Here is a 57,671-nt window from a genome sequence, read left to right on the forward strand (position 1 = left end):
CCGCTCTGCCAGCGGGCGGAAGGCCATTTTGCTCCTGCGAAGTTTGAGTACTGAAAAAATAATTGGAGGACTGTAAATCATGTCAAAAACAAGAAACGAAGTGGATGCGTATCTCTTAACGCTTTCCCCCACAGAACAGGAATGGATGAATTTTTTCATAAATTACATGCGCGAAAAGCATTCCGATTTGGAGGAGGTCATCTCCTTTCAAATGCCCACTTACAAACTCGGCAGCGGGAAACAGCGAAACTATATCGCTTTTTTTCCGGCCAAAAACCACTTCTCCATGCACACCATGGATTTTGCGTATATCGATATTCTGAAAGAAAAACTCTCCCATCCGGGCAAAGGGAAAGGATGTGTGAATGTCAGGTATACCTGCCCGGATGAAAGACTTATTTTACTGGAAGCCATAGAGGCTGTTATTAATCGCAAAAAAACACTTCAGAACAATTGCCTGTCCTGAAGTGTTTTATGAAGTGCAGGAAAAGAGACTTGAACTCTCATGGTATTGCTACCACACGGACCTGAACCGTGCGCGTCTGCCAATTCCGCCATTCCTGCGCGACAAAATGTATTTTATATGATTTGAGAGCAAATGTCAATATGAAAAAGTTAAAAAATTTATGCTAAAAAAAATCATAAAGTGGAAATATACTTTTCACTTATCTAATTGGAAAAAAATAAAAAAATCTAAAAAAGTATCTTGACTTATTTGTCCTAAAATGATAATATACCTCTTGCAGCACGGAACTCAAAACTGTGCAGGCATGCGGAAGTGTCGGAACTGGCAGACGAGCAAGACTAAGGATCTTGTGGGCAATGCGCTCGTGTGGGTTCAAGTCCCATCTTCCGCACTAGTGTTTTAGGAGCGGGAAGCCTTGATTTTATTGAGGCTTTTCGCTTTTTTATTGTAAAAAACGCGATGAAGTTTTGGCCACTTTTTTGAGCTATCCCCTTTTGGTTCTTATGCTTCTAAAGTCAAATTAATTTGCTTGGTTTAAAGCTTTCGTGCAAACTCTCTATTAGCAGCATGTTTATGCGGGATTCCACCTGAGTTACAATCAAAAACATACTCAGAAGTGCTTTCAATATACCAATCGTGGTATAAGGTCAATAATTCTCCTGATTTCCATTGTTGAGAATGAATTTCTTTTCCAGGCGGTCGCATTATAAAAGGTTTTTCTACAAAACAATGCATTGCATTAATTCCATTGTTATTGGTGAAATCCTTATAATTTGTAAATATTTCTTGTTTTAACTCGGGCTTTATATATTGAAGCAAGAGCAGGTAATAAAGATAAATCTGGTGTAGTTTGTTCGTTTTCCCATTTACTCACTGCTTGATATGAAATTCCAAGATGTTTCGCAAGTTCTTCTTGCGTTAAATTTTGCTCTTTTCGATACCGTAAAATATTTAATCCAATAACATTATTCATTAACTCACCTCCGATATTATATTATCATTTTACGAAAAGACAAAACAATAACTTTACTCTTTAGATTCGCGTACAATTCAACCTACATTTTAGTTGATTATATAAATAATCCTCTGTACGGCTTATACGCCAAAGGAGAACTCCGTATTTCAACTCCCCTGTAAAATAAGCATTCTTAGACTTAATTTTAATAGAATAATAAATCAGATTTGAATATAATAACACCTCTATTACTTTTTGGTATTAATTTTGTAAGCTTTTCATTTCCCGGTAATTAAATATGAATTTACGATACATTTATCGAATTAATGTACTACCTTAATTACATAGGACATATAAAGTTTTCTAAAAACAAAACCGGATAAAGTAATCAGCAATTGTTACCTCATCCGGTTATTTCTTATTTGTTTATACAGTCGGGCAGACATAGGGTTAACCCCTCACAGATTCATTCGTGCATATCTGGAAGTTGTGAGATAGAGATAATTCACCTTCCATCTATTACCAAATTCCTTTTCCGTCACCAAAAAGTATTGCTTTTATATTTTTATCGATTTCAACATTGCTTAATTCCTGCTGCACAAGCGGTTGAATCACTTCCCTGCTTTCCCTTGTATGTGGAAGTTCCGATGCAAGCCCATTCGCTTTATCTTTTCTCCCCATTTTTAAATATAAGAAACATAATGTCGCACGCATAGTCGCTTTTTGCCTCTCATTGCTTGACAAAGGCAATCCTCTTTCCATTAGTTCAATAGCTTCATTCGTATTTCCTTTCAATGCCAATGTACTTGCCAATCCAAGAATCATACCAGGTTTATTGGGATATATTAGTAATGCATCTCTGTATGTTTTCTCAGCTGAATCATAATCTCCGCATCGTTGATATGCAACAGCCTTTTTATGAATATTGAAACGTGTTTCCTCTGCTCGTATGGTATCCATGCCAATAAGTAAATCGACACTTGTTTCAAATATGTTAGCCAATGCCGGCAAAGAAGTAATATCTGGGTAGGAATCCCCTCGTTCCCATTTTGAAACACTTTGTGCTGTAATCCCTAAATATTCAGCAACATCCTCTTGTGTCAGATTTTTCAACAAACGATACTTTTTTAAATTTTCCGATAAATATAGCATATTGTCCTCCTAATGATTTATTTTAATAACATCATATCATGAGAACATTTATATTCAATGGCGCAGAAGTTGTTCTTAATGCAACTATCTGCCAATCTTATCTCTCTGTAACCAGTAACGACAAGATGAACGATATCCCTTTTACTCATAATTCCATCCTGTCATAGATCATGCCCTTGGTTGTCCATTGCTCGCATATCTGCGACCCCGAAATAATGATTTTATGATCTTCAAACCGCAGGACCGTCGGCAGCCAGTCAACATAGAACTCATTGTATTTTTTCGGTAAGAGCGTTCGATTTTGTCCCGTTGGATCGGTAATGGAAAGGCCATCAACTCGTATTATATAGCCCAATGCCTCATTTTTATAGATACCGCTTTTCGGAAAAGCAATGGGGCCTGGTTTGCGATCGATACCTAAAAAAGAAAGTATCTCATCCTCAAGGAAGGTCCATTTTCCATTAGATATTTCAAGAGATATTTTATTTGTCTTGCATGAATGGAACAACGAATTTGCCATATTGGCATAATCCCGCAGGAACTGCTTAAAACCTTCTGCCCCTTCCGGCTTACCTGAATAGTATGGTTGGTCTTTGTCTCTATGCCATATGTAATCCAAGTATGAAGTACCCCTATCTTTTTCAAGATATTCAATTGTCGCCTCGGTGTTTTCCCTGTAAAAGAAAATCAGACATGGGTTTAAAGGCTGTATAATATCTTCCATTTGGCTGATAAAGCTTTGCAGTTCTTGATAGTTCTTATTTTTAAATAAAAACATGAATATCTGGAACTGGAAGATCGCACTATCTATAATATAGACTTTCTCCTGATCCTCCATCGCTTTTTCAGCAAAATGCATCCATTTTTCCAAAGCAAATTTTTGGTATACTTCAAGAGGAAAATTCCAAACGTCAAACTCTGTCAAAGCCTGGTAAGCCTTCCCTCCGATTATATCTTTATAGTACCATTGTATTTCGGGCAGATGTATCCCCACGGTGCTCTTTCTAAACACTGCTATACGCTTAAGAATAGCAGCTGTTTCCGGGTACCTTTCCGTAAATCTTTCAAATTCGTCATAGGTCATACCAACCTCATCAAAAAATAGTACCGGATGAGGCATGGCTACTTCATGTATCCACTCCGCATTAATTTGATTACGCTCAAGTTGTACCTGTATAAACCGGGAATTTGTAGTTTTACCTGTAGAAGGCATACCCTCCAGCAGGATTAGTTGCGTTCCAATCATCCTTGCTCTCCTCATAAAATACATATAATATCCTGTCCTGGCTGTTTTCTTCAATATGGAAAAAATCTCGTATAAGTAATACCATTGCAGGCTCTTGCTCAGAAGGATTTTCCGACAGTTTCTTAAATCCATTCGTTTCCTTTATATCAAATATCAATAATGGTAACAGGCGCTGCATCTGGGGTCACAATCCATATTCGCGGTACGAGTAATCCAGCTAACCGGTTTACTTTTGCTTTTCCGGATATCAGAAAAGGCTTTTGGATATCTGTTATCCAAAAGCCCTTCTTTATCAAGTGCAGGAAAAGAGACTTGAACTCTCATGGTATTGCTACCACCCGGACCTGAACCGTGCGCGTCTGCCAATTCCGCCATTCCTGCGCGACAAAATGTATTTTATATGATTTGAGAATAAATGTCAATACTTTAAAATAATTTTTTCTGATACTCCCGTTTCCGGGATTTCAAAACAAGGTAAAAAAGAAAGAAAAAAAGCCAAAATAATTGATTGCCAACACCACCGTAACCTGTTATAACAAAAACATACCCTGTCCATTTTTACGGAAAGAGAAGGCGGGGAAAACATAAAACTATTTATGGAAAGGAGCACCCAGATGAACGTGATGCATTCAGAATGGAGCGGACGGTTTAAACACTGGATCCGTACGCTGAAAGATGATTTTTATGAACCCCTGGGAGAATTCCGTTGGGAAGCAGGCAGGACAATGGAGCATCTTAGTCCCGAAGAGGCTGCCGGTATGGCCTTTACACCGGTGCAGCCCGGATTTACATGGGGAAATACCTATGAGTACTGCTGGTTCCGAAGCCGTATTGAGCTGCCCCCGGAAGCGGAGGGAAAACGGATTGTAATGAATCTGAAGCCGGGCGGGGAGTCCACCCTGTTCATAAACGGCCAGTCCTTCGGAACCTACCGTGCGGATTGGGTCAGCGAACCCCATCATTTTATGGAAGATAATACACTGGCCAGAGAAGGAAAAGCCGGAAGCAGCTATGAGGTGCTCATGGAAACCTATGCCGGACATTATTATCCGGAATGTGCCGACGGCGGCTGTGCTACCGGACCGGTCCTTCCCGGAGCGTTTACGGATCCCCTTCCGGAAGGCGCCAGAAGGACTTTGGGCAGCTGTACCTACGGGATCTGGGATGAAGATGCCTATCAGCTGTATATGGACGTGGATACGCTGCATAAGCTTCTGCAGACCCTGGATGAGACTTCCCTTCGTGCTGCCAAGGTTGCAAAGGCTCTGGAGCAATTCACTCTTATCGTGGATTTTGAACAGGAAAAAGAAAAACGATCGGCCGGCTACCGGGCGGCCAGAGAAGCACTTAGGCCTGCCATGGAAGCGGTAAACGGTTCCACCATGCCTGTTTTCTATGCGGTTGGCAACGCTCACCTGGATCTGGCCTGGCTGTGGCCTATGGCGGAAACGCACCGCAAAACAGAAAGGACCTTTGCCGCCCAGCTTCGTCTGCTGGAGGAATATCCGGAATATAAATTTATCCAGAGCCAGCCCGCTTCTTATGAAATGTGCCGGACCTATTATCCGGAGCTGTTTGAACGGATCAAAGAAGCCATCCGGGGCGGCCAGTGGATTGCCGACGGCGCCATGTGGGTGGAGCCGGATACCAATATGACAAGCGGGGAATCCCTTATCCGCCAGCTGGTTCACGGAAAGCGTTATTATAAGGAGGAACTGGGTGTGGACAGCCAGGTACTCTGGCTGCCGGATACCTTCGGCTATACCGCAGCTCTTCCTCAGATTCTCCGTGGCTGCGGGGTAAAATATCTGGTTACCCAGAAAATTTTCTGGTCCTATAATGAGGGAGATCAGTTCCCTTACCACTATTTTACCTGGGAAGGGATGGACGGGTCCCGTGTGGACTCCTTCCTGCCCACAAGTTATACCTACCGCACGGATCCCAAAGAGATCAATGAGGTATGGAAAAACCGCACACAGGTACAGGATCTGGATGCCTTCCTGCTGCCCTTCGGTTACGGGGACGGCGGCGGCGGCCCGTCCAGGGATTACGTGGAATACGCCCTCCGTCAGAAAGACCTGGAAGGCGGCGTAAAGGTGAAAATGGAAGGCCCCAGAGAGTTCTTCGAAGAAATGGAGGAACAGGGCGGCCCTGCGCATACCTATGTAGGCGAGCTGTATTTCAGCGCACACAGAGGGACCTATACCTCCCAGGCCATGGTAAAGAAAAATAACCGCAAGAGTGAGCTTGCCCTGCGGGAAATGGAAATGTGGAGCTGTCTGGCTGAAACGAAGGGATGGGAATACCCTCTTGCCGAAGCGGATGCCCTCTGGAAGAAGCTGCTGCTTCACCAGTTCCATGACATACTGCCCGGATCCTCCATCGCCAGGGTGTACACAGAAGCGGAACAGGCCTTTGAAGAAATTTTCCGCGATACCTCCCGTATCACCGCAGATGCCGCCGACAGCCTGCTTACCGAACAGGGCGGCGACGCTGTTACCGTATTTAATTCCTTAAGCTTTGACAGGAAGGCCCTTGTGACCCTTTCCCCCGCCTTCGCGGACGGCGCATGTACGGCGGAAGGTCTTTCCGTTTCCACCCAGGCTGCGGAAAACGGCGTAAAGGCCCTGGTGGAGCTTCCTTCCTGCGGCGGGGTAACCCTGGTTCCCTGCACAACGCAGACCTCCTGCGAAGGTGCCCGCATCGAAAAAACGGAGGAAGGCTTTGTTCTGGAAAATGAAGTAGTAAAAGCCGTTATAAACCAGAACGGTGAGGTAACTTCTTTCCGGGTAAAGGAAACCGGACGGGAATTTGCCGCCGCACCTATGAACTGTTTCCACTTGTATAAGGATGTTCCCCGGCTCTTTGACGCCTGGGATATCGACTCCAATTATATCGACCAGGAAGTGGAAGGCGCCCGTGATATCACTGTGGAGATCCTGTCTCAGGGACTGGAAGCCGTGCTTCGGGTTACCGGCAGAATCAGCGAATCCACTTATACGCAGCACATCCGTCTGGCGGCGGACAGCAGACGTCTGGTCTTTGATACCCAGGTGGATTGGAAGGAGCTTCACCGCCTGTGGAAGGTCGCTTTCCCGGTTGCCGTATATGCGGAAAATGGGATTAATGAAATGCAGTTCGGTTATGTGGAAAGACCGGCCCACCGTTCGAAAGCTTATGACAAGGATCGTTTCGAGGTCTGCAACCACCGCTACAGCGCCCTTTGTGATGCGGCCCATGGTGCTGCCGTACTCAATGACTGTAAATACGGTATCAGCATGAACGGAAACCGCCTGGAGCTGACACTGCTGAGAGCCCCTTCCGCACCGGAAATGCGCGCGGATAACAGGGTACATACCTTCACCTATGCGTTTACCGCCTGGGAAGGCAGCTTTGCGGACTGTGATGTGGTACGGCAGGGCTATGAACTGAATGTACCGGCTCTTGTTATGCCGGGAAGCACCAGCCGTTTCAGCCAGATACAGATCGACAGGGAAAATATCCTTCTGGATACCATGAAGCCTGCGGAAGACGGAAGCGGGGATATTATCCTGCGTCTGTACGAATCCAAAAAAGCGGCGGTTCCCGTCCGGATCCATACAGAATTCCAGGGGTACCGCCCTTATCTGTGTGACATGCTTGAAAACATTGCGGAAGAAATCCCTTCCGAAAACGGGGATATCCAACTCTCCTTCCGGGCCTTTGAAGTAAAGACCATCCGCCTGGTAAAAAACTGACCTATACCGTTCCGGCCTCAGTGTAAGGAACGTATCTGAAGCTTACAGACACAGCAACGGGGAGAAAAATCTTCTCCCCGTTCCTATCTTTTCTTCTTTTTATTCCATTTCCGTCTCTTCTTCTCCCCGGATGGTCAGAAGCAGTCCTTTTCCCAGATATCCCGCATCGGCGGTATACTGTGAGATCCCTTCTGTCAGGCTGTCCCTGGCTCCCATGTGGATATGGCCTGCCAGAACCACTTTCACCGGCCCTGCGTCCGCCAGGATCAGTTTCATATACTCCTGGGAAACCTCATTGGGATAAATCCCGCCAAGGACACCTTTCCCCAGAAGAACCGGATTCTGCCAGAGCCGGCCGGCTTCTTCCACCAGCCGATCCGTTGCGAAAGGGATATGCTGGAGGACAATCACAGGCTTTCCCCGTTCCACCGCGCTTTTTACCGTATCCAGCGCCGCCGGATCTATCTGGTTGGTGCTGTTATCCACTCCCAGAAGCACCAGCTCCTCATTTTCCAGCAGCTGGGCAGCGGGTGTTCCATGCATCCGGGGCGCCAGGGCGGTCAGGTATTCCTGTCTGCCTTTGTCCGTCATATATTCCCAGGGATAGGTCCAGTCATGATTTCCAGGTACATAAAGGTATGGCATCTCCAGCGTTTCCAGATTTTCTTCCAGAAAAGCCAGATTCGCCCGGGAGGGAAAATCAATAATATCCCCTCCCAGCAGCAGGCCGTCCACCTGCCGTTCATTGGCATAAGCCATCCACGCCGGAAAAACCTCCTCCGGCGTCCGTCCCCAGGCATCTTTAAAAAGCGTATCTCTTCGGGGAAGGGCATTATCCAGCTGCTGCTGCGTTTCCTCCCCGTCCAGACAGATAATGTGGGTATCCGAAAGAAACAGATAGTTGTATTCCTTTTCCAGTCCCGGTATCACCACGGTCTGTTCCTCTACCCAAAGTGCGGCTTCCGCTCCTGCCTGCGGCTCCTGTCCCGGATCCGTCTGTGCCGTCAAAGCGCTGTCAGGCAATTCCCCCCGCTGTTTTGCTTCTTCCTTCGCGTTCTCTACGTCCACAGCTTCCCCCGGCACTGTTTCCACTACCGCTCCGTCCCCCGGCGCCTCTTCCGCTGTTTTTTCCTCTTTTTCCGGATAGCCCTTTTCCTGGTTTTCCTCTTTGGAGGCCTGCTGTCCGGAAGCTTCTTCTCCCGGTACGCCGTCCTGTCCGCCGATAGCTTCTGCAGACATACTTTCCGAGGCAGCGGCTTCTTCCCCGCCCGGAACCGGTTCTGTTACCGTCTGTGTCTCCTCCTGCGCCCCGGTCTTTTCCCCGGGAACTACAGTCTGCGGCCGCGTTCCGCAGCCTGCGGTCAACAGCACCGCCAGGATAACGGCAATTGCCAATCCCTTCTTTCTTCTCAATTTATCTCTCCTTTGCCGTTCTTCTTTTTTCCCTTTCGGGGCCGGAAACAGCCTCTGCCCTCTTCTCTTTATTCAGGCCGCCCCCCGTATGGGAAATGCGGCTGTTCAGAAAACTGGCCCGCATCACGGAATCCTCACCGAACCTGGCCCGGATACTGTCAATCGCTTTGTCGCATTTTTCCAGCTTATCATATTTCCCCTGGTCAAACAGATTATACTGCCTGTATTCCTCATAACTGACCCGCGATGTGGAAACGCCGATCAGCCGGAGCGGCCTTCCGTCCCACAGTTCGTCATACAGCCTGCAGGCTGCCGCATAGATTTCTTCCGTAACATCCGTAGCGCTGCTCAGCTGCATCTGCCTGTTGCGGTTTATAAAATCCGAACTTCTGAGCGTAATGCTCACACAGCTGATTTTAGCCTGATCCGCCCGCAGCCGCATGCCTACGGTCTCACTCAGGGACAGCAGGATCTGCCTGGCATACTCCACATCGGTAACATTCACAGGTGTGGTCATGCTGTTCCCATAGACCTTATTTCCTTCCCTGGCTTCCGGTGTTTCTTCCATGGAAAGCTTCTTTTCCATGGAAGGCTTCTCTTCCATGGGATTCTCTTCTTCCCGTCCCCATGCATAGTTCCAGATAACTTCGCCGTGCTTTTTCATATGCGCCTTCAGCGTATTGACATCCGTACGTGCCAAATCCCCAATGGTGTATATTCCCAGGCTGTGAAGCTTATCCGCCGCGGCTTTTCCCACCAGGAACAGCCGCTCTACGGGAAGCGGCCACATCTTTTCTTCGATTTCCTCCGGGAAAAGGGTATGCACCAGATCCGGTTTTTTGAAATCTCCGGCCATTTTGGCCAGCAGCCGGTTGGAGGAAACCCCGATATTCACCGTGAACTTAAGTTCTTCCTTTATTATATCCTTCAGTTTATGGGCGAATACCACCGGATCCCCATAAAGCATTTCATATCCTGTAAAATCTGCCCAGGCCTCATCAATACTGTACTGTACCACCTGATCGGAATACCGCTTCAAAAGTGCGATCAGGGCTTTGGATTTTTCCACATAAACAGGAAAATCCGGAGGAATGATTATGAGGTTCGGACATTTCTTCCTGGCCGCTACGATAGGTTCTCCGGTCTGGATCCCGTATTTCTTGGCAGGCGTGCTTTTGGCAAGCACAATTCCACGGCGGGCCTCCTGATCGCCCCCCACAATGGAAGGCACCGTACGCAGATCCATCTTTTCCCCGAGAACCTCCGTACGGTAAGCCGCACTCCAGCTTAAAAAGGCACTGTTTACATCAATATGGAAAATAATTGTTCTCGACTCCATCCGCATCACACTACTTTTCGTATTTCTTCATGAACGCAAGCGCTGTCGCCCGGTATCGCTCCGGTTCCACCATATTGGAGGTGGCGTGGGCCGCGTCGGGCACAATGAGCAGCTCCTTGGGAGAGGCGCAAACGGAATAATTATCCAGTGTCATCTGTGTGGGAACAAATTTGTCCTTCCCCCCATGAATAAACAGCACTGGAATCTTACAGGTTTTCAGGACCTCCCGTGTGGAGACATCTTTATAGCCAAAACCCGCCTTGTGTTTCACCACCATTTTCGTCAGGTTCATCAGCGGGAAAGAAGGCATTCCGAACTGGATATGCAGGACATGGCGGAAAATATCATACGGGCTTGTAAAGCCGCAGTCTGCAATAATTCCCCTCACATTGCCCGGAAGATCCAGCCCCGCCGCCATCAGTACCGTGGAACAGCCCATGGATATTCCGGACAGATACAGATTGCAGCCGCTGCCGAAACGGCGCACCGCATAATCCGCCCACATTTTACAATCATACCGTTCTTTTACCCCAAAGCAGATATATTTTCCTTCGCTGTCCGCATGGCTTCTCTGATGGGGTACCAGCAGATGATATCCCTGTTCGTGATAGAACCGGTACAGGCAGGAGAAATCCGAATAACCGTCACACCGGTAGCCGTGCATAAGCAGAAGCACGTTCCGGCTTTCTTTTTCTGCAGGAAGCAGATAGGCGGACAGTTTCAGCCCGTCATAACTGGTAAGCGTTATCTTTTCCGGATCCTGCTCCTTAAACCAACGCACCCCTTCTTCCATTTTATCCCGGAAACAGTCAAACGAAAGCCCTTCTCCTTCTTTGGGCGCCGCTGCCGCCTTCTTTTGTTTATTCGTTTTCTTTTTTTTCTCCACTCTGACAACCGCATAATGAAAGAAAAACGCCACGCTGCCGGCCAGTATAGTCACCGGCAGCATAACCGCCGCTGCGATCATGCCTGCTTTTTTTCTGTTCAAGCTCATCTGCCTCCTTTTATATTGCCATAGTAACTGTCTATACAGGGTAACACCCGTCCTGCGCTCCGCGCCGTAAATGCACAGCCTGAACGGTTACGCCGCACGACACATTTTTCAGGCCGCCTCTGGTATTCAGTTTAACACTATGCTAAAATGCTTGCAAGACAGGAAGCATGCCGAAACAAAAAGTTTATTGCAGACCTGACGGGAATACAGGTCTCCTGAATCAGAAAGGAAATATAACATGGTACAATTGAAAACAGACGAGATGAAATATATAGAACCGCTCTTCAGAAACTGGGAGGAAACCATGATCTGGTCCTGCCTGCAGGGCGTCATGGGGCAGGCCTGGGCGGACTGTCTGCCGGAACCGAAAAGTTCGCGGATCCTTACCGGAGATTTTTGTTTTCTTGCAGGGCAGCCGGACAAAAAGCTGGTATGCGAATTCCCTTCTTCTTTTTCCGCCCCTTTTCTTCTTATCGTGCCGCGTGAGGAAAGCTGGTGTGAATGGATCGAAGCCTGTTATCCGGATACTTATGAAAAGTTTTACCGGTATGCCCTGAAAAAAGAAAAAGATATTTTTGACCGCAGCCTGCTGGAAAGCTATATCCAAAGGCTTCCGCAAGGATATGAGCTTAGGATGATAGACAGGGAATTATATCCCCGTATCTTATCCGGGGAATGGTCCCGGGACCTGTGCTCCCAATTCCCGGACAGCGCCTGCTATGAACAGCTGGGTCTGGGTTTTGCCGCCCTGAAAGACGGGGAAATCGCCGGAGGCGCCTCTTCCTATACCGTATATAACGGGGGCATCGAGATAGAAATTGATGTAAAACAGGAGCACCGGAGAAAAGGGATCGCCAGAGCCTGTGCCGCCCGTCTCATCCTGGCGTGTCTGGACCGTGGGCTTTATCCCAGCTGGGATGCCGCAAACCCGGAATCTCTGCATCTGGCGGAAACGCTTGGTTATCATTCCGGGGGTTCCTATATTTCCTATGAAATCAGCTTTGTCAAGGGGACAGAAAAACGCAATGCCGGAAATAGGGAGGAGGGTGCGGACGTATGAGAACGGATATTATCCATTATCTGGAAGAAGATATCAGAAAGCGCTGTGAAAAGGAGTCCAATTTCTTTGGAATGGGGGGCTATCATCACATCCGGGCCGTTGTAAAAAACGCGGTACAGCTGGCGGGGATATATGGTGCGGATGTAGAAGTGGTAACAATAGCCGCATGGCTGCACGATGCCGCCTCCATAACCGATTATGCGCTCTATGAGAATCATCACATCCATGGAGCGGAAATGGCGGGCGATTTGCTGAAAGGCTTCCGCTACGAGGAGAAAAAGCGGGAATTGGTGCAGAAATGTATTTTAAACCACAGGGGCAGCAAGGTAATGGAAAAATAATCCCCGGAAGAAATCTGTGTGGCCGATGCGGATTCCATATCCCATTTTGATGCCGTCCCTTCTCTCTTTTATCTTGCTTATGTACAGCGTAAACTGGACATTGACGACGGAATCGATTTTGTAAAAAACAAACTGACACGAAGCTATCAGAAGCTGTCCGAAAGAGGGAAAGAAATATATCAAGATAAATATGAGCAGGTTATTTCCGTGGTGGTGTAGCTGCGCCCTTCTTTTTCTTCCTTCCGTCCCGTACCGGTCTGAACGGTACTTCCTTCCGTCCTCCGAAAAAAAAACGGCGCAGCTTTTAAGGTGACAATCCTTTTGCTGCGCCGTTTTTTCATCTATCCGGTTAGCTCTTAGATTTCATTCCCGGGGAACCTGGGGATTCCGTCGAAACCAGCCTGCAGGTCGTCATCGGAAGGAATATAATCGCTCATCTGTCCGTTATGGAATTTTTCATAAGCGACCATATCGAAATATCCGGTTCCGGTCAGGCCGAATACGATAGTCTTTTCTTCCCCGGTTTCCTTACATTTCATGGCTTCGTCGATAGCTACCCGGATTGCATGGCTGCTCTCCGGTGCAGGAAGGATGCCTTCCACTCTGGCGAACTGCTCTGCCGCCTGGAATACGGCGGTCTGCTCCACACTGCGCGCCTCGATAAGGCCGTCATCATAAAGCTGGGAAAGGATGGAGCTCATGCCGTGGTAACGAAGGCCTCCGGCGTGGTTGGCGGAAGGAATGAAGCCGCTTCCCAGGGTGTACATCTTAGCCAGCGGGCATACCTTTCCGGTATCACAGAAGTCGTATACATATTTGCCTCTGGTAAGGCTGGGGCAGGATGCGGGTTCCACGGCAATGAACTTATAATCCTTTTCTCCCCTGAGCACTTCTCCCATGAACGGGGAAATCAATCCTCCCAGATTGGAGCCGCCGCCCGCACATCCGATGATCACATCCGGGACAATGTCGTATTTATCAAGAGCCGCTTTGGTTTCCAGGCCGATTACCGTCTGATGGAGCAGCACCTGGGAAAGGACGCTTCCCAATACGTAACGGTAGCCTTCCTGACTGGTCGCCGCTTCCACCGCTTCCGAAATAGCGCAGCCGAGACTACCTGTGGTTCCGGGATGCTCCTGCAGGATTTTTCTTCCCACTTCCGTGAATTCGGAGGGAGAAGGGGTAACCTTTGCCCCGTAGGTGCGCATCACCTCACGGCGGAAGGGCTTCTGCTCATAGGACACCTTTACCATATATACCTGGCAGTCCAGATCGAAATAGGAGCAGGCCATGGACAGCGCGGTTCCCCACTGTCCTGCACCGGTTTCCGTGGTAACCCCCTTAAGCCCCTGCTGCTTTGCATAATAGGCCTGTGCAATGGCAGAATTGAGCTTATGGCTTCCGCTGGTGTTGTTGCCTTCAAACTTATAATAGATTTTTGCAGGTGTCTGCAGCTTTTCTTCCAGGCAATATGCCCTCACCAGGGGGGAAGGACGGTACATTTTATAAAATTTCCTGATTTCGTCCGGGATGTCGATATAGGCATCGGTATCATTCAGCTCCTGTTTAACCAGCTCATCACAGAAAACATGCTGCAATTCTTCAAAGGTCATGGGCTGCAGGGTTCCGGGATTCAGAAGCGGGGCCGGCTTGTTTTTCATATCGGCCCTCACGTTATACCACTGCCTGGGCATCTCCGATTCTTCCAGGTAGATTTTGTAGGGAATTTCTTTGTTTGCCATAGCTTTTTTCTCCTTTTCCTATTCTCTGATAACAGCTTAAACAACAGATTCCGCATCCTGCGGTTTGCTTTTTCCGTTCGTAACCGTTCCGTATCTTCCCAGTTACTTCTGTTCAAACAAAAACCGCCTCAAGCTATCCCACTGGGAATACTTGAGGCGGTAATAACCCTGTTATTATCGCGGTACCACTCAAATTGACATTACGTCCACTCTTTCCATACAACCGGAAGCAGTATCCGATTCGTATGCATGCACTATTATGCACGCCGGGTTGATAACGGGTCCGAATTCCCGCCGGCGCCTACTCCATTCAGGCCGGCCTCAAAAGTCCATTCAGCATGAGTTCCTATACCGCATTTCCACCATCTGCGGCTCTCTGCTATATTTCCTGATGCTTACTACTCTTTCTCACAGGTTTATTTTTTCTGTTATTAATTAACTTATAGCAAATTACAAAATATGTCAATAGGTAAATTTAACTTATTGCCCGGAACCGGTAACAGTTCAGACGGCCGCACTGTGGTTTCTTACTCTTCCTCCGGGATATGGAAGCTCTTACCGGCCTCGGCCATAAGGCAGCTTCTGCCGAAAGCTATCTTCATCCGGGCCGCCGCCAGCGTCCCGGTACAGTGCAGGGGAACCAGGCAGGAAATTTCATAGCGCTTCAGGCCTTCTATGACCGCATTTACCCGCTCCTCCCCGCAGCCCCGCAGATGCATGCCTGCCAGAAGGAAACAGCACGTTTCCCCGGGAAAGGAGGTCCGTACCTTTTCCATGCAGCTGAGGATGCCTGCGTGGGCACAGCCGGCAAAAACTGCCAGCCCCCGGGCCGTACGCAGGATTAAAAGCTGTTCATCCTCCATACGGTCCGGTACGAAACGTCCGTCCCTGCGGATGCGGAACGGATTATCCGCCATAGCCTCCTCCGGCACGGTGGGGGAAATATCTCCAAGCACATAAATATCGGGGAAAATTTCCTCTTTTTCTGCGGTAAAGGTAAGCGTTCCGGCCATCCGGCAGGACTTTCTTTCCTCCCGCCAGGGTATACCGATGCAGCGTGCCTGGCCGGCTTTATCCAGGCACCATTTATCCTCCAGGGCTTTTTCCCTCAGAAACACCGGACAGTCCGGCCCTGCAGGTAATTCCGGCAGCCCACCCGTATGATCATAGTGGCCGTGGCTGAGAACAATACCATCAAGGCCCTCCAGGCCGACCCCCAGCTTCCCGGCATTGCGTACAAAAACGCCGCTCTGTCCCGTATCGAATAAAAGCCGCCTCGCCCCGGTTTCCACCAGGACGGAAAGCCCGTGTTCCGCCAGAAGCCCCCGCCGGCTTACCGTATTTTCCGTTAAAATCGTAATTTTCACAGCGGCTCCCCCTTCTCTTCCCCACGGCACTGCCCCCGTCCCGTTACAGCGGCAGGCGGCGTGAGCGGCAACGTGCCTTATCCGATTCCATTATAAACAAAGCCAAGGATCAGAACCAGTATCGTCAGCGGTACATAAATATACTTTGCAGCAAACCCAAAGGCTGCCGACAGCTTTCCCTTATGCCCCTTTTCCATTTCCTCCCGTATCCGGGGATAGCCAAGGACATAATAAACGGAAACCGCACCCAGCACAGCTCCCAACGGTACAATGCCGATGGAAACGGCATCCAGCCACTTACCCGTCCGGCTTTCTTCCTCCAGGAACAGCCCCACCAGAAAAGTGATTCCTCCCACAAGCAGCGTGGACGTAATGCGGGAAATGGAAAACTGTGTCTGCCAGCTTTCGATAACCGCCTCAAACATGTTGATGAGAGAAGTGATCCCCGCAAAGGTTACGGAAAGGAAGAAAAACACAGCAAAGAGCCGTCCCGCAGGCATCTGGCTGAATACGCCGGGCAGGGTGATAAAGATAAGGGACGGCCCGCTTCCCGCATCAATCCCGAAAGCAAACACCGCAGGCATAATCGCCAGCCCCGAAAGCAGGGCCGCCAGTGTATCAAAAACAGCCGTCCGTATGGAAGCCCCCGGGATATCCACGCTGTCATCCAGATATGCACCATAGACAATCATGCCGGAACCGGTAATCGAAAGGGAGAAAAAAGCCTGCCCCATAGCCATCACCCATGTATCCACCCGAAGCAGCTCCTCCCATCTGGGCACAAGCAGGAACTCATAGCCTTCCGACGCCCCCGGGAGAAAAGCCACCCGCACCGCCAGAATCACAAACAGGAGGAAAAACAAAGGCATCATAACCTTGCTCACCTTTTCAATCCCTTTTGTCACTCCCGTGAGCAGGATAAGGGAAACTGCCGCAACAATAAGCAAATGCCAGGGTACGCTTCCGAACGCCCCGGCCGCCTGGGCAAAATATTGTGCCGCATCCTTTTCCAAAAGGCTTCCCGTAACAGCCCCCGCAAGGGAACGGAGCACCCAGCCCAGGACAATGGAATAACCGATAGCGATTCCCAGGGACCCCAGCAAAGGGAACCATCCCAGAACCTTCCCCGCTTTCTCCTTGTTCCGATTCGCAAAACAGTACCCATAAGCCCCGATCGTACCTGTCCGCGCCTTCCTGCCGATGGCAAATTCCGCCGACAGCCCCACCCAGCCGAACAGAAAAATAAATAAAAGATAGGGAATCAGAAAGGCGGCGCCCCCATATTGTCCCAGCCGGTAAGGAAACATCCAAATATTCCCCAGTCCCACCGCCGAGCCCACACAGGCAATCACAAAGCCTACCGTTGATGTAAAATTCCCGTTCTTGTGTTGTCCGTTACCCATGAAAACCTCCATACCTTTTTCTTTTGACACTGACTATGTAAGACATTTTTGCAGGACAGCTTTTACCTTTTCCACTTCAATGGGCTTGACCAGATGCCCGTTCATCCCGCTTTCCATGGATTTCTTCATATCCTCGCTGAACGCATTGGCGCTCATGGCTATTATGGGCACACAGATGCTGTCCTCTTTTCCGGCGATCCGGATGGCTCTTGTAGCCTGCAGCCCATCCATAACAGGCATTTTAATATCCATCAGGATACCGTCATAGTAATGCACGGGAGCCTTTATAAACATTTCCACGGCTTCTTTGCCGTTAACGGCTTCTTCGGTAACAAATCCCCACTGGCCGAGCAATGTTACCGCTATTTCCCTGTTTATTTCGTTGTCCTCCACCACAAGAAGCCTTTTTCCGGTGAAATCCTGCCCGTCATCCGTTTCCGGCTCCTGCGCCTCCTCCGGTTCCGGCTCCGCATAGGGCAGGGTAAGGGTGAAATGGAAACAGGCTCCCTGTCCCGGTTCGCTTTCCACTTCCAGCTTGCCTCCCATGATCTGCACAAGCCGCGCCGATATTGACAAGCCCAGACCGGTCCCGCCGTAGCGGGATGCAGTGCTTTTATCCTCCTGCTCAAACGCGTTGAAAATAGTTGTCTGTTTTTCCCTGCTGATGCCCACGCCGTCGTCTTTCACGCCAAAGCGGAACACCGCTTTCGTATCCCCTGCCTCCAGCTGCTCCATTGTGAAGGTCACATGGCCTCCCACCGGAGTAAACTTCACCGCGTTGCCCAGAATGTTGATCAGCACCTGGTTTAAGCGCAGTTCATCTGCCATTACCTCTTTTTCCCCGCCGCAGCCGTCTTTTACCGTGAAGAGGATTCCCTTCGCCTGGGCCTGGGGGCCGATGAGCACGCCCAGGCCGTTAACCATACGATGCAGATTCATCCTCTGTATGTTCAGCTCCACCTTTCCGCTCTCAATGCGGGACATGTCCAGAATATCATTGATAAGCTGCAGAAGGTAGGCATTGGCTGTTTCTATTTTATCCAGGCATTCCAGGGTTTTCGCCTTATCGTCCAGTACCGTCCTGGCAATCGCCGTCATTCCCATAATGGCATTCATGGGCGTCCTTATTTCGTGGGACATGCTGGAAAGGAAGTCGGTTTTTGCCTGGCTCACCGCATCGGCTTTGGCCTTCATGGTAAAGGAACAGATGATATGGGCCAGCTCCTTCAGCAGCCTCTTTTCTTCCTCGTTCCATTGGTAGTTTTCCACATTTTTTTCCCAGCAGAGTGCTCCGGCGTACTTTCCTTCATTCCAAAAAGCGGCATGCAGGACGCTTGCCATGATCTTCTTGTTTTTTATGTGCTTTTCCGAGCTTGTGCCATCCTCCGCATACATGCCTATCACATAATCCATTTCCTCCCGGCTCAGATAAACCGGAGAGGTTCCATAAAAATTCGTAGGATTGGCCGCCCATTGGTGAATACAGGAAATACTCTGGTATTCCTGGTTCGCTTCACTGATGCTCACCCGATCCAGCTTCATACGTTTTCCTATGCGCACAAGCAGCAGGTTCATGGCATCGGAAATATTCCTGGATTTTCCCAAAAGCTCCAGGGCAAATGCGGTCAGCTCCTCGTCGGCGCTCAGCCTGCTGCCGTCAATGGCAGTGATCTCCATCCCGTCCGCATACAGGTTGGTGAGCCATGTCCCCAGATCGTTGGAGGTATCCAGATAGCATGCCACATGGCCCGTATCCTTTTCCTTCACATACTGCAGGGTGCTCTCGGCACACCGGTACAGTCCGCTGTAATCCTCCACCACGGAGGAGGCGCAGATTCCGATACTGGCGGATATTTGTAAATCCTCCTCCCGTTCGGGAGAGAGACGCCGGATCCGTTCCGTAATCCGTTCCCCCTTTACCAGCGCTTCACGGCGGCTGCAGTCCTTCAGGAATATCATGAATTCATCCCCGCCAAGGCGGATGAGGATATCCCCCTCGTTCGTTTCGCGCCGGAGGATGTCTGCCGTTTCCTGAAGCACCACATCAGCAAAGGTGCTGCCCCAGTTATCATTGATTTTGCGGAAGTCATCCATATCCAGGAGCATCAGGCAGCAGGGAAGAACCGGGCTTTTTTTCTCCAGATAATCCTTCACCTGGTATATTCCGGCCTCCCTTGTGTACAGGCCTGTCAGGGAATCCCTGGACCGGGCTTCCCGGAGCGCTGTCTCCATTTCCTTTTCCTTGGTAATATCCTCCGCTATCCCAACCGCATAGCCGGCTCTGCCGTTTTTATCATACCGGAGCGCAGACAGGGTTACCCTCCGCCAATGCTTCCGGCTCTTATCCATAAATTCACCAGTGGCCGTCGCCGCCCCCTGATCGACGGCACGGAACATGTCCAGATAAGCCTCCCTGCATTCCGGCGCCACATATTCCCCGGCAAATACCTGCGGCATATGCGGACATACCGGCGATTCTCTTTTATAAAACCTCATAGTTCTCTCCGGAAGGCGGCCTGTCCCGCTGGCCGGTTCATAGTAAAACTCATAAATGGATGTGTGCTCCAAAGCCAGGTGCAGGAATTCATCCCCGGCTTCCAGCTGTCTCTCCAGCTGCCGGTTTTCCTGTTCGATTTTCTTTCGTCTGTCAACATCCAGGAACACGCTCTGTATTATCAGATCATCGTCCGTATCCCGTATTACCTCCGCACTTCCGATAATCCAGCAGTGGCCCCCGTCTCTGCACAGGATACGGTATTCAAAAAACATCTTGTCCCCCGCATCCCTGAGCGCATAAAATTCAGAAATAACCCGTTCCCGATCTTCCTCACAGACCGTATCCGCCAGATTCCATTTCTCTTTCTGCCAGAATTCCTCCTGTCCATACCCCAGGATTCGGATCGCTTCCCTGTTGGCATTTTTTATAAAAACAAAACCGTCCTCCAGGACACGGTACTGCATGATGCCGCATAAAACAGACTGGAACAGGCTGTCATATTTTTCCTTCTGCCACTCCAGATCCCGAAGCTGCTGCTCCTGCTGGATATTTTCCTTTTTCAGGCGTATCAGCTCCGTAATATCCTGATGCGTCCCGCGGAAATACTGGATGCCATCTTTCTGCCGGTACATCCTGCCGCTGCAACGGATACAGATTTTCCCCCCGGACGGATGGCGCCAGTAGTACTCCACCTCTGCCTGCTGCCCGGTTTCTATCATCTTGTTCGTGTAATCCTGCACAGCCTTTTCATAGCCCGGCTCTATTCTTTGTTCAAAATACAGAAAAAGCTCTTCCGGGGATAACTCTATATTCTCTGTTCCCAGCAGAAGATGCATCTGCGCATCCGCAAGCATCTGCATCTGCCCAGTCCGCATATCGCGCTGCGTCATCCAAAGCCCGGTTTTCCCTCCGGTCAGTATTTCCTTCATCCAGTCCTGACTGTAGAATTGATTTTCCAACCTTTCCTCTTTTTCCATTTTTCCCCCATCTAACGTATCTGCTCCGATACAAATTTTCTGATCCGCTCCACCTTCTGGCTTCCGCTCAAATCTTCCCGGAAAAGGACTCCCAGCTGTCCGTACACACAAAATGCAGCCACTGTTTCCGGATCCTCCACACAGTTCAGCCTGCCTTTTTCCATATCTGCGGCAATGGCGTCCCTCACCACCGGAACCAGCCGTTCAGCGACCCGCAGGGATAACTGCTGGTAGATCCCTTTGCTGTCAGGCCCGCTGAGCAATTTGTAATAATAGCTGTCGTCATCCTCAATATGATAGAAGGACGGCGCATTCAGGATCTTTTCCCGAAGCGCTGTCTTATCATTTCTGATTTCCCGCCCCATCTCTTCCGCCAGGCAACCTGCATAATAATCCAGCGCCCCTGCAAAAAGAGCTTCCTTCGATTTGAAATACCGGTATATCAGTCCCTGCGCAACCCCGATTTTCAGCGCAATATCACTGATGGAAGCCTTCTCATACCCCTTATCATAAAACACCCGCATTGCCGCGTCCAGTATCTCCTGTCTTCTTTCCTCCGATGCCTTCGAAACGCGCATTCCCCTTCCCTCCTTATGCTGTCAATTCCGGCCCGCCGCCTGCGGGAATAAAACCGGTCATCCTTTATCCGGCCCGAAAATCTTTCCATTGATGTCATCTATCGTGATCGCTTTCAGCCTTTCATAACACAGGGAATCCAAATCGTCATAAATGCCGTCCAGCAGGCCGGCCATGCCGGAAGCCACCAGGCAGGCCATATCCGGATTCCCGCTCTTCCATGCGGAGGATACAAACCTGGCCTCCAGGGCGCCGGCTACCATACCCAAATCGATTTCCCCCGCATTTTTTGAAAAAAGGTAGCCGCCCTCCAGCCCTTCCTTCGTCTCTACCAGGCCGGCCTTTTTCAGCTTTGCCATAACCTTGCGCACCCGCGCCGGATTGGTACAGATATTCTGCGCCAGCGCTTCACTGGAAACAATTTCCCCCTTATGGTTTAAAAAGGTAAGCGCATGAACCGCCATACCGAACTCACTTGTCATATCAGCTCTCCCTCTTTCCGCCTCCTCGGCTTATTTCTCCTGAAAGTATAATGATAACACATTTTGTCATTTATCTGAATAACTTTTTAGGCAATGTGGATACTAATTCTTGTCGGACGGTAATTTTATTGAAAGGATACTTAAGATTATGGACAGAAATGATATACCTGATTCTGCATTGGCCAGAATGGCATTAGACGATATTCCCTCACCCAAGGATGATGCGAAGGATATTGTGGGGCTTGTAAAGAGCAGCGGACGGATTACCGGTTATCAGTTGTCGGACGGAACGACGGTTTCCAAAGAAGACGGTGTGGCTCTGGCAAAGGACGGGGAAATTAAAGGGGTGGGAATCGCCCATAGAAAAGATACGGAATATCTGAAATCCCTTCCTGATGATACGGAAAGCAATAACTTAGGGACACTGCCATCCGTTACTGAAGAGTAAACGTAAGCCATTACGCTTGTATATGACACAGACAGCCGCGCTGCATCCATCCTGCAGCGCGGCTGTAAAAATTATCCTCTTTTTTTCACGGGATAGCAGACCTCGGTTACAAGCTCCTCCGGGGAGGCGGCCTGGGCGGGGCTTACATGATAGATACAGAAGGAAGTACCGTCGAATTCGTACCCGTTGTCATTAATCCATGCTGCCACCGCACTGTTCACCTTAGTTATCTGTTCATAGCTGCCCTGATAAGTTGCCGACGCGATCTGAATGGGCGCCACCTTCTTAAACCTTACATTGGCGGTATCCTGATAGGTTCCTGCCACGGAAATCTGGATTTCCACATCTACATCATTCTCTTTAAAGCCTTCGTCATGAAAGATAGCCAGACCATAGCAGGGGGTTACCGGTTTCACATGCAGGGGGACAATCTCTTCATTGAGCTGCTGCCATAACAAGCCTTCCTGATCGTAAGCGGGGATAACGCGCCGAAGGCTTGCCACATAACGTTCCGGCAGAGTCTTTAATACCACATCATAATTCATAAGTTTTCCGTCCTTTCTCAGACACCGCAGGGTGTTTTCAAGAAGAAGTATCCGGTTCTGCGTTTCCAAAGCCTCCGCCTCCAGTTCTTTCTTTTTTATAAGAAGGAAGCGTTCCATTTCTTCCGGTTCCTCGTATTTTTCCAGGATTTCACGGATCAGGGCAAGGCCAAAGCCCATACATTTCAGGGCCTGGATATGTTCCGCTTCTATCAGCTGGCTTTCCCCGTAATAACGGTAGCCTGTTGCGGAATCGATAGAGGCCGGGATCAGCAGGCCATATTCGTCGTAATGGCGCAGCATACGGATACTGATTCTTGACAGTTTTGAAAAATCACCTATTTTTAACATTCGGGTTACCTCACATGCATGTGTCTTGTGTTTCCTGAGCTCATTTACAGTATAGAGTATACCATAATGAGAGAGTCAAGGAGGTTTTTATATTTATTCACAGATATTATTCCCCGAAAATCCCGCATTCTTCCAGGTGTTTTCCGTCGGCGGACAGACGCAGGGTTTTCACTTCAAACGCTCCCAGGGAAACGGACAGCTCCTGCCTGAGGACAGGTATGCGCACGCCGGTTTCCTGCGGGGTTCCGGTGGATTCGAAAAGACGGATCAGATAACAGGCATCGTCTGTGCCTTTCCGGAAGGCGGATAATACCACCGCCGGATTGTCCACCAGAATGACCGATCCCCCTTTTTCCCCTTCTCCGGAAGGGAAGGCGGGCACCGCCATGGGGGGTTCCTGATATACCGCCGCCTCCCGGGTCACCCATTTGCGGCGTTCTTCCCCATCCCCCGCATTGATTTCAAAGGAAAAGCTTCTTTCTCCCTGATCGATATAGGGCAGGAACCGATCCTGGACAAGCAGCGGCCTGTCCCCGATAGGATGGGCGGCATATACGGCGGAATGAAGAAGGGATATGCGCATGGTACCCTCCAGAAAGTCCACGCCGTAATTTCCCCGGTTAAGGACAGTCAGCGCACGGTTCTCTTCTTCGTCAAAAAAACCGCACCAGCGGTGGAACACCTTTTCTTCCCCGTCGCTGCTGTGCGCCATCACGCCATAAGCCGTCTCGGCCAAAGGCATCCCTTTCTTCATGGCCGTGGGGATTTCCCATTTCAGGAAAGCGCCTTTTTCCGCCCAGTTCACCCGGATTTCCACCTGGATTTTCGTTCCCTTTGCCGGCAGGCTGTAGCGGATGCATGCCTGGGAATGGCCGTATTCCATGACCGCTTCCACCACCCGTTTCACCGGCCCGTCCTCCACAACGCGCACGCTGGGAATCCTGCGGCCCGCCGCGCCGTGGCGTTCATTGGAGGTACCGGAGTAACGGCTTCCTTCCTCTTCCCCCATCAGGCAGAACCGCCCCAGTTCTTCCCGGTAGCTGTGCCGGTTCATTCCCCAGGGGTCGCAATCCGTTTTCATCACCACCAGCCCGCAGGAGCCTTCCCGTAAATATTCCGTGCCATCCACCATATAAGAATCCAGAAGGCCCGTTTCCGGGTTGATCCGGACACGGATCCTGTCATTGGCGTAACAGCAGGCTTCTTTTATCTCACCGGCCGCATTCCCCGTACTTTTATCCGCCATAGTTATTCTTGCGGAGAACCGGTTCATGGAGGAAGGCGCAAGCACTGCGCAAAACGATACTCTTTTGCGCCAGTCCAGGTTCATGTTGCAGGCTTCCTTCTCCGCCTGGCTTTCCAGAACCTGCCCGTTTCGGGTGATTACCGGCAGGGCCCAGGCGTCGCTCCAGTTCTGGTTGGCAAGCTGGAAATCACAGGTAAAAATACCCTCCACCGGATGGGGGTGGGGATTATATATGAAGATCGGGTACTCCCCTTCTTCCGCCTTCGCCTCTCCTTCCAGCAAGGCGAAAAAGGCCCTGCGTCTCCAGTAGTTCAGGATTTCCAGACAATGATCGAGCATCTGCAGGCTTGCTTCCTCCACGGACTGGATGGAAGACCCCGGCAGGATGTCATGAAATTCACAAAACAGCAGGGCTTCCCCGGCTTCTTCCAGCTCCTTGCAAGGATAAGGCAGCCGTCCTCTGAGAGCCGCCTGGGACAGCATTTTCTCCGTCATTGAAAGCATTCCTTCCGCTTCCCTGTGTTTCTGTTTTACCCGGATTTGTGAGGTATAGCAGCCTACCGCCCAGGAATTCAGATCCCGTTCCACTCTGGGTTCCTCTCTGCCGGCCGCCCGCAGCACTTCGCGTCTCTGTGCAAAATAGGCCTCCGGGGTGGAATGAAGCAGGTTCCAGTCTCCGGTACGCTCCTTAAGTGCCTTCAAATCCTCCAGATCCATCCGGGACGGCCCGCCGCCGTGGTTTCCCACCCCCCAGAGCATACAGCCGGTCAGCGGCTGTTGATCCTCCGGCTTCCTGCGCTGGGAGTCCATCCATTCCTCCGTTTTTTTCCCGGCTTCCCCCATCAGGGTTCCGTAGGAATCGGCTCTGTGGGCCATGATTTCGGAACCGTCAAACCCCACCCAGATAAAATCATCCGCCGGCAGGGGGCAGTCCCCCTGCCCCGGGCGGCAGAAAAGATACGAATCAAAACCGGCCTTTGCCAACAGCTGGACAAGGCCCCTGCTATGCCCGAAGGGGTCAAAATTAATGGCCGTGGCGGGTTGTTTCCCGAATTTTTCCAGGAAATACGCCCTTCCGGTTTCCATCTGCCGGATAAAGGATTCTCCGCAGGGCATATTGCAGTCCGGCTGCAAATACCAGCCTCCCATGATGTGCCACTTTCCTTTTTCCACCAGCTTTTGGATCCGGGCAAACAGCGCCGGCTCCATTTCTTCTATCCATTTGTATAGCACCACTTCATTGTGGTTAAACACAAGGCCGTCATATTCCTCGCAAAAGACAGCGGCCATACGGAAGGTGGAAATGGCGGCGGCGATCCCCTCTTCCATATCCCACAGCCACACCGGATCCATATGGGCGTTGCAAATCAAATGTAAATCCTTCATCCTAATTTCCCCCATTCGATTTCCACTTCATCCCCGGTCAAAACAGCCAGGGTGAGTGACTGCCGTCCGGCTCCTTCTGTCTCCTGTCCGTTTTTCACAACACGCGCGGCCGGGATATCGTCTTTCCAGCGCAGGGTAACCGTTTCCTCACAGCCGGCTTTCAGCAGGAGACGCCGGATTTGGTAGTCCTCTCTCTGCGTCGTGATCCGGTGCCCGCCTTCCACGGCAAGATCCCTGCAGCTGCAGGACTTCCATTCATCCGGCATGCCCATCTGCAGCCAGATGGTATCCTTGGCCCGGTGGACGAACATTTCGCACAGGGCCGTGGGGATAAAGAACCCGGATTCCAGGGTAAAGGCATCGGCGCTTTCTCCTGCATTGGTATCGGATATGCGCAGGATCCCGTTCCGGTACGGATCCCCGTTTACGGTAAAGGAATTCCGGGAACGGAATACCATGCAATACAGTTCCAGCATGGTCCTGGACATATTCCCCCTGCCGCACCTGGCTGCCATTATGCCCAGGTAAGGGCAGGAAAACGCGGCAAATTCCAGGAAACCCTGGTTGATTGCCGTATCCAGGGAGCGCTGCGCCAAATCGTTGTGCGCCTCCTCACAAAGCGGATAAATGGGGTACAGGTGGCAGAAATGGCGGTGGGATGCAAATACGTCAATCCCGGCATAAACGGGCAGCCCTTTTTCATTCGTTACCACAGGGGCCAGCCTGCCGCAAAAATCTTGCCACCGGGATCCGTCCTGCTTCAGCAGCTTCGCATAGCCGTCCATCTTCCGGCACAGATAATGGAGGCAGGAAAGGGTAAAGGTGGCGTCGTCCGCCATAAACATGTGGCCGTCCTTATCCACTTCCGGGGATGTGGTAAAAGGAATGTGCAGATAACCGTCCTCTTTTTCCACGGCAATCCCCTGATACAGGTGGAGTACCTTTTCGATAAACGGATAAATCTTGTCCCGCAGGGTATCTTCCTCCCTGCTGTACTCATAAAACCAGGTGAAATCCACCGCCACGAACAGCTCCGGCCCTAAAAGGGAGTTCCAGTAGCACCATTCGGAGGCTGCGCCGGTCCCGTCCGGCGTCATCATGGTGGGGATGTGGATCGCGTCCCGGATGCCGAATAGTTTATAAGCCCGTTCCATAAAACGGGGAACCGCCCTGCAGTAATAATCCACATAGGGGCGCGCCAGCTTCCCATTGCCCGTTTTATAGGCCGGCCAGTAGCAGGACTGTACATTCAGATCGTTATGTAAATCCCCGTACCACGCGGGCATCCGGTTATTGGGGTTCCATATGCCCTGAAGCGTTACCGGGGAGGAATCCTCCCGTTCGTTGCAGTACAGCTTATACATCTCCTGCTCAAACGCCTCCTGAAGCCGTTCGTTGGGCACCCGGATGTCAAACCCGTCCCAATAGGTTTTCCAGTCCCGGATATGGGCTTCCAGATAGGCGTCTTTGTTTGCCAGATAATCCAGCACGCGTTCCTTCCCGGCTTCCGCCATGGCCGTTTCCCCGGCCTGCTCCCCGGTTTCTATGCTTACCGCCAGAAACAGGCTTTCCCCGCCGCATTCCATACGCCCTGCGCTTAAGACAGCGCTGTCCTTTCCTCCGAAATGCTGCCGCACGGTAACCAGGCCGTTCTCCTCCGTCTGGGTGCATGGCTCATAGTTCCAGTCCCGGAGGGGTTTCAGGCGGGGGGAGTCCAGATCCCAGCCGAGCGCTTTGACCGCCAGGGAGCCGGCCCCGGCCCCGTGCAGTTCTATTCCCAGCACGTTCACGCAGGAATCCAGCCAGATCTTTCCCCGGAACACCTTTTGGTCCTCCATTTCCAGACGCAGGGTGGTTCTGGCTTCCTGCATATCCGTCTCCGCCCAAAAGGATGTGATGACTCCGGGCAGGCTCAGTTCCGCCGCGAGGGACGGCAGCCTGGTTCTTCCGATATGTTCCCCGAAAATATCGGTTTTCTCCACATAACGGGGATCGCCCTCAATAAATTCCTTTTTATGGGACAGGATTTGGGAAAAATCCGCTTTCGGCATATCCGGAAGCGTTTCCCGCAGTTCCCACAAACCCACATGATCCACGGAAACACAAAGCTTTCCGTTCTGCACATACAGCACCGTTCCCATTTTCCCGTTTCCCCAGAACGGCCCTTCACAAAACTGGCAGGGGATCCTGTCCAGTACCATTTTTTTATTCATCACAATTACTCCTCTTCATTCCTGCGGGGTATTTGACTGAGCTTGCGGAATTCGTTGGGCGTCATTCCTTTTATCCGTTTAAAAGCGGTACGCATCACGTATACGCTGTTATAGCCAGTCTGTTCCGCTATTTTTTCCATGGTATGTCCTTCCTTCAAAAGGGCGCATACCTTTTCGATTCTCATTTTTTCCAGATAGGTGGCAAAATTTTCCCCGAACAGTTCCTTGAACAGCTTGGAAAAATAGGTGCTGGCATACCCGAAGTCGTCGGATATTTTGGTCAGCCCCATATCGCTGTCCATGTAGTGGTTACCTATATATTGTTCGATCTCCTCCACCTGCCGGCTGCTGCTTTCCTTATTTACGGCCTTCACCATATCACAGATATATTTAAACATGCTGTTAATATGGTGAAACCGCAGCAAAATATCATTTTCCCGGTTCAGCTGCTCCAGCTGGCGGTAAATTTCCTCTTCCTGTATTTCCACCCTGTCGTTTAAGCTGTGCAGTGCCTTGAACACCGCACACTGAAGATCATTGACAAGGAAATGCATCATGGAGGGGCTGATATTCCGGGAAAGCACGTTAACCTGGTAAACCTCGCTGAGCTGGGCATGCATGCTTTCCGCATTACCCGCACGCACCGCATTTACCAGACGTTCCTCCAGCGTCACCGGGAAATAATAAAATTCCTTGCTGTCCTGGTAATCCTCATAAAATACCACGGATTTCCCGGAGGAATCCCCAAAGGTAAGCATCTCGTATACCTGGTCGTAGGCCTTGCTGATTTCCGCCATATCCCTGCATACCGTACTTACGGCGATCCGCACCCTTACGCCGTACTCCTCCCAGAAGGTTTCCCTCATTTTTTCCAGCGCATTAAGGAAACCGGGGCGGGAGGGCCGGAACCCATCTTCCAGCGTACAGATCACGGCACTGCTGTCCATGTCCGTATCGCACATATAGTTATCCCCGGGCAAAAGCGAATCCAGGGCCTGGTGAAGCACCTGCTTATAGACCACCGTCTCTTCCGCATACAGCTCCACATCCCCGGAATCTCCCCCACCGATGAGGAAGGCGATTACCAGCATCCTTTTATCCCGCAGGCAGATGCCGTAATCCTCCAGGCCCTGTATGGTCACGCCCTCTCCGCCATGAAGCAGACGTTCCAGGAGCAAGGCCCTGGTGACAGGCTTCTGCCGGATAATGCTTTCCTGTAAATCCGTATTATTATCAATCAGCTGTTTCAGGGAATTGGATATGTATTCCATTTCATCTCCCTTTAACGGCTCTTTATCGTCCACGCCCATATTGAACAGCATCTGCAGGATGCCGTCTATCCGCTTTCCTCTTTTCCAGGAAACGAGCAGGATGCTGCCTATGCCCACAAACAGCACCGCCAGCATCAGCAGGAACAGTTTCTGCTGGTCCCGGTTGATCTGCAGGGTGATATACGCCTTTGGGAGAACGGAAATATAGGTCATTCCCAGGTGTTCGGAGTCTACCCGTATCACCTCCACCGTTTTCCCGTCCAGTTCTATTTCCTGGATTTCCTTCCCATTTTCCAGCACCGACGCGGGAACCTGTGCAAAGCTTCCGTCCGCCGCAGGGACGGATAAAATGATCGCCTCCTCTTCCTTGTCCAGAAGATACGCCCAGCCGTCCTGGGATATATACGCATCCCGCATCAGGTTTTTGATCGCTTCGGAGCGGATAGGGAAAATCAGGTTTCCTTTTACCCCGGTATCGGTGACAAGGGACTGGACGAAAAGGATCCTCTCCTCTATGGCCCCGTTCTGTTTGGTCTGCTCCTCCGGGAAAAAACGTTCGGTATAGTGGCCCTTCATCAGTTCCTTCCATTCCTCCCAGGACATGTCCCCGTACTGGAAAAAGGAGTGCCAGGAATCCTGGTATAAATAAACCCGGTTTGGGGATATGACCATATCCGGCTCACGGAACAGGACATAATATTCCTCCACAAAGGTCTGGATCTGCATAGCAGCCATATATTCCTGGGCATAGGTGATTTTGGATATCTCGATTTTCTTGTCTTCTTCGTCCATCTGTGTGGCGATATAACGGATATTGCCGTTACCGGAAAGCCTCGCCGTAATGGTGTTGATTTCCCGGAAATTATTGTCCAGCGTATCCATGGTATGGGCCATGTTGGAATGCACGCTGGCGCAGATATTTTCCCGGGTGGAAACCGCCAGATTTTCCAGCATGACAATATTTATGACCAGCGGCAGCAAAAAAATAGCCAGATAGGTAATAATTAATCTGATATAAACTTTCCTGTATTTCATTCGGGGCCCCCTCCTGTGACATGCACCATCGCACCTGTGCATCGTCCTACCCTTCCTCATTTATTCCGCCGCCGGTAAATAGTACAACAGCTTGCGGCGGCAGAACAATTATAGCAGTTTCAGATTAAAATAGAAAGGGGCGCGCCTTTTCAAGCGCGCCTTTTGCACAGGTTACTTATTCTGCTGCATATACATCGTAGGCCTTCTGGTACAGGCTCACATAAGTCTCCACATCATATTTTTCCAAAGCCTTCAGATAAGAATCCCAATCCTTTTCCACGCTCATTTCACCGGTTGCGAACTGGGCAATGGAGGTCTTTACATATTCCCGTAAGGAGGTCTGGATGGTCGTGAAGGTTTCCGAATCCGTATCATCCTCCAGGAACAGGTTCTTGGGCAGGTATTCGGGATAAAAATAAGGAATTACCTTTGCCGTTTCATCAAAAAGCCTCGCTTCATAGGAATCGGGCACATACATATCCTCCGGTCTGGGTGACATGGACGCACGGAACTCCGCCAGCTGGTTCATCAGCCCTGACCAGAACGTATTTTTCTGGTACGCATCATCTTCATTGGATGTAAATCCGGGTTTAATCCAGTAAACCGCATCGGTTCCCTGCAGGATGGATTCTGTGGGAGTATCCAGTTTTCCCCAGTAGTTGCCTTCTTCCCCATACATCTGTACCATAGAGGATTCATCACCCATAAGGAAATCGCCAACCTGGAAAGCCGCCTCTACATTTTCACATTTATCGGTAATAAACCAGCTGAAGCCTTCTGTCATATCCACGTAATCCTTGTGCAGCTGCCATCTCGCGCCGCCGGGGCCTTGTGCCGGAATCATAGCTGCGGTCACTTCGTTCAGATGGGCGTCTTCCAGGTCAATGCCCATGGCAAAATGATCGGCGGTATAGCCGAATACCAGGTTTTTGTCGGAACGGATTACCTGCTGCATCTGATCCGAGGTCTGTGTAAAACAGGTGGGGTCGATCAGGCCGAGGGAGTACAGTTCATTCAGGTATATCAGGCCCTGCTTGAATTCTTCCGTATTACAGGAGAAAACCACCTTGCCGTCTTCCACATGGGACAGGGTATCCTTGTCAACCGGAACGAAGGAATTAAGCAGATACCATTCCAGCTGGCAGTCCCAGTCCTTGCTGCCTGTTAGGGGGATTTCATCCGCCTTGCCGTTGCCGTTATAGTCGCTGTTCTTTACCGCAAGCAGGACTTCCTTCAGCTCTTCGGTGGTCTGGGGTTCTTCCAGCCCTAAGGATTCCAGCCATTCGGTGTTATACCAAAGCTTGGGATAAGCCTGGCAGTGGTAGCATTCGTTAGCGGTTACAAAGCCGTAGATATTTCCGTCCGGCGCATAGGAAAGCTGCTCATACTGGGGTCTTGCTTCAAATAATTTCTTAATGTTGTCACCGTACTGATCAATGTAATCATTAATGGGAATGAAAATGCCTTCTTTTGCGAATTTCACCATTTTCTGCTTGTTCATGCCATAGCAGATAACATCCGGGTATTCCCCGCTGGAGAGCATCAGGTTCAGCTTGGTGTCCGCATCCGCTTTTTCAGAGGGCAGCTGGACAAATTCAATATTTACGCCCGTTTTATCCTCAATATATTTGATGGCATAATTGGCGTCGGAATATTCCCCTTTTTCATTCATGGAGACTGCCACGGTAATGGTAGGGCGCTCCTCTTCCCCTGCGCTCTGTGTTCCTTCCCCGGTGCCGTTCGTCTGTGCGGAAGAAGAATTCCCGCCGCAGCCCGTAAGGAGCAGGGCTGCCGTGAGGCCTGCCGCCACAAGTCTGGTTCCTAAATTTTTGCGTTTCATACGCTACCTCCCATATTTTCTTGTTTTTATGTTTAACCCACCAGGAAAGGCTGTCTTATCCTTCCGTGAGTGAAGCATCTTTTTGGGTAACTGTTACCTACCCTTCTTCTCTTTTTGCGTTCCTGCATCAGCCCTTTATGGATCCCATCATGATACCCTTTACGAAATGCTTCTGGATCAACGGATATAAAAGCAGGACGGGTACCGAGGAAACCACAATCAGGGAATACTGCAGCAGCGTTTTCAGTTCCTGGCGGTTCATCTGTTCCGCCAGATTCATGGTAATACCGGTGCTGTCGCTCATAACCAGGATGTTCCTGAGAGTCATCTGCAGCGGCTGCTTGGCAGAATCATTCAGGTAAATCAGCCCGGAGAAGAAATCGTTCCATTTCCCCACCGCATACAGCAGTACCATAACCGCTATGATCGGCTTGGAGAGGGGAAATACCATGCTGGTAAAATACTTCCAGTCCGAACAGCCGTCTATGGAAGCGCTCTCGTAAATCTCCAGGGGGATGGAGCTTTGGATATAGGTTTTCGTCAGGATAACGTTCCATACACCCATGGCGGAAGGAATGACCATCGCCCAGAATGTATCTATCAAATGCAGCTTACTCACCACCAGATAGGTGGGAATCATACCGCCGCTGAAAAACATGGTTACCGTAAAAAGGAACATGACCGGCCCCCGGATTTTCAAATCCACACGGGACAGCGGATAGCCCGCAAACAAAGTCAGGGTAACGCTGATAACCGTTCCTGCCAGCGTATATTCCACGGAGTTGATAAAGCCGCGCAGAATGCTGGGAGACTGGAAAATCGCCTCATAGCCCACCAGAGAGAAATCCACCGGCCACAGCAGAACCTTCCCCGCGGAAACCGCACTGGGATCACTGAAGGAGGATGCCAGGATAAACAAAAGGGGAACCAGGATAACTATCATAATCAGGAGTAACAATACCCATACGGAAGCAGTGAGTATCCTGTCCGGGGTGCTGTGATAAAGCTTTACCTTATTCTTTCTTTTCTTTTTGTTTTTTTCCATTGTTCTCATTCCTGCTCCCTCCTACCATAAGCTTGTTTCGCCGAACTTCTGGGAAAGCTTATTTGCGGCGAACAAGAGTATAAAGTTAACGACCGAATTAAACAGGCCCACCGCCGTGGCAAAGGAATACTGCAAATCCTTCATGCCCCGCTTAAATACATAGGTGGAGATAATTTCGGATACCGGCAGGTTCAAAGTGTTCTGCATGAGGTATATTTTATCAAAGCCAACGCCCATGATGCTTCCAATTGCCATAATCAGCTGAATCGTGATAATCGGCTTCAGGGCCGGCAGCTCTACAATCCGGATTCTCTGCAGCCGGTTGGCCCCGTCAATCAGGGACGCTTCCACCAGGGACTGATCCACATTTCCCAGGGCCGCGATATATATAATAGCGGAAAAACCTGTTGTCTGCCATACTCCAGACCATACATAGATGTGGCGGAAGTAGGATACCCTTCCCATAAAATCCACCCTGTCCATTCCCAGGAATTCTATAACCGTGTTCACGATACCGATATTCAGGTGCAGGCACTGCAGCACGATACCGACCAGGACTACGGTGGAAATAAAATAAGGGGCGTAGGTAACGGTCTGCATAAACTTCTTGAAACGGTCATTTCCTATAATATGTAACGCCAGCGCCAGAATAATAGGTGCCGGGAAGGTGACGATCAACTGATAAAAACTGATAATCAGCGTATTCTTAAGAAGCATTCCGATATCCGGGCTTCCGAAGAACTGCTTGAAATACTTCAGCCCCACCCAGTCGCTGCCCAGGATTCCTTTCCGGAATGAATAATCCTTAAAGGCAATTACAATTCCTCCCATAGGTACATAGCAGAATATTATAATATACAAAACCGGAAGCAGCAGCATCAGATACAGCTGCCACCTTTTTCGGAAATCCTGTTTCAGATTCCATCTTTCTTTTTTCGTTTTAGCCATCTTTTTCCTTCCCTTCTTCATAAGATGCAGTCGTTTTGTTAACTTGATTACATAATAGGGTTGTATCTTTCTTTTTCCAAGAATTTATCCTTGTGATGGCTGTGGATTCTTGTGAAATGCGGGGAAAGGATTTTTGTGGGAAGGAATTTTACTTGTGATTTTGGGCGTATTTACGGGGATTTAAACAAAAAATAAGCCCGAAATCAGCAGAAGGTTATCTGTATTCCTCTGATTTCAGGCTTTTCTGCTCCACAATGAAGGCATTACGCTCTGCACCTGTGTGTATTCCTCCTCTATTGCGGTGGCATGAGGATGGGGATAAAGCTTGTACGCCGGATTTCATACAGCACGGCCAGCCTGGTTATTTTAGGGGCATGATGTCCAGAGCCACCAGATCAGGCTTCTCCTCCTGAAAACAACGGAGCGCCTGCGCTCCATCATAGGCAGAGATGGCTTTCTGCACGGCAGATTTCATATACTCACATATAGCCTCATTGGTTTTAGGATCATCTTCCGCAATTAATAGCGTTGCCATGAAAAGCATCTCCTGTATCAGGATAGCATTTCCATAGGGAAAGACTATGGAAGAATTTTTATCTATTTTTTACAACTAATCTGCAATAAATTCTTGAATAATCCCCACTTCCAACTTACAATACTAATCATAAGAAAAGGCGGCAAAGGATTACAGGTACGGTGAAATGGAATTTAATGAAAAACTGCAGTATCTCAGAAAACAAAATAATATGACACAGGAGCAGCTTGCCGGGAAGCTGTTTGTTTCAAGAACAGCTGTGTCAAAATGGGAAAGCGGTAAGGGATATCCGAATATTGAATCATTGAAAAGTATATCCGCACTTTTCGCTGTTACGATTGATGATTTGCTGTCCGGCGAAGAATTGATATCTCTTGCCGATAAAGAAAACCGCACCAACATCAGCAGGATTATCAGTCTTATTTATGGTATTTTAGATCTGATGATGTTAATATTTCTATTTTTACCGCTCTATGGCCAACAGGATAAAGATATGATACGTATGGTAAGCCTGTTTGATTATTCCGACGCAAATACCATAACCATGACTATTTATTTTGTGCTGCCGGTTCTCACGGCGGTTCTGGGGATTATCCAGTTGATCCTGCAGCACTTTCCGGAAGGAAAGTGGCACAGCTATATACGGACCGTCTCCATTTTCCTGCAGGCCTTCTCTATTCTCGCCTTTACCGCTTCCAGACAGCCCTACGCCACCGCTCTTCTCTTCTTGTTTTTTATGGGCAAGATTGTATTTTGGGTCAATTTCCCCACGGGAAGAAAGGGCCGCCGGAAAAAGTGAATTCGCATAAAAAAGCCATTGATACGAAACGTATCATGGTCTTTTTTTATTGTGACGCAACGTTTCTTGTCCTTTCTGAGGTTTGGCAGGATAATCAGCATGCAGTCTGCAGGTAACCTATCACAGCCAAAGAAAGGAATGTTGTATGCAAAAGAATTCAAAAAAAAATTTTATAGTAACAGGATTCTTATTTCTGATCTTCCTACTATTTACAGTACTCATCAAAACCATTGATGTAAAGCCCGTCGGCCCAAACCAATCCGAGATAGGATTTGCTTCCCTTAATCTGTTTCTCTTTGACTTTTTCGGTGTAAACCTTCTATGGTATAACATTACCTGCTGCCTTGGCGGTATTGCCATACTTTTTGCATTCGGTTTTGCAGTTGCAGGTCTTTGCCAGCTTATCAAAAGAAAACATATTTTAAAGGTGGATTTCCGGATTTTAGCAATGGGCGGACTGTATGCATTGGTCGTCTTCTTTTATGTTTTCTTTGAACTTGTCATTATTAATTACAGGCCGATTCTCATGGATACCGAATTAGAGGCCTCCTATCCATCCTCCCACATTATGCTCACTGTCTGTATCATGGCAGCGGCGGCTCTGCAATTCCGTCAGCTATTTGGGAATAAGTTGGCTTTGCTTATCGCTGCGGAAGGTTTTTGTATCTTGTTAATTGCGGGAATGCTGATTGGCAGGCTGCTGTCCGGTGTCCACTGGTTTACCGATATTGCTGCGGGTGTTCTGCTTGCTTCCGCTTTGGTGATGCTATATTATTCTGCGGTAAAGCGGATGGAGGAATTGCAAAACATAAGTGACTGTCATCAATAAGCGGGATAAAAACATTACCGTGTAATAACGCAAGGGGCCGTCTGAACTGTTACCCTGTATTTATTGTTCACGGCCCCCTGTATCCCTGTATCTGAAAATATCAAACAGATGCGTTGACTTTTTGCCATTACTAAAGTATCATAATTATATTCTTATATGTAACTTATGCATTCGCACATTCTGGCAGTTTCTGCCGAAAACCACACGTATTAACAGGGCAGGAACCAGAACAGGCGCTGAGGCACATCGTTATCGGTTCCCGCTCTCCAAGGAGGAACCGATGAAGAAACATCACGGAGCAAAGAGAGAGCTATGATAAGCTGTCGGTAGTCATTATCTGTCTGCATGAAACCGGCGGGGCAGACTGTGCAGGAACCCTTCACGGCTTTCTGAATGTACTGCTGTCCCCCGTGTTAGCTGCGGCAGATAAGGAGAAGCTTCTGACGCAGGACTTTGGGATGAAAATGGAATATGAATTAAGAGAGGAGCTGAGACAAATGTGTATTCTGAGTGAATCGATTGAGGAGAAGGGCCTGGAACGAGGAATACTCCTTACCCAAAAAGTAATGAGGCTTTCAGCCGGGGGAATGAGTGATGAAGATATTGCCAAAGTCTGCCTGATTATACGAGAAATGGTACATGAAATATTGGAAGCCTGAAAACTGTACCGAAACTTATAACGGATTCTTAATTTTTCTCGTCACTGTTTAATATTGCTGAACTACTGCCAATGGATAATATTTCAATAACTTTCCAATAAACCAGACGAAACGCCGCCCATAATTTCTGTTTGGGCGGCGTTTTCATAGACACGGTATTTTTTTCGCATATAGCAGGCATTCAAGAGGCACTTCTTTTTTCCCCAAAGCCAGTAATATCTCTTTTTCGCACACCCTCTGAAATCCCCTGTGTTCATAAAACTGGTATGTGCAGGCGTTATCTGTATATAAGAAAACCTGTTTTCCCGGTTCCCGGCATTCCAGTTCCTGTAAAAGCAGGCTTCCGATCCCCTTTATTTTTATTCCCGGATTGGCCGCCAGAAAAATGAGCTCACCGTCCGGCGTAGTCCTTTTCCGATACAATGCATACATTTCTCTGTTGGCGTTATCATAGGTCCCTACCCCTTTATAAGAAAGGTTTTGTAAGAAGTCGAAAATCCTGACATATAACTTTTTGCCAAAAGAGGTATCTATTTTCTCTTCCTCATAAATTTCAGCCAGCAATACGCCTGCCAGTTCCTTTCCGGCATAAACTGCTATAACCTGCGTTGCCCGAAGAAGCTCCATATACCAGAAGTACGTTCCATACAAATACAGCAGAAAGGGATTATCGAGATACCAGTCAAAGTGCATTCCTTTTATAGCAAACTGAATTGCCTTTTTATGATCTTTTTTTTGTAATTGTCTTATCTGTAATTTCATTCTTTCAACCTGCTTTCCGGGTAAAACGACAATTCTCGGCATTGCCGGAAGGTAATGACGATTTGTTCCGCAGTAAAATCGATAAACATTACTGCCTTATTGGTTTTATCGATCACAGGATTCTCTTGCGCCAGTTTACGTTTTACAACATTATTAATAACCCAAAGCTTATTCAAGTTAATTTCCTTTGCGTCTATATAATCTTTTACCTCATAATCCCTCTCTGCGTCAAGTACATCTGCTATTCGTTGCCTGAACTTATATGCCTGTCCACAGGGAAATCATTTTAACACATGATTCCATTCCCCATTATCTTCATAGATATAATACTCTCCTACCTCATCCTCCAGGAAAACCCGGAGCATGTGTTCCATTCCTCTTGCAAGTGGGATTTCTCTTACATGGGACAGCTTCATCCAGTATACGTCCCCTTCTTCCGAGGATTTCAGCTGTCCTTTAAAGCGGTTTGTCTTATAACAAAGCACCACATAGCGGATATCCTCTTCCTCCTGCCACTGTTTGATACCGCAGATCTGCGGAGCTTCTATTATCAGGCCCGTTTCTTCATATATTTCACGTATCACCGCATCGGTAAAGGATTCCCTGTTTTCCACATGGCCGCCGGGAAAGGTGATTCCTCCCCATTCCTCATCTTTTTTATCCTGTACAAGGATATTGCCGTCATCATCGAATATCATACACATGTTAGTCAATATGGTTTTTTCACTTCTGTCCATTATTATGCCTCTTTTATCCGTAGTTGTGAAATGCCGTCCTTTTTCAGGGGCTAATGCCCACATCCATGCTGCCGGAGCGAAACCCCTTTAAATCCAGCGTGACATAGACAAATCCCAAAGCTTCCAAGGTTTTGACGATATCCTGTCTGTGTGCCATCAGGGCAGGCATATCCGCTTCGTCAACCTCGATTCTTGCAACGTTCCCATGGACTCGGATACGGACATTATACAGGCCAAGGTTCTTTAAAAAACCTTCTCCTTCGTCCACTTTTTCCATTACCGCCATATCCAGCCTGGTTCCATACGGAAACCGTGTGGCAAGGCAGGGGGCGGACGGTCTTTCGGAAACGGAAATGCCGTATGTGGCAGCCATTTCCCTTACCTGGTTCTTCGTAATCCCCAAGGCGGCCAGAGGGCTGGTGATTCCCAGTTCCCGGATTGCCCGGATTCCGGGGCGGTACACATGGAGATCATCCTCGTTGGTTCCCTCCAGAAGAATCGGGACTCCCAGCTTTTGTGCTTCCCGTTTCATTTTCTGAAACAGGAATTTTTTACAGAGATAGCATCTGTCCACCGGATTGTCCCGTATCCCGGCCTCCTCCAGTTCATCAATTGGCAGCACGATATGCACGGCACCCATTTCACCTGCCACTCTTTTTGCCACCTCCATATCCCCGGCAGGGTGCAGCCGGGTATGAACGGTTGCGGCATAGACCGTTTTTCCTGTTTTTTTGGCACTGTCACAGGCCGCCTTCAGCAAAAGGCTGCTGTCCACACCGCCCGAAAACGCCACCATGAGATCCGTCTCTGCCAGCTCATCCATAAGGGCGCAGAGTTCTTCTTTTTTTTCCATTGTCTGTTCCATATACAGCCTCATTTTTCTATGCTTCCATGCGTTCTAACGGTCTGCGCAGTATATGCGCAAACCAGTCTGGAAGGTTCCCTTATTTCTTCAGTTTCCTGCATTCTTCCTGTATGACGGCATATACTTCCCTGAACGGAAGGTTATGCGTCCTGCTAAGCTCCGTCACACTGCTGTATTCCGGGTAGTAACGGACCGCATCCTCCAGACGGCAGGCTTTTACCGCTGCCCGGCCCAGTCTGGTATCCACCTGCAGCATTTCCCGTTTCAGCACCGTCCTGTCCATGCGGCACCGGCGGATACCAATGGTGGTGGTTTCCCTGAAAATTATATTCTCCAGCCTGTGCGCATCCTCTTCTGTGCAAATAACATTCAGCTGATAGGCCGGTCTGTTTTTTTTCATGAACACGGGCGTATAATGAACATCCTTTGCACCGGCTTCAAAGAGCAGATCCATCACATATCCCAGCATTTCTCCGGTGCTGTCATCAATATTGGTTTCCAGCTTGCAGATGCTGTCCGCTTCTTTCTGTTCCCCGCGGATCAGCATGGCTCTGAGAATGCTGGGCCTCTCATAGCTGCGTTTGCCGGCCCCCATTCCCGTACGGAGAATGGTAAAGGTTTCGGGCAGGGTATCCGCAGTTTTCACAGCTGCCACAATTGCCGCACCGGTGGGCGTTACCAATTCCCCCTGGATATCCGTAATCCGGAGCCTGATCTGATGACGTCCTGCGATATTTGCCACAGCCGGTACCGGCACGGGAATCGTACCATGCTGGCACCGGATAAAACCGCTGCCCTCACAAAGCTTCGGCACCACTACCTGTGTTATATCCAGATTATCCAGACACACCGCAGCTGCAATGATATCCACAATGGAGTCCACCGCTCCCACTTCATGGAAATGAACCTCTTCCATAGGGACACCATGAGCGGCGGCTTCCGCTTCCGCCAGAATGGTAAAAATACGGCCTGCCGTCTCCTTGGCCCTGTCCGTTATCTCTGCATGGCTGATGATAGCAAGAATTTCCTGAAGCCCTCTGTGTTCGTGGGGATGATGGTGTTCTCCCCCTTCCTGAACATGCACATGCGGATGTTCCTCTCCCTTATGATCATGCACATGCGGATGTTCCCCTCCTTCATGATCATGCACATGCGGGTGTTCCGCTCCTTCATGATCATGCACATGCGGATGTTCCCCTCCTTCATGATCATGCACATGCGGATGTTCCGCCTCTTCATGAACATGCTCCAGCCCCGTATTCTCTTGCGCATAGGAAGGCGTTTCCTTCCCATGCAGATATTCCATATCATGGTCATGATTTTCGTATTTCTTATCCAACACCACATCGAAGTCACAGACATCCAGCCCGGATTTCACCACCCGCTTGATTTCAATGGAAAAGCCGTCCACGGGAAGGCTCTCCAGCGCTTTTTCCAGCACTTGCCTGTCAGCGCCCAGATCCAGCAGGGCTGCTACGGTCATATCCCCGCTGATACCCGAAAGGCATTCCAAATACAGCATATTACTCATGTTTTGTCTCCTCTCCAGCTTCATTTTTTGTATTTATGCACTCCTGAATCACTTTCTTACAGTCCGCGCAGTAAACGCGATGGCCTGAAGAACCGTTATGCATTTTTTTCTGCAAGACGGTTTATCTGTGTAGCCATATACCCGGCGCCGTAGCCGTTGTCGATATTCAGCACCGCGATTCCATTGGCACAGGAATTGATCATCGTCAGAAGGGCGGATAATCCGTGCATATTCGCACCATATCCCACAGAGGTGGGAACCGCGAGCACCGGGTTGCTTACCAGGCCGCCGATCACACTGGCAAGGGCCCCTTCCATACCTGCCACCGCCACCACACAGTTGGCGCTTTGAATGACATCCAGCCTGGACATCAGGCGATGGATGCCGCTCACTCCCACATCATAAATACGCTCCACACAGGATCCGAAAAACTCCGCGGTCTGGGCCGCCTCCTCCGCTACCGGGATATCTGCGGTACCCGCCGTGCACACCGCTATCTTGCCGATTTTCTTCTTGCCCTCTTTTTCTATCTTGATAATCCCTGCGATTTCATCATACTGTGTCTGTGGAAATTCCTTCTTAAGCAGTTCATACTGGTGAAGTGACGCTCTCGTCCCCAGCACCTCTCCTTCTTCCTCATAAAGGCGCCTGAAAATCTCCAGAAGGTGGAGATCCGCTTTCCCGCTGCAGAAAATCACTTCCGCAAACCCGGAGCGCAGTTTTCTGTGGGAATCCAGTTTGGCATAGCCCATTTCCTCAAAGGGCTGCCGCTTCAGATATGCTTCCGCCTCCTCCAACGACATCTGCCCGTTTTTATATTGCAGTAATATTTCCTGTGTATCCATTCTGTCCTTCCTTTCCCTCCGGGCTGCGGTACCCCGGATTAAAGCGTTATCTGCCTTGTGCAGATGTAATCCAGCAGTTCCCTGCTATGGCTGACCACCAGCATTCCTATGTTACGTTTGGATGTTTCCTCGATCAGGAAATTCCATATCTGTCCCTGGGTAATCATGTCGAGCATGGTACTGATTTCATCCGCGATCAGATATCTGGTTCTCTGTCCCAATGCCCTGGCAATGCAGAATCTCTGCAGCTCTCCCCCCGACAGTTCCCGGGGATACCGGGTTTTCCAATCCTCTTCAATACCCAGGCCAATCTCCAGCTGCCGGTCAATCCGATCCGCCTCTTTCAGCGTCTCCCCCAGCGTAAGCCGGGGATTCACCGCCCTTTCCGGATGCTGCCAGACCATCTGCACAGGGCAGTAGCGGGAGCTACAACCCCGGCAGTAGATCTCGCTGCAGCCCTGGTTGCCTCCAAATATGCGTCCCGGAAAACCTCCTTTTTCAAACAGCGGTTTTCCGTCCAGAAGCACTCTGCCGGCATCCGGCTTCAGATAGCCCGCAAGGATTTTCATCAGCGTGGTTTTTCCATATCCGCTGGGACCGAGCACCCCCACCCGTTCCCCCGGTTCCACCGAAAGGCTCACGTGATCCAGCACCGGCTTTTCCTTATTTTTATAAGAAAAAACAATATCTTCAGCCTCCAGCATATCCATGCGCCTCCTTCCCTCCGTGATGGTGATGGGAGGAATCCTCCCCGCATTTGATGCAGCGTACCGTGCCGCAGCGTATCACCCGCTCCGGTATCTCCCCTTCGCATTCCGGTGAAAAAGCAGGACACCGGGGGCCGAACACACAGCCCCTCGGCAAATCCTTTACATAGGGCTGTACCCCGCTTATAGGCTGAAACCCGTTTCGCGGCATCGCCCTCCACAGAGCCTTTGTATACGGATGGCGAAGCAGTTCTTCCGATTCAAAATCGCTCACCAGCGCTTCTTCCACGGTTGTGCCCGCATAAAAAACGGCAATGCGGTCCGCCACCTGTAACGCCAGCTCTATATCGTGGGTGATCAGCAGAACACCGTTTCCGTCATCTGCAAACCTGCGGAAATCCTCCATGGCCTTCCGGGCCAGGGACAGCTCCATACCGGGAGTCGGCTCATCGGCGATAATCAGCCTGGGATGTTCCATCAGGGCCGTTGCCAGCAGAATACGCCTGCTCATCCCGCCCGAACAGGCAAAGGGATATTTTTCCTCCACCTCCCGGGAAAGACCGTATTGTGCGAAAAGCTCACGCTGCCGGCCGACAGTGTTCCTGTCGCCGCGTCCCCTTCTTACCTGTTTTCCCACCTTCATCAAAGGATCCAGATAAGTGACGCTCTGGGGGACCAGGGCGATCTCCTTCCCCCGCAGCTGTCCCATACGCTCCGGGGTAAGAGGCTCCTGCAAAAAGAAGAAATCCCCGCTGCATGCGGCATTCGCCGGCAGCAGCCCCAGGATCGCATGGGCCAGAAGGCTTTTTCCCGATCCGCTGGATCCCACCACCGCCACAATCTCTCCCTCATGCACCGTCACATTCAGCCGGGATATAACCGGCAGTTCCACCTGTTTTGTCCCTTTTTCATATTGGCGGAAGGATATGGAAAGATCCCGGATTTCCAGGATATGAAATTTATTACCACAGCTCATATTCACTCTCCCGGCCCGTTCAGACGGGCTTCCTGTCATAAATGGGCTTGCCTGCCAAAGGCGCACAGCCCTGCATCATCCAGCAGCGCATAACCGTTTATAAAGCATTGTAATATAAGATAACATACCGTTTACCGATCATTTCCAAAGTGCATCTGCCTTCTTACTCCTGTGCGCTGGATGGATCCAGAACGCTGCGCAGGGAATTCCCTGCAATATAAAACAATGCCACCGTCATAACCAGCATGAGGCCGGGCAGCAACGCCAGCCACCATTTTCCGGTGATCAGGTAACGCATGCTCTCCGACAGAATAATACCTATCGCCGGCTGTTCGGAGGAAAGCCCGAAGCCCAGAAAGGTGATGCTTGCCTCATGAAGAATAGCATGGGGAAACATCAGAATCAGGCCCGTCACAAACTGCGGGAACAGATGGGGCACCATATGGCGCCAGGCGATCCGCAGCCGGCTCTGCCCCAGCCGTAATGCGATTTGGATATATTCGCTTTCCTTCAGCTGCATCACCTCCCCCCGGATAACCCGGGCAAGGGAAGGCCAGTGAGTCAGCGCTACCCCCAGGACCACACCCTTAAAGCCTTTTCCGAAGGCATAGGAAATGAGCAGCAGCAAAAGGATATGGGGAATCCCCATAAGCGTATCGATCAGAAAGGAAATGACCGCATCCACCCTTTTGCCCAGCAGGGCGGACATGATTCCCAGCGTCAGGGCCAGCACCGCGCTGATTCCGGCCGTACACAGCCCGATACGGATGCTCAGGGACAGTCCCGTAAGGGTCCGGGCCAGCATATCCCGCCCCATCCAGTCTGTCCCAAAAGGATACATAAGCTGCGGCATGAGATTCTTTACGGAAAAATCTGTTTTTCTCGCCCCGTCATAGCAAAAAAGCCCGGACAGAGTCACCGCTCCCAGAAACAGAATCGCCAGGATGAAAATCAGGATTGTTTTCTTCCTATGGTTCATGACTCTTCCCCTCCCTTTTGCATACGGGGATCGATGAGGCCATAGAGGAGATCCGCCACAAAATTACCGCAGAAAACAATAGCCGCCGTTACGACGGTGATTCCCAGCAGAAGGGGGACATCGCTGCCGGTCCCTGCCGTTACCGCCGCCTGTCCCAGCCCGGGAAAGGAAAAAACCTGTTCCACCAGGACGGAACCTCCTATAATTTCACTGACGGAAGCAAACTGCAGCGTCATGGCTGGAAGAAGGATATTCCTGAGGCCGTGCCTTTTCACCATGGTCCACGTACGTTCTCCCCTGGCTCTGGCAAACAGCATATAGTCGCTTTCCATCACATCGATCATTTTTTCCCTGGTGTGCAGCGTCACTCCCGCCACACCGGTAATGCTCAGGGTAACTGCAGGCAAAATAGCATGCCGCACCCGATCCAGAAAGGTAACGCCCGCACTCTCCACGCCGATAGGCACGCTCAGCCCGATAGGGAGGACTTTCAGCCATACGGCGAAAACAAGAAGGAGTAAAAGAGCCAGCCAGAAAACCGGTGTGCTGGATATCAGGAGGGAATATCCCTTTATCAGCCGATCCGCCCAGCTTCCCCGGAACACACCGGCCAAAACCCCCAGCACCACCCCCAGTATACCGGACAGCAGCCAGGCTATCACCATGAGAAACAGGGAATTGGAAAGCTTCACACCGATGACGCGGGACACCGGCTGACGGTAAAGAAGGGAGGTTCCCATATCCCCTCTTACAAAATCGGATGCCCAGTTTATAAACCGGCGTACCGGGGGGATATTCACCCCCCAGTATTCCTCCAGCTTCTCCTTCTGCTCCTGACTCATAGCCCCCAGCGCCGCCTGCCCCACGTTGGCCTGAAGCGGATCGATAGGTGACATGCTCACCAGGGTAAAGGTCAGGATACTGACTGTCAGCAGCAGCAAAAGCATCCGTATGAATTTTCCGGTCATCGTTCTGATGAAAAGGTTCCTCTTCACTGTCCGTCCCACTCCCATTGATCGACATTATTTACAATGGACCAGCCGTGCCCGTGGGGATGTATTTTCTGTTCCGCCACCTGCAGGCCGTTTCTTACATAATATAAATGATCCACATTGCACAGCCATACCCAGGGGATATCCCCTTCCTGCGTCACACCTGTGGTCCCGTCCCACTGGGCTTTCTGCCACAGCTCGTAGGACGCCTCCAGATCCGTTGCCTTCAGCGCTTCTTCCATGTACGAATCCACGGCACTGTTGGTATAGGGAGAATATTCGGCGCTTCCCGTATCCGGCTGGGTATGGTAAATATTGTACAGCTCCATAGGCGTATGCGCCCCCCATCCCCAGACAAGCGGCTGGGTCAATGCCTTATCATAGGCCACATCCCATCCTGCGCCTTCTGTCGTCACTTCTATGCCAAGCCCGGCACACTGGTTTGCCAGATCCTCCGCCAACGCCTGGCGGACGGAATCCCCGGGGGTGTACATCACGGTAAAAGCCGCCCGGATCCCATCCTTTTCCCGGATCCCATCCGCTCCCGGTATCCAGCCGGCATCCTCCAGAAGTTTTACTGCCCCCTCCGGATCGTATTCCACCTGCCCTGCGGCATTATACCAGGGCATTTTATCACACACACTGTAAGCGGGTGTCCCGTAACCGCCCAATACGTTGGCGATCATTTCTTCTCTGTCAATTCCTATATTTATGGCACGGCGTATGGCAATAGCAGAGGTCACCGCATTTCCCGCCGGCCTGCCGTCCCGTTCGCCCGGCGGATCCACAGGAAGATTGATCCCTCTGTTGTCCACGCTCGCCACCCGGAGAAGGCCGTAGCCGTCTATTACCTGATCGGCATAGGAAGCCGCCGTATGCGCCACATCGACCTGGCCCGCCATGGCCGCCGCCAGTGCCGCATCCTCGTCCATAAACAGAACGGTCAGCTTCTTCATCTTCACCTCATCCCCATAATAATCGGGATTTGCTTCAAAAATCACCTGCTGCCCCTTGTCCCACTGCTTCATAATATAACGTCCCGACCCGATGGGGTTTTGTCCGTAGTTCTCATCGTAGGCGTGCTCCGGCACAATCCCCACAATCGCCATGGTATAGGGCCAGATGGAAAAAGGCGTATTCATATGGAATTCCACCGTGGTGCCGTCCACCGCCACCGCTTCCTTCAGCATGGTAAAATCATTGACACTGCTGTTCTCCACACAAAGGTTATAGGTAAAGGCTACGTCGGATGCCGTCAAAGGCTCTCCGTCCGTAAATTTCACATCGTCCCGTATGGTCACCGTCCAGGTCAGTCCGTCCTCGCTTACGGAATAATCCGTGGCAAGATCCCTGCCTATCTTCAAATCCGCCGTAGTGGTAGTAAGGGTACTCTGGATCAGCGGCTCATGCACATGCTCACCGGCCCCCCAGCCGTATACGGGGTTAAAACCGGCTTCCGGCTCCGAAGTGGAGGGCATCGTTACAATTACGCTGTCCGAAACAGCTTCTTTTGTACCCTCCGTGCCGCCGGCTGCCGCACTTTCCTTTTCCGCCGCATCTGTCTGCACCGCCGCCGGCGCCTCCGTTCCCTGGCAGCCCGTAAGTCCGGCCGCCGCGAATACTACGGCGCATAGCAATGCTGTTACTCTCTTTTTCCTCACTGGAATCTCCTCCTGTTTTCTGCCTGCCCCTTTCCGGCAGAAGCACCGGCCGTTTCTTCCCGTCCTGCGGCCCGTGACTGCCCCTTGCAAAAAAAGACAGACGCCTTGAAAGTCCGCTTCCCTTAAGGAACCCGACGCCTCCGTGGCATCTGCTGCATTCTGTTATATATTCATAAAACAATAGGTATTATCGTAACTATCCGGCAGTTCCGTGTATTTACTGCGGCACCGAACGTTTTTGATCCGGATATGCAAACCACAAACGCCGCAGGCATTTTACATGGGTTTTGCATATATGAGAAAAAAACGGACTGTTACATTGTATCTCACTCTCTGTCGGAACCCCTCCGCCTTGGGCGATTTCGTATGCACCTCGTCTGCATGTATAACCTTTACATGCATATCGTTTGCTACCCGGTATTCTTGGAATACCGTTTTCTTACAGGTCCCAATCAATAAGTATACAGGCAATTTCGCTCCTGCGTCAATAGACAGAGTCGGTAATGTAATAAATAAATTCCCTGCCCGTTACTGTTCACTCCGTGACCAGCAGCCCCTGCCCTGACCGCATACGCTGACTGTAGGATCTATTTTATTCCCTGAAGTCCGCTCCAAGGCAAATGAACAATGTGTAACTTAATTATGAATAATTTGTGAACACTTTCAAAGATATCTCCCCCACGGTGTCCTTCCCGGTACACACAAAAAGACTCCGGTACCGTCATGACAGCCGGAGCTGCCCCAACGGTACCGGAATCCTTTACCGGTTATTCTGTTTTCCCCCGTCTGCCCGGACAGAAACGCCGATCGGGCCAATCACTACTCCGGAAACATCTCTTTCATCTGATTTTCCACCCTTTCCTCCAACCCATCCAATGCCTTCTTTTCGCGCGCAGCTAATGCGGCGCGGTATTCCTGTGCCTGTTCCTCCGATATCCTCCCGATGCCTGTTATCTGGCCGTCGGAAGCCCTGACTACCGATAAACTGGCCGTTCCGGCTTCGTCGGTCCAATATGTCTCAGCGGAACCATCCGAAAGAATATCCAAAAGCAGCTTCACACGTTCTCCGTTATAATACAACGTCTCTCCATCTGCAGAGAGTTCGATTCCATAAGCCAGATACGCATCGTATTTTGTTTTTCCTCCGGTATCCCTGCCATTACTTACCGATGCATTCTGCGCGATTGAGGCGGCCCGCACATCGTCGGCAAAGAAAGCAGAACGATATTTCTGTGCCTTATCCGCTGATATGCTTTCAATCCCTGCTATGCTTCCGTCCTCATTCCGGGTAACCGCCAGATCAAGTTCCCCTGTATCATCTGAAAAGAAGGCCTGTTCCCTGGAACCTTCATCGGCAAAGAGCCGTACTCTCTGCCCGTTGTATAACAGATGCTGCCCATCCTCTGAGATGGTGATTCCAAAACCCGAATACCGGGAATAGATTTGGGGATCCGGCACAAGTCCATAAGAAAATGCCAAATCCTCTTTTATGTCTTCCTGAATCAATGCAGGAGGCTTCTGTGTCTCCGCCTTTGCCGCCAAAGTAAAACTCATACCCAGAGTCAGGGTGAGCACACCGCAGAGGATGGAAAGCCCTGTTTTCTTTTTATTCATATCCATAATTGAAAATATCCTTTCTTTCATTCCTTTTTTACCTCTGTAAAAATAGGTTGATAACGCTGTTTTTTGTTTCGATTGGTATCGGATCACGCCGATAATCGTTTCACAGTAATATTGGCGTGTATCCGCCCCCGTACCGCGCACCACTTCCTCGTCGCAGGACAATTCACATTGACAGTCAACCGCCTGTGTCATCAGATAGACAACGGGATTAAACCAGTGGACTGCATTTGCCAGCAGCACCAGGCTTTTATACCAAAGATCCTTCCGTTTATAATGGACAAGTTCGTGCCTGAGGATGAGACGGAGCTCCTCTGTGGTGAAGTCTGCCGCCGGCAGCAGGATGCGGGGTTTTGCAAAACCTGTCATCATGGGGCTTCCGATGCTTTCGCAAGTCTGCAGCCCTATTTCTCGGGACAGGCCCATTTGTGTTTTTAAGCGTTGGAACAGTGCCAGCGTCCGGTTGTCGGTGATGTCATCACTCCATCGTGACACCAGCTTTAAAAAACGGTAATGCCTGATTATATGGCAAGCAAGAAATAATATCATACCCGCCAGCCATAATGCCGCCGTAATCTGCCACCAGGGTACAACGGGCAAAGCCGCAGAAACGGTATGAGGACCGGATGCAGGGAGGGCGGCCGCCGCCCCTGTCCCTATCCGGACCACCGGCCCGGCCGTACTGTCCGGCATATTCACTTTGACAATGGCATTGCTGCATTTCGGCCGGAATGGAATAATCAGCCCCAGCACAACGACAAGCCATGAATAATAGAGGACTTTTACAGAATAGTGCTTTGCTAAAAGGGGAGTTACCGCCATGTAACAAAGTGCGGTCACCGACATGGTAACAGAGCATATCAGCAGCGTAACCAGAAAACTCCTCATACTATTCCCTCCGTTTCTTTGCCCATTGGAGCAATTCGTCAATATCCCTGTCCGTCAATGCTTTGTCCGCATACAGCGTATTCACAAGATCGAGGAAAGAATTGTCGTGGTACTGCTTCATAAAATTACTCGTCTCAAACTTCAGGTAATCGTCCTTGCTTATGAGGGGATAATACACCCGCTCCTTACCTCTTTTGTCTGTGCTTAAAAACCCCCTCTCAGTCAGCCGGAGCATAAGGGAAATGACGGTCTGTGCTTTCCAGCCTTTTTCATTCCCAAGCTGCTCCATAATGACGCTTGTGGTAACAGGCGGCTCGTTTGCCCATACCACTTTCATAATGTCAAACTCCGCGTCCGGTAATTTTTTCATCTGTTTCATCGTATCAACTCCTTTAAGACAGCTGTCTATGTTTGTATTCTACAACTGTCTTATATAATTGTCAAGTCCATTTTCGGCATTTGTAGAAAATATGATTTAACCATGTCCGCCGATTAGGTTTTCCTCCCTTACACAAGGCGCCGCCCTGTGAATGAGGAGCGGCGCCTTGTGTAAAAACAGACTATCTTTTCCATATAACAGACGGATCAATATGTGCCAAATCCGGTGCCCCCGTCCTTGCCATCACCCCTGCCAGTTCTTCGGTAAGGGATACCATCTTGTCACGCACGCCCTGTGCCCCGTTCTCCCGAAGGGGATCCATCAGCGCCCTTCCCACACAAACAGCATCCGCACCAAGAGCCAATGCCTTAAACACGTCCGCTCCGCTTTCGACACCGCAGTCAACAAATATGGGGATCTGCTTCTGCACAGCCCGGACTATCTCAGGAAGGATCAGCAGCGGAGGAACGGCATAATCCATGATCCCGTGATGATGGGATACCACGATGCCCTTTACGCCTGCTTCCAGACACTTCACCGCATCCTTCACACTGAGCACCCCTTTTACCACAAAGGGCAGACTGGTCGCCCTGACAAACTCTTTCAGTTCTTCCGCCGACTTCGGCCGCATTTCCATGCCGCACACCACATCATAGCTTCCGTTACCGGAGAAAGCATGATCCATATCCATACCCACAGCCATGGCACCACATTTTTCCGCATGGGCTATTCTTTTCAAAATATAAGCGTTATCTTTATATGGCTTAATAATTTTAACCGTTCTGGCTCCTGTTCCTGTAATTTTTTCAAGTTCTTCCTCATCTCCCATACCGGCCCAGCTCACCGCATCCGCCAGATGCGCACCTTCCGCCATGACGGCCATTCCGTTTTCCCGTACATTGTCCAGATGGGATAATGCGGCGGTCATAACCGGTGTGGAGAAGCGTTCCCCGAACAGCTCCAGCTTCGTATCAGGCAGGGAGCCGTCCAGATGACGCATTTCCAGCAGCAGGGAATCAAAATATTCCCTTGTAATATGATTAGAATCACCCGGTTTGATCTTTTTCATTTCTTCCATGACGCTTGCTCCTTTTTCTTATCTTTTTTCTTTTATGAATGTACCTGTTTCTCTTCGTTTTCCGTCCGCTGTCCCCGCCGGGCATCCCATTGCGCCCTCCATCGCAGCAGCCAGTCCAGCTGGTTGTCCAGGAACGCATCGTCAACGCAGTCCGGCCCGTAAATTTCAATAATGGTGGCCTGAAGCTGGAAATGATATACGGCCAGCAGATCATATACCGCTTCCTGCTCTTCCCGGCTCACGCGTTTGTACCTTTGATAACCCTTCAGAAACCGTTCCAGCATGTCCGCCGTCTTCCCCATGGCATCCTCCCGGAAGGTAAAATAATCCGTTTCGTTACAAAATAATGCGATGTCGTATACGGGAAAAGCTCTGCAGGAGGTATCGAAGTCCAGGATATAAAGCTCTCCGGTACTGGCTTTATAAATATTATTTCTGTATAAATCACCATGGCAATAGCCGCAGGGAAGCTGCTTAACCTTTTCCCAGACAGCATTCCCATAGTCCTCAAAGGCATCCGCACGGGGATACTTCTTCTTACGGAGAATGTCCAGGTAACGGTCAATGAAGTAATACTTATCCCGTTCGTGCAGCGTTCCTCCATACGTCTCCATACATTGATGAAGCCGGCCGGTAAGCTCTCCCGCCTGTTCCATGTCCTCCGGTGACGGATCCCCGCCTTCGATATATTCATAGAGGATATACAGACAGGGCTTTCCTTTCTCCTCCTGCCGTAGGTAAGGCTCCCCTTTTGCCGTGGATATAATCTGCGGTACGGGGAACTTCTTTTGCATCAGAAAGAGCTGTATCTCAACGGCCTGCAGCGCCGTATCCATCAGCTGGGGACGGACAATACGCAGAAAACAGGTGCCTCTGTCCGTTTCCACAGTATAGGACAGGCTTCCTCCGTCCCTGTAAAACAGCACCTGTTTCACATGCCTGTCATAGTTTTCATTTATAATATCCGCTATCTTTTCCAAATACGCCTCCTTCCCCGCCGGCTCCATCAGCCTTATCCCCGGGCGCATTATCCGTTTTTTCATTCCACCGGCTTCTTTTCGTCCGGTACATACACGCATCGGAACGCCTGAGCGTATCGGCCAGCGTCTTATCCTGCCGGGAGTCATAGAAGGCGTAGCCCGCGGAAATGCTCACCTCAAATCCCTGGTTCCGGCTCTCCTGTTCCGCCATAACCCGGATTTCCCGGAGCATCCCCTCCACCTCCTCCGGCTTTCCATTCTGTATTACCGCCACGAACTCATCTCCGCCGATACGGTATAGCACACATTTTCCATAGAGGGCTTCTTCTATGACGGAACTGCCGAGAATCAGATACGCATCCCCCCTGGCATGGCCGTATTGGTCGTTCACATCCTTCAGATGATCCAAATCAAAGGAAAGGATAGCAAGGCCGGCTTTATCCGCATGCTGATCCCAGTTATGGAGATCCACCTCAAACGCATTCCGGTTTTTCAGGCCGGTCAGCATGTCCGTGTTGGATAGATCCTTATATAAAGGATTGGATATCCGGCGGAACATCAGAACAGCGATAACGGCCGCTGCCATACAGGACAAAAGAAGGACCACAGGCGTCGTTATCTTCATAAGGCGGTATGTGTTATATTGGCTGGTGGCATCAAATTCTATTCCCAGAACGCCGATTACCTTATCCCCGTCATGCATGGGAAAATACGAGATAAATACCGGCCCCCAGGTCGTTTTATTGATTTCATCGGGAAATACCGTTTCCCCCGCAACAGCCCGCTTCATATCGGGAATACATTCCGCTTCCATGGCATCCCCCACATAACGGAAATCTGCACTGTCTACAGGAAGCCCGTCCACCAGATAAATAAACTGGCCCTTTTCCGTCACCTTGGCGGTATACAGGTAACGTACCCCTGCCGCATTCCGGGCGTTCTCAAGCCTTCGGCGGGAATTCTGATACAGATCCGATTCGTCATCCGCTTTTTCATTTAATTCATAAAACATCTCCGCATCCAGATATTTTTCCAGATAATCATGGATATTGGACGCCCTGTGTTTCAGATCCTCGATCATGCTGTTATAAGACAGCCCGTAATTAATCAGGAATATCAGGCTGCAGGAAATAACCACTATCACTATGGTCATAATAAAGACCTGCACATCCACTCTGTTAATTCTTTTCTTATGTTCCCTGCTCTCCAATGTTCTGTTTCTCCCCCTTGTAATCATCCGGAGCCTGCAGCGGCCCCCGGAAGCCCTTCTATAGATTATAACATACCCTTACTGTAATTGGTAACGATACCTCAGAAAACAGCAGGAAAAAACAGGTATTGACATACATACCATCAGTATGTATAATAAGACCTACCAACAGTATGTATATAGCAGAAAACAAAAAAGGTTCCGAATACAGAAGTCCCGTGAAAAAGGGAGGCTCTTATGGCAAGAAATAAATATCCGGAAGAAACCCGCAATCTGATTATCGATACAGCCTCAAGGCTGTTTGTGGAAAAAGGCTACGAACAGACCTCCATCCAGGATATCATCAATAATCTGGGAGGTTTGAGCAAAGGGGCCATTTACCATCATTTCAAATCCAAGGAGGAGATCATGAATGCTGTTGCGGATAAGCTCTACGCCGGTGCAACGGACAGTATGTATGCCATTGCCCGCAGGACGGATCGCAGCGGCCTGGAAAAGCTGCGGATGATATTTCAGGCTTCCATCTATTCTTCCGCCCAGGAGGAGCTGTTTGCCGCAGCTCCCGATATGCTGAATAACCCCCAGCTTCTGGCCCTGTACCTGCGCAATTCCGTACAGCAGGAAGCGCCGGCCATGATCCAGCCCATACTGGAAGAGGGAATCGCGGACGGTTCGATCCAGACCGACTACCCCAGGGAAATGGCCGAAGTGCTCATGCTCATCGGCAACCTTTGGCTGAATCCCCTGGTATACCATTCCGACGCCCCGGAACTCATCCGTAAAATGAAATTTTTCCAGCATATGCTCCGGGGATTCGGTCTTGATATTATCGATGATGCAATGTTTGTACCCCTGGAAAGATATGCGGCGCTCTACCAGGAAAACCAGGATCGCCGGTAACTTTAGCCTTAAAAATAACTGCTCTTTGCGAGCAGCTTATTTTTAAAATTATACATACCAACGGTTGGTATCAAAAGCAAGGAGGAATCTATGATAACGATTACGAACATAAGCAAAGCCTATTCATCCGCACCTGTGCTGGAAGGCTGTTCCCTCACCGTCCCAGACGGCTCCATCTATGCCCTGGCCGGCAGAAACGGCGCAGGCAAGTCCACCCTTCTGAAGCTGTCAGCCGGTTTTCTCTGTCCCGACATCGGTGAAGTACGGATCCAGGGAAAACCCGTCTGGGAAAACCGGGAATCTATCCAGCATACGGTGGGAAGCCTGATCGATATGCCGGTATTCTACGAGCATCTATCCGCCGTAGACAACCTTAAGCTGCAGCAGGCTTATATGAAGCAGGACCCTACGCAGGAGACAGGCGATATCAACAGAGTATTACAGGAGGTGGGCCTGGAAGGCATCCGGGAAAAACCGGTTTCCGCTTTTTCTTACGGTATGCGCCAGCGCCTTGCCATCGCCCGTGCCCTGCTGCACAATCCCCGCGTCCTCCTTCTGGATGAACCCATGAACGGCCTGGATCCCCTGGGTGTCCAGGAACTTCGTTCCCTTTTTGTCCGCCTGGCGGGGGAAGGGAAATCCCTGTTGATTTCCAGCCATATCCTCAGTGATATCTCCGCCATGGCCGACACCGTAGGTATCCTGTCAGGCCGCCGGATCCAAAAAGAATTCGTCATGGAAGAGTACCCGGGAAACCGTAAAGAGCAGTTTGAGCAGGAAGTGCTTGCTGCCATGAAAGGAGACATGGAATGAAACTGTTACGTCTTGAATGGAAAAAAATCAATCCGGCTCCCTATCTGGGCACAGCCCTGGGCCTGCTGGCGCTGGGTATATTCATCGCCTTGCTTTTCTGCTTCCTTCCGGAATCGGAACGAGGGGCGGCGGATCGGGAATTCACCTCCGGCTGGCGCTCGCTGATCCTTCTGGTATCCTGCGTCACCCTTTTTTCTTATGCCATGCTGGGAGCCGTTTTGAGTTCCAAAGTTATCCTGGATGAATTCCTGGGTAAAAAAAGGCTTCTGGTCTTTTCCTGGCCGGTCAGCCGCAGACAGCTTTTCGCCGCCAAAACAGCCCTTATTTTCCTTTTTACCGCAGCGGGGACCTTTCTGAGCAACCTTCTGTCGGTTTCAACCGCCCTGTTTTTTTCCACTATGTTCCATGGACTTCCGGAAGCCTTCCTCCCGGCTGATCTGGGCTATCTTTTTCTGGTCAGCTTCAGCATTGCCCTGCTCGCATCCTGCATCTGCCTGGTTGCCGTATGGTTCGGTTTCCGGAGGAAATCCTCCACCGCCGTCATTGCAGCGGCGCTCATCCTCATCGCTCCCATGACCAATATGGCGGCCGCAGGTATGTACGGCGGTTTCAGCCTTCTGGCCTTTACCCTGATCATGGGCCTTGTATTTTTATTTGTTTACCGCAAACTGTCAGCTAAAGTTACCGTTATGGAGGTTTTATGAAAAAAGGATTTTCCAAAGATTTTTATCTCGTGATGATAGGGCAGATCATTTCCCTGTTCGGAAATGCGGTCATCCGCTTTGCCCTGCCCCTGCACCTGCTAACCGTCACCCAGTCCCCTTCCCTGCTGGGGATTGTATCCGGCTTGTCCTTCCTGCCGCTTGTGATCATGTCTCCTGTGGGCGGGCTGATTGCCGACCGCGTTAACAAAAGGAATATCATGGTAGTCCTGGATTTCTTTACAGCCGGGCTGGTTCTCGCTTTCCAGCTCCTTTCCGGCCGGGTGAGCCTGATCGGACTCATCCTTGTCCTGCTGTTTTTATTGTACGGCATTTCCGGGGCTTACCAGCCTTCCGTACAGTCCAGCATCCCTTTGCTGGTAACGGAAGAAGCCATTATGCCTGCCAACGCCCTCATCAATATGATTTCCTCCCTGTCAGGCCTCCTGGGTCCCGCCCTGGGCGGAATCGCCTATGGCCTTTGGGGTATCACCCCGATCCTTTATGTATGCGCCGGCTGCTTTTTCCTTTCCGCCGTCATGGAACTATTCATCCATATCCCCTTCACCCGGAAGGAGCGCACCTGTTCCCTTTTCCGGGAGCTTACCGGAGATGTAAAAGACAGCATCCTGTTTATCACCCGTGAAAAGAAGCAAATCGGCAAGCTTACCTTATGCTGTGCCGCTGTAAATCTGTTCCTTTCCGCCCTCATGATCATCAGCCTGCCGGTGATCGTTATGCAGGTGCTTTTCTTCCCCCAGGGAAATGCCTCTGAAATGTACGGTTTTCTGCAGGCCGCTATGGCTGGCGGCGGACTTGCAGGCGGGATGGCCGCAGGGATCTTCAGCAAAAAACTGAATATACAGGGCAGCTGGAAGCTCCTGTTTGTTTCTTCCCTTCTGCTGCTTCCCATGGGGGCTGTCCTTCAGGAAGGCATACCGGTTTATGCCGCCTATTCGGTCATAGCGGTTTCGGGCCTGATCATCATGGCCTTCGCCTCCCTGTACACCATTCAGATCATGTCCTATATCCAGCTCACCACCCCTACCGCGCTGATCGGAAAAGTCATTGCCTGGGTCATCGCGCTGTCCACCTGCGCCCAGCCTGCCGGACAGATGATATACGGGTTTCTTCTGGAACGGCTGCCCCACCGGCTGTGGGTCATCTTTGCCGCAACAGCCGCCCTCTCCATGCTTGTGGCCCTGTGGAATAAAAATATAGCGGAAAGGCTGTAAAAAAATCGGAGCGGTTACCTAAAGCCAAAAGTTTTTTTGATTGTTATGCACAAAAGGCTGTCCTAATTTTCCATTTTGTGGTACACTTTTACCATAACATACAAACAGGGGGAATCACATATGGCAAAAGAAATGATTGCAATGCTTCTTGCCGGCGGGCAGGGCTCCCGATTATATGCCCTGACGCAAAAACTGGCTAAACCTGCCGTTCCTTTTGGCGGAAAATACCGCATCATCGATTTTCCGCTGTCCAACTGCGTTAACTCCGGGATTGATACGGTGGGTATTTTAACCCAGTACCAGCCCATGGTACTCAATGAGTACATCGGCAACGGACAGCCCTGGGATCTGGATCGTCTTCACGGCGGGGTACATATCCTGCCGCCTTATCAGAAGGCTTCCGGATCCGACTGGTATAAGGGTACCGCAAACGCTATTTATCAGAATATCCCATTTATCGAGCGCTACAATCCGGAATATGTCATCATCCTTTCCGGCGACCAGATCTGCAAGCAGGATTACAGCGACTTTTTACGGTTCCATAAGGAAAAGGGCGCGGAATTCAGCGTGGCCGTAATGGAAGTTCCCTGGGAGGAGGCCTCCCGCTTCGGCCTGATGGTCGCCGACGGGAACGACAAGATCACCGAGTTCCAGGAAAAGCCCCAAAATCCCAAATCAAACCTGGCTTCCATGGGTATCTATATTTTCAATTGGGACGTTCTCAAGAAATACCTGATGGAGGATGAAGCGGATCCGAATTCCGAAAACGACTTCGGCAACAATATTATTCCCAGCCTGCTGAGGGACGGAAGGGAAATGTATGCCTATCATTTCAGCGGCTATTGGAAGGATGTGGGGACTATCTCCTCTTTATGGGAAGCGAATATGGAGGTCCTGGATCCGGAGCACAGCGGAATT

50 protein-coding genes, 3 tRNA genes and 1 other annotated feature (1 of these 54 running past the window's edge) are annotated in these 57,671 nt (G+C 50.1%); of the genes, 15 read left to right on the forward strand and 38 right to left on the reverse strand.

Annotation, left to right across the window (positions count from 1 at the left end; translation table 11 throughout):
- Positions 1-79 precede the first annotated feature (79 nt).
- Positions 80-466, forward strand: coding sequence for an iron chaperone (locus DXA36_RS10765; RefSeq protein ID WP_118679009.1), 387 nt, complete (start codon positions 80-82; stop codon positions 464-466).
- Positions 467-480: 14 nt separating this feature from the next.
- Here the strand turns inward: DXA36_RS10765 and DXA36_RS10770 are convergent.
- Positions 481-564 (reverse strand) — tRNA-Leu (locus tag DXA36_RS10770).
- A 208-nt stretch (positions 565-772) separates the two neighbouring features.
- Between DXA36_RS10770 and DXA36_RS10775 the strand changes: the two genes are divergently transcribed.
- Positions 773-857: transfer RNA gene (locus DXA36_RS10775), tRNA-Leu, on the forward strand.
- A 375-nt stretch (positions 858-1,232) separates the two neighbouring features.
- On the opposite strand, the gene DXA36_RS33995 is transcribed toward DXA36_RS10775, so the two are convergent.
- The 4 genes from DXA36_RS33995 to DXA36_RS10795 all read right to left on the reverse strand — a co-directional run bounded on the left by DXA36_RS33995 (position 1,233) and on the right by DXA36_RS10795 (position 4,200).
- Positions 1,233-1,439, reverse strand: coding sequence for a helix-turn-helix transcriptional regulator (locus DXA36_RS33995; RefSeq protein WP_330425012.1), 207 nt, complete (start codon positions 1,437-1,439; stop codon positions 1,233-1,235).
- A 501-nt stretch (positions 1,440-1,940) separates the two neighbouring features.
- Positions 1,941-2,573, reverse strand: a complete 633-nt coding sequence (locus DXA36_RS10785; protein WP_118679011.1) for a helix-turn-helix domain-containing protein — start codon at positions 2,571-2,573, stop codon at positions 1,941-1,943.
- A gap of 145 nt (positions 2,574-2,718) precedes the next feature.
- Entirely contained in the window at positions 2,719-3,819 is a 1,101-nt protein-coding gene (locus DXA36_RS10790; protein WP_147366574.1) for a hypothetical protein, read from the reverse strand.
- A 297-nt stretch (positions 3,820-4,116) separates the two neighbouring features.
- A tRNA-Leu gene (locus tag DXA36_RS10795) sits at positions 4,117-4,200 on the reverse strand.
- A gap of 233 nt (positions 4,201-4,433) precedes the next feature.
- Between DXA36_RS10795 and DXA36_RS10800 the strand changes: the two genes are divergently transcribed.
- Positions 4,434-7,556: an alpha-mannosidase gene (locus DXA36_RS10800; RefSeq protein WP_118679015.1), complete on the forward strand. Its 3,123-nt coding sequence runs from the start codon at positions 4,434-4,436 to the stop codon at positions 7,554-7,556.
- Positions 7,557-7,655: 99 nt separating this feature from the next.
- Here the strand turns inward: DXA36_RS10800 and DXA36_RS10805 are convergent, their stop codons facing one another.
- The 3 genes from DXA36_RS10805 to DXA36_RS10815 are packed head-to-tail and all read right to left on the reverse strand — an operon-like array spanning position 7,656 to position 11,296.
- Positions 7,656-8,969, reverse strand: coding sequence for a metallophosphoesterase family protein (locus tag DXA36_RS10805; protein ID WP_118679017.1), 1,314 nt, complete (start codon positions 8,967-8,969; stop codon positions 7,656-7,658).
- 1 nt (position 8,970) lies between these two features.
- Positions 8,971-10,314 (reverse strand): DNA polymerase Y family protein, encoded by a 1,344-nt coding sequence (locus tag DXA36_RS10810; RefSeq protein WP_334295099.1) that lies wholly within the window; start codon positions 10,312-10,314, stop codon positions 8,971-8,973.
- Positions 10,315-10,318: 4 nt separating this feature from the next.
- Positions 10,319-11,296, reverse strand: a complete 978-nt coding sequence (locus DXA36_RS10815; protein ID WP_147366575.1) for an alpha/beta hydrolase — start codon at positions 11,294-11,296, stop codon at positions 10,319-10,321.
- 244 nt (positions 11,297-11,540) lie between these two features.
- Between DXA36_RS10815 and DXA36_RS10820 the strand changes: the two genes are divergently transcribed.
- Genes DXA36_RS10820 through DXA36_RS33515 form a run of 3 tightly spaced genes read left to right on the forward strand, consistent with a single transcriptional unit; the run spans position 11,541 to position 12,922 of the window.
- On the forward strand, positions 11,541-12,362 hold the full coding sequence (locus tag DXA36_RS10820) for a GNAT family N-acetyltransferase (protein ID WP_118679021.1): 822 nt from the start codon (positions 11,541-11,543) through the stop codon (positions 12,360-12,362).
- On the forward strand, positions 12,359-12,703 hold the full coding sequence (locus DXA36_RS33510) for an HD domain-containing protein (RefSeq protein ID WP_243114616.1): 345 nt from the start codon (positions 12,359-12,361) through the stop codon (positions 12,701-12,703). Before DXA36_RS10820 ends, DXA36_RS33510 begins: the two co-directional genes overlap by 4 nt.
- An 18-nt stretch (positions 12,704-12,721) precedes the next feature.
- The gene (locus tag DXA36_RS33515; RefSeq protein WP_243114617.1) at positions 12,722-12,922 is read left to right on the forward strand and encodes a hypothetical protein; all 201 of its coding nucleotides are present in this window, start codon (positions 12,722-12,724) and stop codon (positions 12,920-12,922) included.
- 137 nt (positions 12,923-13,059) lie between these two features.
- Here DXA36_RS33515 and DXA36_RS10830 read toward each other — a convergent pair whose 3' ends face one another.
- From DXA36_RS10830 to DXA36_RS10855, 6 genes are all read right to left on the reverse strand, one after another.
- Positions 13,060-14,445, reverse strand: a complete 1,386-nt coding sequence (locus DXA36_RS10830) for a TrpB-like pyridoxal phosphate-dependent enzyme (RefSeq protein WP_118679023.1) — start codon at positions 14,443-14,445, stop codon at positions 13,060-13,062.
- A gap of 149 nt (positions 14,446-14,594) precedes the next feature.
- Positions 14,595-14,866 (reverse strand) — a binding site (T-box leader).
- A gap of 106 nt (positions 14,867-14,972) precedes the next feature.
- Entirely contained in the window at positions 14,973-15,812 is an 840-nt protein-coding gene (locus DXA36_RS10835; RefSeq protein WP_243114618.1) for an MBL fold metallo-hydrolase, read from the reverse strand.
- A gap of 77 nt (positions 15,813-15,889) precedes the next feature.
- A complete protein-coding gene (locus DXA36_RS10840; protein WP_118679296.1) occupies positions 15,890-17,215 on the reverse strand; it encodes a sodium-dependent transporter in 1,326 nt (441 codons plus the stop codon).
- Positions 17,216-17,248: 33 nt separating this feature from the next.
- Positions 17,249-20,689 carry a diguanylate cyclase domain-containing protein gene (locus DXA36_RS10845; RefSeq protein WP_118679027.1) on the reverse strand — a complete coding sequence of 1,147 codons (3,441 nt, stop codon included), beginning with the start codon at positions 20,687-20,689 and terminating at the stop codon, positions 17,249-17,251.
- A gap of 11 nt (positions 20,690-20,700) precedes the next feature.
- Positions 20,701-21,267: a TetR/AcrR family transcriptional regulator gene (locus tag DXA36_RS10850; RefSeq protein WP_118679029.1), complete on the reverse strand. Its 567-nt coding sequence runs from the start codon at positions 21,265-21,267 to the stop codon at positions 20,701-20,703.
- A gap of 57 nt (positions 21,268-21,324) precedes the next feature.
- The gene (locus tag DXA36_RS10855) at positions 21,325-21,747 is read right to left on the reverse strand and encodes an RrF2 family transcriptional regulator (RefSeq protein ID WP_118679031.1); all 423 of its coding nucleotides are present in this window, start codon (positions 21,745-21,747) and stop codon (positions 21,325-21,327) included.
- Positions 21,748-21,895: 148 nt separating this feature from the next.
- Here DXA36_RS10855 and DXA36_RS10860 point away from each other — a divergent pair, with 148 nt between their 5' ends.
- Positions 21,896-22,195, forward strand: coding sequence for a DUF3892 domain-containing protein (locus DXA36_RS10860; protein WP_118679033.1), 300 nt, complete (start codon positions 21,896-21,898; stop codon positions 22,193-22,195).
- A 71-nt stretch (positions 22,196-22,266) separates the two neighbouring features.
- Here the strand turns inward: DXA36_RS10860 and DXA36_RS10865 are convergent, their stop codons facing one another.
- The 8 genes from DXA36_RS10865 to DXA36_RS32895 all read right to left on the reverse strand — a co-directional run bounded on the left by DXA36_RS10865 (position 22,267) and on the right by DXA36_RS32895 (position 34,607).
- Positions 22,267-23,088: a MerR family transcriptional regulator gene (locus DXA36_RS10865; protein WP_118679035.1), complete on the reverse strand. Its 822-nt coding sequence runs from the start codon at positions 23,086-23,088 to the stop codon at positions 22,267-22,269.
- A 106-nt stretch (positions 23,089-23,194) separates the two neighbouring features.
- Positions 23,195-25,720, reverse strand: a complete 2,526-nt coding sequence (locus tag DXA36_RS10870) for a glycoside hydrolase family 38 C-terminal domain-containing protein (protein ID WP_118679037.1) — start codon at positions 25,718-25,720, stop codon at positions 23,195-23,197.
- The gene (locus DXA36_RS10875) at positions 25,717-27,933 is read right to left on the reverse strand and encodes a glycosyl hydrolase family 95 catalytic domain-containing protein (RefSeq protein ID WP_118679039.1); all 2,217 of its coding nucleotides are present in this window, start codon (positions 27,931-27,933) and stop codon (positions 25,717-25,719) included. The genes DXA36_RS10870 and DXA36_RS10875 overlap by 4 nt, the downstream gene beginning before the upstream one ends.
- 5 nt (positions 27,934-27,938) lie before the next feature.
- Entirely contained in the window at positions 27,939-30,239 is a 2,301-nt protein-coding gene (locus DXA36_RS10880; protein ID WP_182479010.1) for a helix-turn-helix domain-containing protein, read from the reverse strand.
- A gap of 175 nt (positions 30,240-30,414) precedes the next feature.
- Positions 30,415-32,079 carry an extracellular solute-binding protein gene (locus DXA36_RS10885; RefSeq protein WP_118679043.1) on the reverse strand — a complete coding sequence of 555 codons (1,665 nt, stop codon included), beginning with the start codon at positions 32,077-32,079 and terminating at the stop codon, positions 30,415-30,417.
- Between the two features lie 127 nt (positions 32,080-32,206).
- Positions 32,207-33,133, reverse strand: coding sequence for a carbohydrate ABC transporter permease (locus tag DXA36_RS10890; protein WP_118679045.1), 927 nt, complete (start codon positions 33,131-33,133; stop codon positions 32,207-32,209).
- A 12-nt stretch (positions 33,134-33,145) separates the two neighbouring features.
- Positions 33,146-34,072 (reverse strand): ABC transporter permease, encoded by a 927-nt coding sequence (locus DXA36_RS10895; RefSeq protein ID WP_118679047.1) that lies wholly within the window; start codon positions 34,070-34,072, stop codon positions 33,146-33,148.
- Between the two features lie 361 nt (positions 34,073-34,433).
- Positions 34,434-34,607 (reverse strand): hypothetical protein, encoded by a 174-nt coding sequence (locus tag DXA36_RS32895; protein WP_182479011.1) that lies wholly within the window; start codon positions 34,605-34,607, stop codon positions 34,434-34,436.
- A gap of 166 nt (positions 34,608-34,773) precedes the next feature.
- Here DXA36_RS32895 and DXA36_RS10905 point away from each other — a divergent pair, with 166 nt between their 5' ends.
- The 3 genes from DXA36_RS10905 to DXA36_RS10915 all read left to right on the forward strand — a co-directional run bounded on the left by DXA36_RS10905 (position 34,774) and on the right by DXA36_RS10915 (position 36,894).
- Positions 34,774-35,406 (forward strand): helix-turn-helix domain-containing protein, encoded by a 633-nt coding sequence (locus tag DXA36_RS10905; RefSeq protein ID WP_118679049.1) that lies wholly within the window; start codon positions 34,774-34,776, stop codon positions 35,404-35,406.
- A 145-nt stretch (positions 35,407-35,551) separates the two neighbouring features.
- Positions 35,552-36,235 carry a phosphatase PAP2 family protein gene (locus tag DXA36_RS10910; protein ID WP_118679051.1) on the forward strand — a complete coding sequence of 228 codons (684 nt, stop codon included), beginning with the start codon at positions 35,552-35,554 and terminating at the stop codon, positions 36,233-36,235.
- Positions 36,236-36,693: 458 nt separating this feature from the next.
- Entirely contained in the window at positions 36,694-36,894 is a 201-nt protein-coding gene (locus tag DXA36_RS10915) for a hypothetical protein (RefSeq protein WP_118679053.1), read from the forward strand.
- A 144-nt stretch (positions 36,895-37,038) separates the two neighbouring features.
- On the opposite strand, the gene DXA36_RS10920 is transcribed toward DXA36_RS10915, so the two are convergent.
- The 16 genes from DXA36_RS10920 to DXA36_RS11000 all read right to left on the reverse strand — a co-directional run bounded on the left by DXA36_RS10920 (position 37,039) and on the right by DXA36_RS11000 (position 53,104).
- A complete protein-coding gene (locus DXA36_RS10920) occupies positions 37,039-37,656 on the reverse strand; it encodes a GNAT family N-acetyltransferase (protein WP_118679055.1) in 618 nt (205 codons plus the stop codon).
- On the reverse strand, positions 37,653-37,832 hold the full coding sequence (locus DXA36_RS10925) for a hypothetical protein (protein ID WP_118679057.1): 180 nt from the start codon (positions 37,830-37,832) through the stop codon (positions 37,653-37,655). The genes DXA36_RS10920 and DXA36_RS10925 overlap by 4 nt, the downstream gene beginning before the upstream one ends.
- A 105-nt stretch (positions 37,833-37,937) precedes the next feature.
- On the reverse strand, positions 37,938-38,393 hold the full coding sequence (locus DXA36_RS10930; RefSeq protein ID WP_118679298.1) for an 8-oxo-dGTP diphosphatase: 456 nt from the start codon (positions 38,391-38,393) through the stop codon (positions 37,938-37,940).
- 43 nt (positions 38,394-38,436) lie between these two features.
- The gene (larE, locus tag DXA36_RS10935; protein WP_182479012.1) at positions 38,437-39,258 is read right to left on the reverse strand and encodes an ATP-dependent sacrificial sulfur transferase LarE; all 822 of its coding nucleotides are present in this window, start codon (positions 39,256-39,258) and stop codon (positions 38,437-38,439) included.
- A gap of 79 nt (positions 39,259-39,337) precedes the next feature.
- On the reverse strand, positions 39,338-40,789 hold the full coding sequence (gene larC, locus DXA36_RS10940; RefSeq protein WP_118679059.1) for a nickel pincer cofactor biosynthesis protein LarC: 1,452 nt from the start codon (positions 40,787-40,789) through the stop codon (positions 39,338-39,340).
- A 95-nt stretch (positions 40,790-40,884) separates the two neighbouring features.
- A complete protein-coding gene (larB, locus tag DXA36_RS10945; protein WP_118679061.1) occupies positions 40,885-41,634 on the reverse strand; it encodes a nickel pincer cofactor biosynthesis protein LarB in 750 nt (249 codons plus the stop codon).
- Between the two features lie 38 nt (positions 41,635-41,672).
- Positions 41,673-42,344: an ABC transporter ATP-binding protein gene (locus tag DXA36_RS10950; RefSeq protein WP_412250233.1), complete on the reverse strand. Its 672-nt coding sequence runs from the start codon at positions 42,342-42,344 to the stop codon at positions 41,673-41,675.
- Positions 42,325-43,317: an oligopeptide/dipeptide ABC transporter ATP-binding protein gene (locus tag DXA36_RS10955; protein WP_118679302.1), complete on the reverse strand. Its 993-nt coding sequence runs from the start codon at positions 43,315-43,317 to the stop codon at positions 42,325-42,327. Before DXA36_RS10955 ends, DXA36_RS10950 begins: the two co-directional genes overlap by 20 nt.
- 163 nt (positions 43,318-43,480) lie before the next feature.
- The gene (locus DXA36_RS10960; RefSeq protein WP_118679063.1) at positions 43,481-44,296 is read right to left on the reverse strand and encodes an ABC transporter permease; all 816 of its coding nucleotides are present in this window, start codon (positions 44,294-44,296) and stop codon (positions 43,481-43,483) included.
- Positions 44,293-45,264 carry an ABC transporter permease gene (locus DXA36_RS10965; RefSeq protein ID WP_118679065.1) on the reverse strand — a complete coding sequence of 324 codons (972 nt, stop codon included), beginning with the start codon at positions 45,262-45,264 and terminating at the stop codon, positions 44,293-44,295. The genes DXA36_RS10960 and DXA36_RS10965 overlap by 4 nt, the downstream gene beginning before the upstream one ends.
- Before the next feature lie 23 nt (positions 45,265-45,287).
- On the reverse strand, positions 45,288-46,949 hold the full coding sequence (locus DXA36_RS10970; protein ID WP_118679306.1) for an ABC transporter substrate-binding protein: 1,662 nt from the start codon (positions 46,947-46,949) through the stop codon (positions 45,288-45,290).
- Positions 46,950-47,768: 819 nt separating this feature from the next.
- Positions 47,769-49,457, reverse strand: a complete 1,689-nt coding sequence (locus DXA36_RS10980; protein WP_118679069.1) for a M56 family metallopeptidase — start codon at positions 49,455-49,457, stop codon at positions 47,769-47,771.
- A gap of 1 nt (position 49,458) precedes the next feature.
- The gene (locus DXA36_RS10985) at positions 49,459-49,836 is read right to left on the reverse strand and encodes a BlaI/MecI/CopY family transcriptional regulator (protein WP_118679071.1); all 378 of its coding nucleotides are present in this window, start codon (positions 49,834-49,836) and stop codon (positions 49,459-49,461) included.
- A gap of 181 nt (positions 49,837-50,017) precedes the next feature.
- Positions 50,018-50,914 (reverse strand): alpha-hydroxy acid oxidase, encoded by an 897-nt coding sequence (locus tag DXA36_RS10990; protein WP_118679073.1) that lies wholly within the window; start codon positions 50,912-50,914, stop codon positions 50,018-50,020.
- A gap of 32 nt (positions 50,915-50,946) precedes the next feature.
- Complete coding sequence (locus DXA36_RS10995) at positions 50,947-51,894, reverse strand: phosphotransferase (protein ID WP_243114619.1); 948 nt, start codon at positions 51,892-51,894, stop codon at positions 50,947-50,949.
- The gene (locus DXA36_RS11000; RefSeq protein WP_182479013.1) at positions 51,866-53,104 is read right to left on the reverse strand and encodes a GGDEF domain-containing protein; all 1,239 of its coding nucleotides are present in this window, start codon (positions 53,102-53,104) and stop codon (positions 51,866-51,868) included. Before DXA36_RS11000 ends, DXA36_RS10995 begins: the two co-directional genes overlap by 29 nt.
- Positions 53,105-53,341: 237 nt before the next feature.
- Here DXA36_RS11000 and DXA36_RS11005 point away from each other — a divergent pair, with 237 nt between their 5' ends.
- The 5 genes from DXA36_RS11005 to DXA36_RS11025 form a co-directional block, all read left to right on the forward strand.
- Entirely contained in the window at positions 53,342-54,004 is a 663-nt protein-coding gene (locus tag DXA36_RS11005) for a TetR/AcrR family transcriptional regulator (RefSeq protein WP_118679079.1), read from the forward strand.
- A gap of 90 nt (positions 54,005-54,094) precedes the next feature.
- The gene (locus DXA36_RS11010) at positions 54,095-54,817 is read left to right on the forward strand and encodes an ABC transporter ATP-binding protein (RefSeq protein ID WP_118679081.1); all 723 of its coding nucleotides are present in this window, start codon (positions 54,095-54,097) and stop codon (positions 54,815-54,817) included.
- Entirely contained in the window at positions 54,814-55,521 is a 708-nt protein-coding gene (locus DXA36_RS11015) for an ABC transporter permease (RefSeq protein ID WP_118679083.1), read from the forward strand. Before DXA36_RS11010 ends, DXA36_RS11015 begins: the two co-directional genes overlap by 4 nt.
- A complete protein-coding gene (locus tag DXA36_RS11020) occupies positions 55,518-56,753 on the forward strand; it encodes an MFS transporter (protein ID WP_118679085.1) in 1,236 nt (411 codons plus the stop codon). Before DXA36_RS11015 ends, DXA36_RS11020 begins: the two co-directional genes overlap by 4 nt.
- 120 nt (positions 56,754-56,873) lie before the next feature.
- On the forward strand, positions 56,874-57,671 hold the 5' portion of the coding sequence (locus DXA36_RS11025) for a glucose-1-phosphate adenylyltransferase (protein WP_118679087.1). Its footprint extends 411 nt past the window's final position; only the first 798 of its 1,209 coding nucleotides appear in the window; the start codon lies at positions 56,874-56,876; its stop codon lies beyond the right edge, outside the window.

It is taken from the genome of Eisenbergiella sp. OF01-20 (assembly GCF_003478085.1).
Lineage (GTDB): Bacteria > Bacillota > Clostridia > Lachnospirales > Lachnospiraceae > Eisenbergiella.

What these genes read in the sequence shown, in the direction of transcription:
- DXA36_RS10830 (WP_118679023.1), bottom strand. Translation starts at nt 14,445, where the DNA reads ATGGCAAACAAAGAAATTCCCTACAAAATCTACCTGGAAGAATCGGAG.
- DXA36_RS11010 (WP_118679081.1), top strand. Translation starts at nt 54,095, where the DNA reads ATGATAACGATTACGAACATAAGCAAAGCCTATTCATCCGCACCTGTG.
- DXA36_RS10930 (WP_118679298.1), bottom strand. Translation starts at nt 38,393, where the DNA reads ATGGACAGAAGTGAAAAAACCATATTGACTAACATGTGTATGATATTC.
- DXA36_RS10800 (WP_118679015.1), top strand. Translation starts at nt 4,434, where the DNA reads ATGAACGTGATGCATTCAGAATGGAGCGGACGGTTTAAACACTGGATC.
- DXA36_RS10820 (WP_118679021.1), top strand. Translation starts at nt 11,541, where the DNA reads ATGGTACAATTGAAAACAGACGAGATGAAATATATAGAACCGCTCTTC.
- DXA36_RS10960 (WP_118679063.1), bottom strand. Translation starts at nt 44,296, where the DNA reads ATGAACCATAGGAAGAAAACAATCCTGATTTTCATCCTGGCGATTCTG.
- DXA36_RS11020 (WP_118679085.1), top strand. Translation starts at nt 55,518, where the DNA reads ATGAAAAAAGGATTTTCCAAAGATTTTTATCTCGTGATGATAGGGCAG.
- DXA36_RS10920 (WP_118679055.1), bottom strand. Translation starts at nt 37,656, where the DNA reads ATGAAATTACAGATAAGACAATTACAAAAAAAAGATCATAAAAAGGCA.
- DXA36_RS10790 (WP_147366574.1), bottom strand. Translation starts at nt 3,819, where the DNA reads ATGATTGGAACGCAACTAATCCTGCTGGAGGGTATGCCTTCTACAGGT.
- DXA36_RS10955 (WP_118679302.1), bottom strand. Translation starts at nt 43,317, where the DNA reads ATGAGCTGTGGTAATAAATTTCATATCCTGGAAATCCGGGATCTTTCC.
- DXA36_RS10880 (WP_182479010.1), bottom strand. Translation starts at nt 30,239, where the DNA reads ATGAAATACAGGAAAGTTTATATCAGATTAATTATTACCTATCTGGCT.
- DXA36_RS10910 (WP_118679051.1), top strand. Translation starts at nt 35,552, where the DNA reads ATGCAAAAGAATTCAAAAAAAAATTTTATAGTAACAGGATTCTTATTT.
- larB (WP_118679061.1), bottom strand. Translation starts at nt 41,634, where the DNA reads ATGGATACACAGGAAATATTACTGCAATATAAAAACGGGCAGATGTCG.
- DXA36_RS10865 (WP_118679035.1), bottom strand. Translation starts at nt 23,088, where the DNA reads ATGTTAAAAATAGGTGATTTTTCAAAACTGTCAAGAATCAGTATCCGT.
- DXA36_RS33995 (WP_330425012.1), bottom strand. Translation starts at nt 1,439, where the DNA reads ATGAATAATGTTATTGGATTAAATATTTTACGGTATCGAAAAGAGCAA.
- DXA36_RS10855 (WP_118679031.1), bottom strand. Translation starts at nt 21,747, where the DNA reads ATGACAAGTGAGTTCGGTATGGCGGTTCATGCGCTTACCTTTTTAAAC.
- DXA36_RS10850 (WP_118679029.1), bottom strand. Translation starts at nt 21,267, where the DNA reads ATGCGCGTTTCGAAGGCATCGGAGGAAAGAAGACAGGAGATACTGGAC.
- DXA36_RS10895 (WP_118679047.1), bottom strand. Translation starts at nt 34,072, where the DNA reads ATGGCTAAAACGAAAAAAGAAAGATGGAATCTGAAACAGGATTTCCGA.
- DXA36_RS10985 (WP_118679071.1), bottom strand. Translation starts at nt 49,836, where the DNA reads ATGAAACAGATGAAAAAATTACCGGACGCGGAGTTTGACATTATGAAA.
- DXA36_RS10810 (WP_334295099.1), bottom strand. Translation starts at nt 10,314, where the DNA reads ATGCGGATGGAGTCGAGAACAATTATTTTCCATATTGATGTAAACAGT.
- DXA36_RS10870 (WP_118679037.1), bottom strand. Translation starts at nt 25,720, where the DNA reads ATGAAGGATTTACATTTGATTTGCAACGCCCATATGGATCCGGTGTGG.
- DXA36_RS10905 (WP_118679049.1), top strand. Translation starts at nt 34,774, where the DNA reads ATGGAATTTAATGAAAAACTGCAGTATCTCAGAAAACAAAATAATATG.
- DXA36_RS10765 (WP_118679009.1), top strand. Translation starts at nt 80, where the DNA reads ATGTCAAAAACAAGAAACGAAGTGGATGCGTATCTCTTAACGCTTTCC.
- DXA36_RS11015 (WP_118679083.1), top strand. Translation starts at nt 54,814, where the DNA reads ATGAAACTGTTACGTCTTGAATGGAAAAAAATCAATCCGGCTCCCTAT.
- DXA36_RS10980 (WP_118679069.1), bottom strand. Translation starts at nt 49,457, where the DNA reads ATGAGGAGTTTTCTGGTTACGCTGCTGATATGCTCTGTTACCATGTCG.
- DXA36_RS10885 (WP_118679043.1), bottom strand. Translation starts at nt 32,079, where the DNA reads ATGAAACGCAAAAATTTAGGAACCAGACTTGTGGCGGCAGGCCTCACG.
- DXA36_RS32895 (WP_182479011.1), bottom strand. Translation starts at nt 34,607, where the DNA reads ATGGCAACGCTATTAATTGCGGAAGATGATCCTAAAACCAATGAGGCT.
- DXA36_RS10875 (WP_118679039.1), bottom strand. Translation starts at nt 27,933, where the DNA reads ATGAATAAAAAAATGGTACTGGACAGGATCCCCTGCCAGTTTTGTGAA.
- DXA36_RS10890 (WP_118679045.1), bottom strand. Translation starts at nt 33,133, where the DNA reads ATGAGAACAATGGAAAAAAACAAAAAGAAAAGAAAGAATAAGGTAAAG.
- DXA36_RS10915 (WP_118679053.1), top strand. Translation starts at nt 36,694, where the DNA reads ATGAAAATGGAATATGAATTAAGAGAGGAGCTGAGACAAATGTGTATT.
- larC (WP_118679059.1), bottom strand. Translation starts at nt 40,789, where the DNA reads ATGAGTAATATGCTGTATTTGGAATGCCTTTCGGGTATCAGCGGGGAT.
- DXA36_RS33510 (WP_243114616.1), top strand. Translation starts at nt 12,359, where the DNA reads ATGAGAACGGATATTATCCATTATCTGGAAGAAGATATCAGAAAGCGC.
- DXA36_RS11005 (WP_118679079.1), top strand. Translation starts at nt 53,342, where the DNA reads ATGGCAAGAAATAAATATCCGGAAGAAACCCGCAATCTGATTATCGAT.
- DXA36_RS10840 (WP_118679296.1), bottom strand. Translation starts at nt 17,215, where the DNA reads ATGGGTAACGGACAACACAAGAACGGGAATTTTACATCAACGGTAGGC.
- DXA36_RS10950 (WP_412250233.1), bottom strand. Translation starts at nt 42,344, where the DNA reads ATGGATATGCTGGAGGCTGAAGATATTGTTTTTTCTTATAAAAATAAG.
- larE (WP_182479012.1), bottom strand. Translation starts at nt 39,258, where the DNA reads ATGGAACAGACAATGGAAAAAAAAGAAGAACTCTGCGCCCTTATGGAT.
- DXA36_RS10860 (WP_118679033.1), top strand. Translation starts at nt 21,896, where the DNA reads ATGGACAGAAATGATATACCTGATTCTGCATTGGCCAGAATGGCATTA.
- DXA36_RS10990 (WP_118679073.1), bottom strand. Translation starts at nt 50,914, where the DNA reads ATGGAAGAAATGAAAAAGATCAAACCGGGTGATTCTAATCATATTACA.
- DXA36_RS10845 (WP_118679027.1), bottom strand. Translation starts at nt 20,689, where the DNA reads ATGGAAAAAGAGGAAAGGTTGGAAAATCAATTCTACAGTCAGGACTGG.
- DXA36_RS10965 (WP_118679065.1), bottom strand. Translation starts at nt 45,264, where the DNA reads ATGACCGGAAAATTCATACGGATGCTTTTGCTGCTGCTGACAGTCAGT.
- DXA36_RS10785 (WP_118679011.1), bottom strand. Translation starts at nt 2,573, where the DNA reads ATGCTATATTTATCGGAAAATTTAAAAAAGTATCGTTTGTTGAAAAAT.